This is a genomic window from Phyllobacterium sp. CCNWLW183, from assembly GCF_037203775.1.
Lineage (GTDB): Bacteria > Pseudomonadota > Alphaproteobacteria > Rhizobiales > Rhizobiaceae > Phyllobacterium > Phyllobacterium ifriqiyense.
Window position 1 is genome coordinate 1 of the sequence record NZ_JBBCBN010000008.1, and the last position, 57,671, is coordinate 57,671.

55 protein-coding genes and 2 pseudogenes are annotated in these 57,671 nt (G+C 53.3%); 25 read left to right on the forward strand and 32 right to left on the reverse strand.

The features are described 5' to 3' along the window. From V9K95_RS17650 to apnL, 9 genes are all read left to right on the forward strand, one after another. A partial coding sequence (locus V9K95_RS17650) for a triose-phosphate isomerase (RefSeq protein WP_336441802.1) occupies nucleotides 1-435 on the forward strand: 435 nt, incomplete at its 5' end. A gap of 26 nt (nucleotides 436-461) precedes the next feature. Beyond that, nucleotides 462-899 carry a D-erythrulose-4-phosphate isomerase gene (derI, locus tag V9K95_RS17655; RefSeq protein ID WP_336441801.1) on the forward strand — a complete coding sequence of 146 codons (438 nt, stop codon included), beginning with the start codon at nucleotides 462-464 and terminating at the stop codon, nucleotides 897-899. 80 nt (nucleotides 900-979) lie between these two features. Continuing rightward, nucleotides 980-1,807, forward strand: a complete 828-nt coding sequence (locus V9K95_RS17660) for a phosphogluconate dehydrogenase C-terminal domain-containing protein (protein WP_307276802.1) — start codon at nucleotides 980-982, stop codon at nucleotides 1,805-1,807. A gap of 80 nt (nucleotides 1,808-1,887) precedes the next feature. Continuing rightward, on the forward strand, nucleotides 1,888-2,826 hold the full coding sequence (locus tag V9K95_RS17665) for a D-ribose ABC transporter substrate-binding protein (protein WP_115055601.1): 939 nt from the start codon (nucleotides 1,888-1,890) through the stop codon (nucleotides 2,824-2,826). Nucleotides 2,827-2,899: 73 nt separating this feature from the next. Further along, complete coding sequence (locus V9K95_RS17670) at nucleotides 2,900-3,544, forward strand: DUF2291 family protein (RefSeq protein WP_336441800.1); 645 nt, start codon at nucleotides 2,900-2,902, stop codon at nucleotides 3,542-3,544. Nucleotide 3,545: 1 nt separating this feature from the next. Further along, complete coding sequence (locus tag V9K95_RS17675) at nucleotides 3,546-5,105, forward strand: sugar ABC transporter ATP-binding protein (protein WP_336441799.1); 1,560 nt, start codon at nucleotides 3,546-3,548, stop codon at nucleotides 5,103-5,105. Next, complete coding sequence (locus tag V9K95_RS17680) at nucleotides 5,105-6,169, forward strand: ABC transporter permease (RefSeq protein ID WP_336441798.1); 1,065 nt, start codon at nucleotides 5,105-5,107, stop codon at nucleotides 6,167-6,169. Before V9K95_RS17675 ends, V9K95_RS17680 begins: the two co-directional genes overlap by 1 nt. 4 nt (nucleotides 6,170-6,173) lie before the next feature. Next, entirely contained in the window at nucleotides 6,174-7,208 is a 1,035-nt protein-coding gene (locus tag V9K95_RS17685) for a Gfo/Idh/MocA family protein (protein WP_336441797.1), read from the forward strand. Then, the gene (apnL, locus tag V9K95_RS17690) at nucleotides 7,205-9,094 is read left to right on the forward strand and encodes a D-apionate lactonase (protein WP_336441796.1); all 1,890 of its coding nucleotides are present in this window, start codon (nucleotides 7,205-7,207) and stop codon (nucleotides 9,092-9,094) included. The genes V9K95_RS17685 and apnL overlap by 4 nt, the downstream gene beginning before the upstream one ends. 197 nt (nucleotides 9,095-9,291) lie before the next feature. Here the strand turns inward: apnL and V9K95_RS17695 are convergent, their stop codons facing one another. Next, entirely contained in the window at nucleotides 9,292-11,187 is a 1,896-nt protein-coding gene (locus V9K95_RS17695; protein WP_336441795.1) for a TPR end-of-group domain-containing protein, read from the reverse strand. Between the two features lie 404 nt (nucleotides 11,188-11,591). On the opposite strand from V9K95_RS17695, the gene V9K95_RS17700 reads away from it, so the two are divergent. Continuing rightward, on the forward strand, nucleotides 11,592-11,888 hold the full coding sequence (locus tag V9K95_RS17700; RefSeq protein ID WP_336441794.1) for a hypothetical protein: 297 nt from the start codon (nucleotides 11,592-11,594) through the stop codon (nucleotides 11,886-11,888). 217 nt (nucleotides 11,889-12,105) lie between these two features. Here V9K95_RS17700 and V9K95_RS17705 read toward each other — a convergent pair whose 3' ends face one another. The 14 genes from V9K95_RS17705 to V9K95_RS17770 form a co-directional block, all read right to left on the reverse strand. Next, nucleotides 12,106-13,575, reverse strand: a complete 1,470-nt coding sequence (locus V9K95_RS17705; RefSeq protein ID WP_336441793.1) for an HAL/PAL/TAL family ammonia-lyase — start codon at nucleotides 13,573-13,575, stop codon at nucleotides 12,106-12,108. Continuing rightward, nucleotides 13,572-14,573 carry an ornithine cyclodeaminase family protein gene (locus tag V9K95_RS17710; RefSeq protein ID WP_336441820.1) on the reverse strand — a complete coding sequence of 334 codons (1,002 nt, stop codon included), beginning with the start codon at nucleotides 14,571-14,573 and terminating at the stop codon, nucleotides 13,572-13,574. The genes V9K95_RS17705 and V9K95_RS17710 overlap by 4 nt, the downstream gene beginning before the upstream one ends. 14 nt (nucleotides 14,574-14,587) lie before the next feature. Then, nucleotides 14,588-15,913, reverse strand: a complete 1,326-nt coding sequence (locus tag V9K95_RS17715) for an LLM class flavin-dependent oxidoreductase (RefSeq protein WP_336441792.1) — start codon at nucleotides 15,911-15,913, stop codon at nucleotides 14,588-14,590. Further along, nucleotides 15,910-16,983 carry an LLM class flavin-dependent oxidoreductase gene (locus V9K95_RS17720; protein WP_336441791.1) on the reverse strand — a complete coding sequence of 358 codons (1,074 nt, stop codon included), beginning with the start codon at nucleotides 16,981-16,983 and terminating at the stop codon, nucleotides 15,910-15,912. The genes V9K95_RS17715 and V9K95_RS17720 overlap by 4 nt, the downstream gene beginning before the upstream one ends. A 19-nt stretch (nucleotides 16,984-17,002) precedes the next feature. Then, nucleotides 17,003-17,935: an ABC transporter ATP-binding protein gene (locus V9K95_RS17725; protein ID WP_115055621.1), complete on the reverse strand. Its 933-nt coding sequence runs from the start codon at nucleotides 17,933-17,935 to the stop codon at nucleotides 17,003-17,005. Then, nucleotides 17,932-18,573 (reverse strand): ABC transporter permease, encoded by a 642-nt coding sequence (locus V9K95_RS17730; protein WP_336441790.1) that lies wholly within the window; start codon nucleotides 18,571-18,573, stop codon nucleotides 17,932-17,934. Before V9K95_RS17730 ends, V9K95_RS17725 begins: the two co-directional genes overlap by 4 nt. A gap of 4 nt (nucleotides 18,574-18,577) precedes the next feature. Continuing rightward, entirely contained in the window at nucleotides 18,578-19,195 is a 618-nt protein-coding gene (locus V9K95_RS17735) for an ABC transporter permease subunit (RefSeq protein WP_115055778.1), read from the reverse strand. A 106-nt stretch (nucleotides 19,196-19,301) separates the two neighbouring features. After that, complete coding sequence (locus tag V9K95_RS17740; protein ID WP_336441789.1) at nucleotides 19,302-20,183, reverse strand: glycine betaine ABC transporter substrate-binding protein; 882 nt, start codon at nucleotides 20,181-20,183, stop codon at nucleotides 19,302-19,304. A 207-nt stretch (nucleotides 20,184-20,390) separates the two neighbouring features. Next, the gene (locus V9K95_RS17745; protein WP_336441788.1) at nucleotides 20,391-21,257 is read right to left on the reverse strand and encodes a carbohydrate ABC transporter permease; all 867 of its coding nucleotides are present in this window, start codon (nucleotides 21,255-21,257) and stop codon (nucleotides 20,391-20,393) included. Between the two features lie 3 nt (nucleotides 21,258-21,260). After that, the gene (locus V9K95_RS17750; RefSeq protein ID WP_336441787.1) at nucleotides 21,261-22,136 is read right to left on the reverse strand and encodes a carbohydrate ABC transporter permease; all 876 of its coding nucleotides are present in this window, start codon (nucleotides 22,134-22,136) and stop codon (nucleotides 21,261-21,263) included. Then, nucleotides 22,133-23,236, reverse strand: coding sequence for an ABC transporter ATP-binding protein (locus V9K95_RS17755; RefSeq protein ID WP_336441786.1), 1,104 nt, complete (start codon nucleotides 23,234-23,236; stop codon nucleotides 22,133-22,135). Before V9K95_RS17755 ends, V9K95_RS17750 begins: the two co-directional genes overlap by 4 nt. Nucleotides 23,237-23,328: 92 nt before the next feature. Then, nucleotides 23,329-24,591: an ABC transporter substrate-binding protein gene (locus V9K95_RS17760; RefSeq protein WP_336441785.1), complete on the reverse strand. Its 1,263-nt coding sequence runs from the start codon at nucleotides 24,589-24,591 to the stop codon at nucleotides 23,329-23,331. Nucleotides 24,592-24,626: 35 nt separating this feature from the next. After that, nucleotides 24,627-25,553, reverse strand: coding sequence for a carbohydrate kinase family protein (locus V9K95_RS17765; RefSeq protein WP_336441784.1), 927 nt, complete (start codon nucleotides 25,551-25,553; stop codon nucleotides 24,627-24,629). Beyond that, nucleotides 25,550-26,935: a family 4 glycosyl hydrolase gene (locus tag V9K95_RS17770; protein ID WP_336441783.1), complete on the reverse strand. Its 1,386-nt coding sequence runs from the start codon at nucleotides 26,933-26,935 to the stop codon at nucleotides 25,550-25,552. Before V9K95_RS17770 ends, V9K95_RS17765 begins: the two co-directional genes overlap by 4 nt. A gap of 150 nt (nucleotides 26,936-27,085) precedes the next feature. Between V9K95_RS17770 and V9K95_RS17775 the strand changes: the two genes are divergently transcribed. Both V9K95_RS17775 and V9K95_RS17780 read left to right on the forward strand, forming a co-directional pair. Next, a complete protein-coding gene (locus V9K95_RS17775; protein WP_336441782.1) occupies nucleotides 27,086-27,859 on the forward strand; it encodes a GntR family transcriptional regulator in 774 nt (257 codons plus the stop codon). Nucleotides 27,860-27,893: 34 nt separating this feature from the next. Beyond that, nucleotides 27,894-28,430, forward strand: coding sequence for an SIS domain-containing protein (locus V9K95_RS17780; protein WP_336441781.1), 537 nt, complete (start codon nucleotides 27,894-27,896; stop codon nucleotides 28,428-28,430). 392 nt (nucleotides 28,431-28,822) lie between these two features. On the opposite strand, the gene V9K95_RS17790 is transcribed toward V9K95_RS17780, so the two are convergent. Then, complete coding sequence (locus V9K95_RS17790) at nucleotides 28,823-31,909, reverse strand: efflux RND transporter permease subunit (protein ID WP_336441780.1); 3,087 nt, start codon at nucleotides 31,907-31,909, stop codon at nucleotides 28,823-28,825. Then, a complete protein-coding gene (locus V9K95_RS17795) occupies nucleotides 31,906-33,021 on the reverse strand; it encodes an efflux RND transporter periplasmic adaptor subunit (RefSeq protein WP_336441779.1) in 1,116 nt (371 codons plus the stop codon). The genes V9K95_RS17790 and V9K95_RS17795 overlap by 4 nt, the downstream gene beginning before the upstream one ends. A gap of 98 nt (nucleotides 33,022-33,119) precedes the next feature. On the opposite strand from V9K95_RS17795, the gene V9K95_RS17800 reads away from it, so the two are divergent. Next, nucleotides 33,120-33,707, forward strand: a complete 588-nt coding sequence (locus V9K95_RS17800; RefSeq protein ID WP_336441778.1) for a TetR/AcrR family transcriptional regulator — start codon at nucleotides 33,120-33,122, stop codon at nucleotides 33,705-33,707. 133 nt (nucleotides 33,708-33,840) lie between these two features. On the opposite strand, the gene V9K95_RS17805 is transcribed toward V9K95_RS17800, so the two are convergent. Together V9K95_RS17805 and V9K95_RS17810 are read right to left on the reverse strand one after the other, a co-directional pair. Then, nucleotides 33,841-34,044: a KTSC domain-containing protein gene (locus tag V9K95_RS17805; protein ID WP_307276693.1), complete on the reverse strand. Its 204-nt coding sequence runs from the start codon at nucleotides 34,042-34,044 to the stop codon at nucleotides 33,841-33,843. A gap of 347 nt (nucleotides 34,045-34,391) precedes the next feature. Beyond that, entirely contained in the window at nucleotides 34,392-35,051 is a 660-nt protein-coding gene (locus V9K95_RS17810; protein WP_115055651.1) for a hydrolase, read from the reverse strand. A 148-nt stretch (nucleotides 35,052-35,199) separates the two neighbouring features. On the opposite strand from V9K95_RS17810, the gene V9K95_RS17815 reads away from it, so the two are divergent. Continuing rightward, the gene (locus V9K95_RS17815; protein WP_336441777.1) at nucleotides 35,200-36,105 is read left to right on the forward strand and encodes a LysR family transcriptional regulator; all 906 of its coding nucleotides are present in this window, start codon (nucleotides 35,200-35,202) and stop codon (nucleotides 36,103-36,105) included. Nucleotides 36,106-36,209: 104 nt separating this feature from the next. On the opposite strand, the gene V9K95_RS17820 is transcribed toward V9K95_RS17815, so the two are convergent. Next, nucleotides 36,210-36,938 carry a polysaccharide deacetylase family protein gene (locus V9K95_RS17820; RefSeq protein WP_336441776.1) on the reverse strand — a complete coding sequence of 243 codons (729 nt, stop codon included), beginning with the start codon at nucleotides 36,936-36,938 and terminating at the stop codon, nucleotides 36,210-36,212. An 882-nt stretch (nucleotides 36,939-37,820) separates the two neighbouring features. Between V9K95_RS17820 and V9K95_RS17825 the strand changes: the two genes are divergently transcribed. Together V9K95_RS17825 and V9K95_RS17830 are read left to right on the forward strand one after the other, a co-directional pair. After that, the gene (locus V9K95_RS17825) at nucleotides 37,821-38,156 is read left to right on the forward strand and encodes an NIPSNAP family protein (RefSeq protein WP_336441775.1); all 336 of its coding nucleotides are present in this window, start codon (nucleotides 37,821-37,823) and stop codon (nucleotides 38,154-38,156) included. Between the two features lie 49 nt (nucleotides 38,157-38,205). Next, nucleotides 38,206-38,817 carry a LysE family translocator gene (locus tag V9K95_RS17830; protein WP_336441774.1) on the forward strand — a complete coding sequence of 204 codons (612 nt, stop codon included), beginning with the start codon at nucleotides 38,206-38,208 and terminating at the stop codon, nucleotides 38,815-38,817. 57 nt (nucleotides 38,818-38,874) lie between these two features. Here the strand turns inward: V9K95_RS17830 and V9K95_RS17835 are convergent. The 3 genes and pseudogenes from V9K95_RS17835 to V9K95_RS23740 all read right to left on the reverse strand — a co-directional run. Next, nucleotides 38,875-39,235: pseudogene (locus tag V9K95_RS17835) on the reverse strand (Dps family protein); the annotation flags it as partial. Between the two features lie 22 nt (nucleotides 39,236-39,257). Further along, on the reverse strand, nucleotides 39,258-39,641 hold the full coding sequence (locus V9K95_RS17840; RefSeq protein ID WP_337345121.1) for a LysR substrate-binding domain-containing protein: 384 nt from the start codon (nucleotides 39,639-39,641) through the stop codon (nucleotides 39,258-39,260). After that, a pseudogene (locus V9K95_RS23740) lies at nucleotides 39,626-39,808 on the reverse strand (LysR substrate-binding domain-containing protein); the annotation flags it as partial. The pseudogene V9K95_RS23740 and the gene V9K95_RS17840, both read right to left, overlap by 16 nt. Before the next feature lie 14 nt (nucleotides 39,809-39,822). On the opposite strand from V9K95_RS23740, the gene V9K95_RS17845 reads away from it, so the two are divergent. Together V9K95_RS17845 and V9K95_RS17850 are read left to right on the forward strand one after the other, a co-directional pair. Continuing rightward, nucleotides 39,823-40,059 (forward strand): hypothetical protein, encoded by a 237-nt coding sequence (locus V9K95_RS17845; RefSeq protein WP_336441773.1) that lies wholly within the window; start codon nucleotides 39,823-39,825, stop codon nucleotides 40,057-40,059. A gap of 242 nt (nucleotides 40,060-40,301) precedes the next feature. Then, nucleotides 40,302-40,823 (forward strand): cupin domain-containing protein, encoded by a 522-nt coding sequence (locus V9K95_RS17850; RefSeq protein WP_336441772.1) that lies wholly within the window; start codon nucleotides 40,302-40,304, stop codon nucleotides 40,821-40,823. A gap of 375 nt (nucleotides 40,824-41,198) precedes the next feature. Here the strand turns inward: V9K95_RS17850 and V9K95_RS17855 are convergent, their stop codons facing one another. Genes V9K95_RS17855 through V9K95_RS17865 form a run of 3 tightly spaced genes read right to left on the reverse strand, consistent with a single transcriptional unit; the run spans nucleotide 41,199 to nucleotide 43,892 of the window. After that, nucleotides 41,199-42,101: an NAD-dependent epimerase/dehydratase family protein gene (locus V9K95_RS17855; protein WP_336441771.1), complete on the reverse strand. Its 903-nt coding sequence runs from the start codon at nucleotides 42,099-42,101 to the stop codon at nucleotides 41,199-41,201. A gap of 12 nt (nucleotides 42,102-42,113) precedes the next feature. After that, the gene (locus V9K95_RS17860; protein WP_336441770.1) at nucleotides 42,114-43,112 is read right to left on the reverse strand and encodes an ABC transporter permease; all 999 of its coding nucleotides are present in this window, start codon (nucleotides 43,110-43,112) and stop codon (nucleotides 42,114-42,116) included. Between the two features lie 36 nt (nucleotides 43,113-43,148). Then, nucleotides 43,149-43,892, reverse strand: coding sequence for an ATP-binding cassette domain-containing protein (locus tag V9K95_RS17865; RefSeq protein ID WP_336441769.1), 744 nt, complete (start codon nucleotides 43,890-43,892; stop codon nucleotides 43,149-43,151). Nucleotides 43,893-44,313: 421 nt separating this feature from the next. Between V9K95_RS17865 and V9K95_RS17870 the strand changes: the two genes are divergently transcribed. After that, on the forward strand, nucleotides 44,314-45,303 hold the full coding sequence (locus V9K95_RS17870; protein WP_336441768.1) for a substrate-binding domain-containing protein: 990 nt from the start codon (nucleotides 44,314-44,316) through the stop codon (nucleotides 45,301-45,303). Between the two features lie 902 nt (nucleotides 45,304-46,205). On the opposite strand, the gene V9K95_RS17875 is transcribed toward V9K95_RS17870, so the two are convergent. From V9K95_RS17875 to V9K95_RS17900, 6 genes are all read right to left on the reverse strand, one after another. After that, nucleotides 46,206-46,643 (reverse strand): GNAT family N-acetyltransferase, encoded by a 438-nt coding sequence (locus tag V9K95_RS17875; RefSeq protein ID WP_336441767.1) that lies wholly within the window; start codon nucleotides 46,641-46,643, stop codon nucleotides 46,206-46,208. A 333-nt stretch (nucleotides 46,644-46,976) separates the two neighbouring features. After that, a complete protein-coding gene (locus tag V9K95_RS17880) occupies nucleotides 46,977-48,161 on the reverse strand; it encodes an MFS transporter (protein WP_336441766.1) in 1,185 nt (394 codons plus the stop codon). Nucleotides 48,162-48,275: 114 nt separating this feature from the next. Next, nucleotides 48,276-49,196, reverse strand: coding sequence for a LysR substrate-binding domain-containing protein (locus V9K95_RS17885; RefSeq protein ID WP_336441765.1), 921 nt, complete (start codon nucleotides 49,194-49,196; stop codon nucleotides 48,276-48,278). 47 nt (nucleotides 49,197-49,243) lie between these two features. Continuing rightward, nucleotides 49,244-49,441: a hypothetical protein gene (locus tag V9K95_RS17890; protein ID WP_336441764.1), complete on the reverse strand. Its 198-nt coding sequence runs from the start codon at nucleotides 49,439-49,441 to the stop codon at nucleotides 49,244-49,246. Nucleotides 49,442-49,882: 441 nt separating this feature from the next. Beyond that, entirely contained in the window at nucleotides 49,883-50,083 is a 201-nt protein-coding gene (locus V9K95_RS17895) for a hypothetical protein (protein ID WP_336441763.1), read from the reverse strand. Between the two features lie 30 nt (nucleotides 50,084-50,113). Beyond that, on the reverse strand, nucleotides 50,114-50,332 hold the full coding sequence (locus V9K95_RS17900; RefSeq protein WP_336441762.1) for a hypothetical protein: 219 nt from the start codon (nucleotides 50,330-50,332) through the stop codon (nucleotides 50,114-50,116). Between the two features lie 650 nt (nucleotides 50,333-50,982). Between V9K95_RS17900 and V9K95_RS17905 the strand changes: the two genes are divergently transcribed. The 6 genes from V9K95_RS17905 (at nucleotide 50,983) to V9K95_RS17930 (ending at nucleotide 57,171) form a co-directional block, all read left to right on the forward strand. Continuing rightward, the gene (locus V9K95_RS17905) at nucleotides 50,983-52,494 is read left to right on the forward strand and encodes an ABC transporter substrate-binding protein (protein ID WP_336441818.1); all 1,512 of its coding nucleotides are present in this window, start codon (nucleotides 50,983-50,985) and stop codon (nucleotides 52,492-52,494) included. Between the two features lie 74 nt (nucleotides 52,495-52,568). Beyond that, nucleotides 52,569-53,522 (forward strand): ABC transporter permease, encoded by a 954-nt coding sequence (locus tag V9K95_RS17910; protein WP_336441761.1) that lies wholly within the window; start codon nucleotides 52,569-52,571, stop codon nucleotides 53,520-53,522. 3 nt (nucleotides 53,523-53,525) lie between these two features. Then, nucleotides 53,526-54,419 (forward strand): ABC transporter permease, encoded by an 894-nt coding sequence (locus tag V9K95_RS17915; protein WP_336441760.1) that lies wholly within the window; start codon nucleotides 53,526-53,528, stop codon nucleotides 54,417-54,419. Next, nucleotides 54,416-55,480: an ABC transporter ATP-binding protein gene (locus tag V9K95_RS17920; RefSeq protein ID WP_336441759.1), complete on the forward strand. Its 1,065-nt coding sequence runs from the start codon at nucleotides 54,416-54,418 to the stop codon at nucleotides 55,478-55,480. Before V9K95_RS17915 ends, V9K95_RS17920 begins: the two co-directional genes overlap by 4 nt. Beyond that, entirely contained in the window at nucleotides 55,473-56,441 is a 969-nt protein-coding gene (locus V9K95_RS17925; protein ID WP_336441758.1) for an ABC transporter ATP-binding protein, read from the forward strand. Before V9K95_RS17920 ends, V9K95_RS17925 begins: the two co-directional genes overlap by 8 nt. A 70-nt stretch (nucleotides 56,442-56,511) precedes the next feature. Then, a complete protein-coding gene (locus V9K95_RS17930; RefSeq protein ID WP_336441757.1) occupies nucleotides 56,512-57,171 on the forward strand; it encodes an aspartate/glutamate racemase family protein in 660 nt (219 codons plus the stop codon). Nucleotides 57,172-57,671: the final 500 nt, after the last annotated feature.

Here is a 57,671-nt window from a genome sequence, read left to right on the forward strand (position 1 = left end):
ACCCCGTTGATCTGCATTGGTGAAAGTCTGGCACAACGCGAGGCCGGAGAGGCCGACGCCGTGCTTGCTGCGCAAGTACAAGCTGCCCTCGCTTTGCTTGAAGGTGAGGCAAGAAAGCAGCCGGTCCTTCTGGCCTACGAACCCATATGGGCAATCGGCGTCAACGGCATTCCGGCCACATCCGACTATGCAGATGAACGCCATGGGAAGATCGCGGCTGTGGCCAGGTCGGTGCTCGGCACTGCCGTACCTGTCCTTTATGGCGGCAGCGTCAATCCTGAAAACTGCGCCGAACTGATTGCCTGCCCGAATATTGATGGCCTTTTCATTGGTCGCTCTGCTTGGGCCGCAGAGGGCTATCTTGATATTTTACAGCGGGTCGCAAAAGCAATTCCAGAAAAAGTGGGAACCGGTTTTCCGTCCGGAATTGCGTAAAGAACAGATCTAGAAAGGAAAAACTCATGAAAATAGCCATTGGAGCCGATAGTGCGGGTAAGCCTTTGCTCGATATCATTGCTGCGCATCTTGCGACAAAGCCGGAACATGTCGTTGCAGACCTCAGCCAGTCCGGCTTTTATGCGGATCTTTCGCAAAAATTGGCACAGACAATTGTCGATGGAACCAATGAGCGCGGCATTCTCATCTGCGGTACAGGCATTGGCGTCAGTATTTCAGCAAACAAGGTGCCGGGCATTCGCGCCGCGCTGACCCATGATACCTATTCCGCCGAGCGCGCTGCCAAATCCAACAATGCGCAGATCATCACCATGGGCGCCCGTGTTATCGGCCCGGAACTTGCCAAGGCTATCGTCGATAAATGGCTGGAATCCGAGTTCGATCCACAAGGCGCATCAGCAGGAAATGTCGAAGCAATCGATAAGTTGGATCGCGCGAAATAAGCGTCGAATATGATGGAGCGATCATTGACTCATCATACCAGTTAATGTACCAAAAACATATATTCATGAGGTGAGGAAACATGACTGCAATCGCTCTACTCGGTGCCGGCGGGAAAATGGGCTACCGCTTGGCCAAAAATCTGATGGGCTCACGCTTTGAGGTGCGCCATGTAGAAGTAAGCGATGCCGGCAAGTCTCGCCTTGAAGAAGAGCTTGGCCTGTCATGTGTAGATATTAACACGGCACTTGCGGGTGTTGATGTTGTCATCCTTGCGGTTCCAGATACAGTCATTGGCAAGGTCGCCGCCAGTATTGTTGATAGGCTGGTTGCGGGAACCATGGTCATTGCGCTCGACGCAGCAGCGCCCTTTGCGGGACACCTACCCGTTCGACCCGACCTGACGTATTTCGTCACCCACCCGTGCCATCCACCGATTTTCAACGACGAAACCGATATGCAGGCGAAGAAGGATCACTTTGGAGGTCTCTATGCCAAGCAGCATATCGTCTCCGCGCTGATGCAGGGTCCCGAAACGGCATATACTCTGGGTGAGGAAATTGCCAAAGTGATCTGGGCGCCGGTCATGCGGTCTCATCGTGTCACCGTTGAACAGCTCGCCATTCTCGAGCCGGGCTTATCGGAAACGGTAGCGGCTTCTCTGCTCATGGTCATGAAGCAGGCGATGGATGAATGCGTGACGCGAGGGGTGCCAGAACAGGCCGCACGCGACTTTCTGCTCGGCCACATGAACGTCCTCGGCGCGGTGATCTTCGGTGAAGTTCAGGGGGTGTTCTCTGACGCGTGTAACAAAGCCATCGAATTTGGTATTCCAGCGCTTATGCGCGACGATTGGAGAAAGGTGTTTGAGCCTTCCGAAATCGCTGAAAGCATCCGGCGCATCACCTGACCGGCATGGGGCCTTAAATCCCACAATCACTATCGGCTTCGCCGGGAACGGAGCCGTTCATTTTATCTGGGAGGAACGACATGAAATTCACACGCAGACTATTGCTTGCCACAGCTGCGATACTGGCAATTGGCACAGCAATGCCGGCCTATGCGGCAGACCTTATCGCAATTATCACACCGTCACACGACAACCCTTTCTTTAAGGCGGAAGCAGTGGGTGCCGAGGCAAAAGCCAAGTCACTTGGTTACGAGACCTTGATCCTTGTTCACGATGATGACGCGAACAAACAATCGCAGCTTATCGATACTGCCATTGGTCGTGGCGCCAAGGCGATCATTCTCGATAATGCCGGCTCAGAGGCGTCCATTGCTGCCGTCAAGAAGGCCAAGGACGCGGGAATACCATCATTTCTGATCGACCGTGAGATCAATGCCACCGGTATTGCCGTTTCCCAGATCGTTTCCAACAATTATCAGGGTGCGCAACTTGGAGCTGAGGAGTTCGTCAAGTTGATGGGCGAAAAAGGCAACTATGTCGAGTTGCTTGGCCGTGAAGCTGATCTGAATGCGGGAATTCGTTCGAAAGGTTACCATGACGTCATCGACGAATATCCCGAAATGAAGATGGTTGCACAACAGTCGGCAAATTGGAGCCAAACGGAAGGCTACTCCAAGATGGAGACCATCCTGCAAGCCAATCCTGACATTAAAGGGGTGATTTCCGGCAACGATACCATGGCAATGGGAGCGATTGCAGCACTGCAAGCGGCTGGACGAAAGGACGTTATCGTTGTCGGGTTCGACGGGTCCAATGATGTTCGCGATTCCATTAAATCCGGCGGTATAAAAGCGACGGTCCTGCAGCCTGCCTTTGCTCAGGCACAGATGGCTGTTGAACAGGCCGATGTCTTCATCAAGACGGGCAAGGGACCTGCGGAAGAAAAGCAGCTGATGGATTGTGTGCTGATCAATGCCGACAATGCCGCAGCGCTTGAAACCTTCGCCCTGAAAGATTGATACTCCAGAGAATAAGTGCGGTGTGGATGATTTCCGCACCGCACGATTATTCCTTTGGAAGGGAGCAGTATTCATGCCGAACCCTCGCAAAGCTGCCGCGGCCTGCCTCGCCATTGCGCTGATTTTGACCGGCTGCAAAATTATCAAGACGCCGACGGCTGAAGAGGCCACGGCGGCGGCAAACGGCGGGTTTAACCCGGATCAACAGGTTGCCGGGATTTGGGACACGAAAGTCATCTCGTTTCTTGAAAAGCGCGCCGGCACATTCCAAGAGGTGTCTGCTCTTTCCGCAACTGATCTGAACGCGGCCGCCGCTGCCTATGGGCACAAGGAAAAGGAGGGAAGCGCACCCTGGACTTTTGCCGCCAAGGTTTCCGGTTTTATCATTAAAGCCGAAACGAAATCCCGCGCTGCCTATCTCGACACTGATGTTAATAGTGACGGCAAGGCGGATGTCCGCATTCAAATCGGTCCGGTCATCAAAGGGACAGCACTGCGTGACAGCCTCGATTTTGTCAATTTCAATGAGTTCAAGAACCAGATCCAATGGGCAGAATTTGGCAAAGCATTTAACACGCACGTTAATAAATTAACGCTTGAAAAGCTGTCACGCAACGGCCTGGAAGGCAAGAAGATCGAAGCACTCGGCGCCTATCCCTTACCGTCAACCGGCCAGCCGGCATTATTTACGCCAGCCACCATCGCGATCGGCGGCTGAGATGACGGTCACCGACAAACTCCACACAATCCTCAAGCTCGACGATGTCACGAAGGTCTATTCGGGTATCGTTGCAGTCAAGCGCGCCAGCCTTGAATTGTATCGCGGCGCGGTCAACGTGCTCGTCGGCGAAAACGGCGCCGGCAAGTCAACGCTGATGCGCATGATTGCAGGCGTCGAGAGGCCAACCCTCGGCCGCATTCTCCTGGACGGTACAGAAGTCGAATTCAATTCGCCAGCCGATGCGCAGAAGCATGGCATCGGAATGGTGTTTCAGGAGCTCAATCTCTTCGGCAATCTTTCCGTGGCCGAGAACATCTTCCTGACCCGGGAGATTACCCGTGGCATGCGTGGCATCGATCACAAGGCGCAGGTGGAAAAAGCCAACCATTTTCTGGATAAACTTGATGCTGGCATCAATGCCGAGACCATGGTGGAAGACTTACCGATCGGCCAGCAGCAGCTCGTTGAAATCGCCAAGGCAATCTCGCTTGATACCCGTATATTGATCCTCGATGAACCAACTTCAGCCTTGTCGGCCGCCGAAGTCGATATTCTCTTCAAGGTGATCGGCGAACTGAAGGCGCAAGGTGTCGCGATTGTTTATATATCGCACCGTCTCGAAGAACTGATGCGCATCGGTGACTATATCACGGTGCTGCGCGATGGCCGGATCACCGGTCAGGCCATCGTCAAGGACATCGACACAAGGTGGATCGTCCGCTCGATGATCGGCTCTGACGCCAAGGATTTCGCCAAGTCTGTTGACCACAAGCTCGGGCCGGAAGCCTTCCGCGCGGAGGATATCTGCTTGCCGCGCAAAACCGGAGGCCTCTCTGTCGATCATCTCTCCGTTTCGGTTCGCGCTGGAGAGGTGCTCGGCATATACGGCCTGATGGGCGCGGGTCGCAGCGAATTTTTTGAGTGCGTCATCGGACAGCATGCGCACTCGACCGGAAAGATTTTTGTGGCAGGCGAAGAGGTCATTGCCCGCGATACGTCCACGCGGATCCGCAAAGGCCTCGCACTGATCCCTGAAGACCGGCAGCGTGAGGGTCTCGTACAGGTGCTTTCCATCGCCTCGAACCTGACCCTCGCCAGCCTTGAGAGATTTGTCAGATTTGGCTTCCACATCGTCGGCGAACGGGAAAAATCTGCCATCAAAGACTCGATCCAGAACCTTTCTATCAAGGCACCCAATCCGGATTTCGATGTTACCTCCATGTCCGGCGGCAATCAGCAAAAAGTCGTCATCGGCAAGGCACTGATGACCAATCCGAAAGTGCTCCTCATGGACGAGCCGAGCCGCGGGATTGACGTGGGTGCAAAGGCAGACGTGTTTCGTACCATGAGACGGTTGGCTGGCGAAGGTCTCGCCATTCTGTTTTCGACCTCCGATCTGGAAGAGGTTATGGCATTGTCCGACCGTATCGCCGTGATGAGCAACGGCAGGATCACGGCTATCCTTGACCGGGCTGACGCGAGCGAAGAACTCATTATCAAGGCCGCGTCTGAAGGACACAAATCCGCCGGGCATAATGTTATTGGGGAAATTGCGTGATGGCTACGGCAACTGCGAGTGAAAAAACATCCGGAGCATACAGCGGCTCCATTCTGCTGACACTGATGAAACTGCGAACGTTCATCGCACTTTTTGCCGTCATTGTCTTCTTTTCGATCTTCGCACCCAACTTTTTGTCGGCGGCAAATATCATTCTGATGTCAAAGCATGTCGCGCTTAATGCATTTCTCGCTATGGGCATGACGTTCGTTATCATCACCGGCGGCATTGACCTTTCCGTGGGCTCGATTGTTGGCCTTTGCGGCATGGTGGCAGGCGGCCTCATCTTGCATGGCATCGATCTGCAGTTCGGCTATACGATATATTTCAACATCGTTGAAGTTTGCCTGATCACGCTCGCCGTTGGCGTCGCCATCGGCGCAATCAACGGACTTTTGATAACTAGGCTTAATGTTGCTCCCTTTATCGCCACGCTTGGCACCCTCTACGTTGCCCGCGGATTTGCCCTGCTTTCTTCCGACGGACAGACCTTTCCGAACCTCGTGGGGAAAGCCGAACTGTCAACCACGGGATTCGGTTTCCTCGGGTCCGGCCGTGTTTTTGGTCTGCCGGTTTCCATCTGGATGCTCATTGTTGTGGCACTTGCCGCGGCCTATCTGGCAAGATACACGCCCATCGGTCGCCAAATATTTGCCGTTGGCGGCAATGAGCGTGCTGCCCGCATGTCCGGCATCCGTGTCAATCGCGTCAAAATGTTCGTCTATATGTTCTCCGGCTTTTGCGCAGCGATCGTTGGCATCGTTATTTCCTCCGAGTTGATGGCCTCGCACCCGGCGACCGGTAATTCCTTCGAACTCAACGCAATCGCTGCAGCCGTATTGGGCGGCACCTCCATGTCCGGGGGGCGCGGCACAATCGGCGGTACCATTATCGGTGCCTTTGTCATCGGTATTTTATCCGACGGCCTGGTGATGATGGGCGTCTCTTCCTTCTGGCAAATGGTCATCAAAGGTATCGTCATCATCGTCGCAGTGGTGATAGATCAGGCACAACGCCGCTTGCAGCAACAGGTCGCCCTGATGCAGTTAGCCAAGAAAGGTTGAGTCAATGTCGAATCTGCGTGGAGCTCTCATCGGTTGCGGTTTTTTTGCCGTCAACCAGATGCATGCGTGGAGAGATGTTGCGGGCGCGACGATCACAGCCATATGCGATCGCGATCCGGAGCGCTTGAAAAGCGTCGGCGATCAGTTTGGGATCGAGCGCCGTTATAGCGATGCCTCAGATTTATTCAAGGATGGCGGTTTCGACTTCGTCGATATTGCGACGACGGTAGCAAGTCATCGTACGCTGGTTGAAATGGCGGCCAAACACACGATTCCAGTCATTTGCCAGAAACCTTTCGCGCCGACACTGGCTGATGCCAAAGCCATGGTTTCCATCTGTCAGGACGCTCACATACCGCTCATGATCCATGAGAATTTTCGCTGGCAAACGCCAATCCAAGCCGTGCGCAAGATTTTGGACACGGGGACAATCGGTGAGCCTTTCTGGGGCAGATTCTCGTTTCGCTCCGGTTATGACGTGTTTTCCGGTCAGCCTTATCTGGCTGAGGGAAGGCGCTTTATCATTGAGGATCTCGGCATCCATACGCTTGACATCGCCCGCTATATCCTTGGCGACGTGAGACGCCTGTCTGCGCGCACAAAGCGCGTCAATGGAGCCATCCAGGGAGAGGATGTAGCAACCATACTACTCGATCACGAAAATGGCGTGACCTCCGTCGTCGATGTGAGCTACGCCACCAAGCTCCCAACAGATCCATTCCCCGAAACTCTGATTGAACTTGATGCGACAGAGGGTTCGTTACGCCTGTCTCAAGGCTACCGGCTTCAGATCAATGGTCCGCTTGGAAGCGAGGTTCTCGATGTGTCGCCGAGGCTCCTGTCCTGGGCATCACACCCCTGGCACAATATCCAGGAAAGTGTGCTTGCGATCCAGCAGCATTGGACAGATCATCTTCTGGTCGGCACGGAGCCCTCCACCTCCGGTGCGGATAATCTGAAGACATTTGCATTGGTGGAGGCTGCCTATCAAAGCGCCGAATGCGGTCAGACAATCGACATAAGAGCGCTATTGAAATGACCGCTGATCTGGATCATTTCAGGCTTTTTGGCACTCATCAGCGCCAAGCTCGGCCGATCCTTCTGACAGCGGGGAGAATATCGGCGGAATTCACCGATGGCGGCTTGAGGACGGTTTCCTATGACGGCGTAGAGGTATTGCGTTCTGTTGCCTATCTGGTCCGGGACCGAGATTGGGGTACATATGTTCCCCGCATCGAGGATCTTCGTATCAACGAGAACGATGATGGATTTCTGATCGCTTTTTTGGCCCGGTACAAAGGCAATGCAGAAACAGAATTGGAGGTCTCAGTCGCAATTTCCGCGACCATTTCTGGCGTTCTTACATTCGAAACCGAAGCGCTCTCGCAAACGGGATTTGAAACCAACCGCTGTGGATTTTGCGTTCTTCATCCGATCATCGGCCTTGCAGGCACCACTGTCACTGTCGAACACGTCGACGGCGTGATAGAACAGACGCAGTTACCATTTTTGATTGAACCCTGGCAGCCTTTCAAGAATATGCGAGCGATAACGCATAATGTTAAGACCGGGGTCAAGGCTGAATGTCGCATGGAAGGCGACACGTTCGAGATGGAAGACCAGCGAAATTGGTCAGACGCCTCCTACAAGACCTATGTCCGTCCGCTGGCTCTGCCTTGGCCTTACGAGATTCCCGTAGCAAAACCGGTCAAGCAGCGGATCGCGCTGACCATAACTGATACGCGCATTGCGCCCAAGTCGGCGCCGTTTTCTTCCCGGCCCAATCCGGCAGTCGTCGTAACCCATGGCGTCAAGTCCGGGACAATACCGCACATTGGCCTTGTCGTAACTCCGGAAGAAGCCAAGGCAACGCTCGCTGCACGCCAGCATCTTGCCGATGTTGCTCCACAGGAATTGCTGTTCCATTTTGATCCATTGGCCGGGCACGGAAAAGAAGCTTTTGAGGATTTTTCCGCAATCGCCGAAATCCATCGCGGCAGTTCCACCCTGGAAATTGTGCTTCCATGCCAACAAACGGCGGCAACGGAACTTACCCTAATCGCAGCACAAATGAGTGCTTCCGGTTTCCATCCCCGGGCCATTGTCGTATCCCCTGCCGTTGACAGACAATCAACACCGCCCGGCAGTATCTGGCCGCAATGCCCACCCCTTGAGGAAGTCTATGACGCTGCGCGCGCTGCCTTTCCGCACGCGCGGCTTGGAGGCGGCATGCTCAGCTATTTCACGGAACTTAACCGCAAGCGTGTACCGGCCCGTGCGCTCGATTTCATAACTCATTGTACAAATCCCATTGTGCATGCGAGCGATGATCTGAGCGTCATGCAAACCCTGGAAGCCTTGCCCTTCATTACCCGGTCAACACGCGCGATTTACGGCGATAAAGCCTATCGCATCGGACCATCGACCATAGCAATGCGCCAAAATCCGTATGGCAGCCGCACGATGGAAAACCCCGCGGGCGCACGCATTACAATGGCAAAAACCGACCCGCGACATAACAGCGTATTCGCTGAAGCGTTTGCAATGGCCTACGCGATTCAGGTTCTCGACGCCGAGCTTGAATGCCTCACTCTTTCAGCATTGACCGGTTCCTTCGGGCTTATCGCCGGACAGGGAGAGCCGGTTATCGAGGGTGGTAAAAGACCACTGTACAACACAATCAAATGGCTGGCCGGCGTTGCGCAAAGCAAATGGCAGGAATGCATCTCGTCAGATCCTACCCACGTCGTCGCTTTTATCGTAGAAGGTGCAAAGGGATCATATCTGCGGCTTGTGAATGTGACTTCGGAAACGAAAAACGTCGACGTAGAAGCCTTCAATATTAAAGCGGATGACGCGCAACCAATGGTCGCTCTCGGGCCGCTGGCGACCATATCGCTGAATTTGAAAGACAATCCTCTCTAACCCTCGGCAATGAGTACGCATTCCCATGTCTGCGCACGAAACTTAGGTCACAGGTAGTTCCGTTCGGTCGAATCTACCCTGGCGACCGAGGAGCGTATTTGGCGACCTGAATGTCGTTAGCGGAACAAACGCCCTTGATAACGTCTGGACGAAAGGTATTCAGTCGAATCTGCGTCCAGGTCCGTTTGTTCCATCCGTCAGTCACCATTTGCCCTGGCCTTGATAACCTCGTCGTGTTTTTCTTCGATAAGCCTGAACATGTCCGTAAACCGGCTATCGTATCTTATGGCGTTTAAATCGGAATCGTTCTTGAACCACATTGTTTGGTAGTAGGAGCTTCTAGGCAAAACACACTGCAGAAGCTGGATGGCTTGCTCAGCGTCGCCGATCAACGCGTATACGCACGCAACGTTGTATTGTGCTACAACATCATCGGGATCAATCGCCAACGCCCGGTCGGCCCATTCACGGGCACGTTGATCATCGCCAAGATGGGCCCAGGCAAGAGCTCCTCGGTGGGCTGGTCCGGAATTCTCCGGGTTTTGTTTCAATGCCTGTTCGGCCCGCCATAACCCCACGCGAGCCCAACTTTCGATCTCTGTTGAGTTGCCAAGCGATGCGTAAGCGCTCATCAAGTGAACGGGCGACAGATAATCATCAGGTTTGAGCTCGGCTGCCCGTTTAAAGAACTGTACTGCTGCCTCGAAATTTCCTCGCATGTAATGGAAGCGACCATAGTGAAAGTTTGCCTCGTGCAGACCCTGATCAATCGCCAGCGCGTGATGAAAAGAGGCAGCTGCTTCCTCATCTCGACCAGCCTGATGCAGCGCCAATCCACGGGAAGCATATGCTTCGGCCAAATTTGGGTTCAGCTCAAGGGCCTTGGCCGCCATTGCCGAAATTCGTTCCAACGGAAAATCTTCCGGCTGCCAGTCCCGCAATGCTGCCTCGCAATCTGCAATACCAGCATAGGCACGGGCGTAATCGGGGTCCAGTTCCACTGCCTTGCAGAACATGCGCCGTGCCAGGTGAAGATAGGATTTCGTCCAGGCATGAGAGAATTGCCGCCCACGCAGATAATAAGTGTACGCTTTTACATTCCCTGTTGGCTCGGTCTCGATCGCCTTGCGCTCGTCCGGCAACAGTTTGATTTTCAATTGACTGACGATTGCGTAGGTTATTTCATCCTGTATCGCAAAAATATCTGTGAGCTCCCGATCATATCGTTCCGCCCAGACATGACCGCCATACATGGCATCAATAAGCTGCCCTGTTATGCGGACGCGTCCTTCAACTTTGCGAACACTGCCTTCCAAAACATAGCGCACACCAAGTTCCTGTGCGACCTGTTTGACTTTTATGGATTTGCCTTTGTAGGTGAACACGGTATTGCGCGCCACGACATGAAGGCTCGAAACCTTTGACAGATCGGTAATTATGTCTTCGGTAATCCCGTCGGAAAAATACTCCTGTTCTGGATCGCAGCTCATATTAGTGAATGGCAAGACGGCTATGAATTTCTGAGAATGATCAGGCACGTCAAGCGTTGCGGGTAAATCGGAACCTCTTGTGCTCGCCTCGCCAAAACCAACCGTGTAGACTCTGATGTTTTGCTTGATATTTTTAAGGGATTGCTCACCCCGGTCCATGAAACCCAAATTAAGCCGGGAGCCAATCTGATCGCGAACGGATGCGGCCACGGCAATGCCGCCCGGTTGCGCAATGCTTTCAAGACGCGCGGCGATATTGACGCCGTCGCCAAATATATCGCCATCCTCAACAATTATATCGCCGATATTAATCCCAATGCGCAGTTCAATCCGGCTGTTCTCGTCTACATCGCGGTTGCGTTCCGCCATGCCCCTTTGGATATCAGCTGCACACGCAACAGCGTTGACCACACTGGAAAATTCCACCAGCATTCCGTCACCGGTCAGCTTGAAGATCCTGCCGGAATGGTCGCTGATCAACGGATCGATAAGTTCGCGGCGATGACGCTTGAAACTGTCGAGCGTTCCCGCCTCGTCAACGCCCATCAAACGGCTGTAGCCGACAACGTCAGCGGCGAATATAGCGCTCAGTCGACGTTCCAAATGGCCTCCAGATATCAATTGGCATGTGCAAACGTTTACCATAGCCGCTTGCTTGTGTGATGTCGCGTCCATCATTCGATTGAACAGCACCAGGAGAAGCCACGGCTCCCGCCACCAAGCGGACTTTTTTACGACGGCGATGGTTGCCCATTTGCCCGGAACCGAATTCAAGTGCTGGTTAGATCGTGCAGGGCCCAGCAAGGCAAAGCTGTAACGATCAGCTGAACTGCATCATTCGCGCCTTGGCATTCATTCTGACATCCGCAGTCGATATCGCGAGCAACCCTTCATACCTTTCCTGTTTCGGCTTAAACGAATTGCGTGGAGATCATTGACCTTGCCTCCACACAGTGAGTTAACCGGTAGATAATTGCCTACGATTCTTGCGTCAAAGAAGGTACATCATGCGCGTACTTCTCATTTTCAGCTCTCTCATCGCTGGAACCATTGCCGGAATATACCTATTCGGAATGATTTGGCGAACAACAGCTCCGGAAGGAACAACGGCAATGGTTGTTGGCGCTGGCATGCCGGTTGTCGTCGGAGCTCTGACTTTTCTTGGTACAAAGGCGGCAGATGGCAGGCGGCCAAGCCTGCGCAATCTGCAGACATGGCTCGTTCTTTTGGGAATAGCTGCCTCCGCTGTTGGCCTTTTCGTGCTGTTGATCGTAGCTGCCTTCCTGGTGGTTCAGCGCGGTTAGAAGCCAGGCAGAAACGCCCCACTCCGAAAGAAACAGCTCCGCATATTACCTTTGTGTTGCAGCAAGCTGTGCCTGAGCGAGCTAATATCTAGTGAGCTCCTGCCGCAACCGAATGCGGACCGGAGATTCAAAGCCCCGTACTCGTTCCGCCGTTTGTGAAGGCTTCGGCCAATGTCGGGGCCGATCGAGTGGAAGGCTGCCAGAGTTGGTGTCAAGTTCAGCTATGGATTAAGGAAGAGACGAGTCGGGAGAGATCATCGCTGAGTGCTCGGTCTTCGACAAGCTGGGCTGACGAGTTGCGCACGAAACGATGTATCTGCAAGGTTTTCTCGCCGCAAATCTGTTCGGGTTTGAGGTCAACGGCTTGTGCGGCGGCGAGGAATTCACAAGCTACAATCTGCCGCCAGAGATCAATCATGTCGGCGCATTTTGAAACGGCCAGTACCGATTGGGTAGCGTGATCCTCCACACCCTCCGAAACCGGCAGGAAATCGAGCATGACCGGGTTGGCTTTATGGCGAATGGCGGCCAATAATGCGACGACAGTTTTTTGCAGCGGCACGAAACCGGCTGAAGCTCCGCCCACAGCGCTGAGATATTTTGGAAGTCCGTTGCGCGATGAGCCAGTCAATTGAATAAACCGTGCAGCGCTGGCAGCGGCGACTTGTGCTATTGCAAGGCCCAAAGTCTCGAAAGCCAGTGCCAATGCGGGTGTGTGAAAATTGCCGGTTGAAAGCACCCGCTCTTCATCGATGACCACGAGCGGATTATCTGCCGCTGCATTCAGTTCGATTTCAACTGAGTGCTTTGCTCCTTCCAGCGCCGTCGACAATGCTCCATGGATTGAAGGAATGCAGCGCAGGCTTAAGGGATCCTGTATGGCAGGGCTGGTCGTATGTAATGCCGAACCATCAAGCAAGGCCGTCAGTTGTTCTGCTTCTTCGATTTGGCCGCAGGCAGCCCGTGCACGTTGCAACGCCGGTGCGAGAATAAGTGGATTGCCACCCAAGCCTTCAAAACTCAAGGCAGCTGCCTGACGCTGAAAATCAAAAAGCGCCAATGCATCAAAGACAACAAGTGCGCCCTGCCCGACCGATACGGCTGAAGCATTAAGGAGCGAAAGCCCATCTTTTGGACCAAGCTGCGACGGGAGGAGACCGGCCAATTCAAGTGCAGACGCAGATGGGTAAACCTGCCCTTGATACTCTGCGTTTCCCTCACCTATCATGCCCTGGGCAAGTGCTGATAACAGCACCAGATCCCCTGCGCCAATCGATCCAATTGAGGGCATTACGGGGTGAACCTGTTTATTCAGCAGAGCGAGCAGATCTGTAAATACGGCAGGCGAAATACCTGAGCCTCCCGCAACCAGCATGGAAAGCCGTGTGGCCATAACCGCCCGCGTTAGTTCGCGGGACAAGGGCGTGCCCGCTCCCATACCGCGACCACGCACCAATTGCTGCTGAAATCCGGTTATATCGCTGCTGACGGGTGTTCTGAGATTAGCGCCGAGACCGGTGTTCAATCCATAAATCTGCTGCCCGGATGCGGCTGCCATATCGAGTATATCGCGCGCTTTTTCCAGCCGTTCATATACCTCCGATGCAATTTCCACGAACGCATCGTTGCGGGCTATAGCTGCAATATCTGTAATGTTGACGGGGCCGTTACCAAAGACGATATTCATGCAAACCGCAATCGCTGGCCAATATTGGCTGTCTTGGCCTTTTCCAACATGGCATGGCCGAGTGCGATATCGCTAAGTGACAAGCCTCGGTGCCAGAACAGAATCGTTTCTCCATCGTCATCCCGGCCGGATTTATGCCCGGCAACGATCTGTCCAAGTTCAGCGTGCAGAGTTTTTTCAGAAAGTTTTCCAGCTTCAACATGAGCCCGCAGCGAGCCGAATTTGCCGGCTTTGCACTGACCCCAATCATCAACGACCAGCTTATCCATTATATCTGTCAACGACAGTTCGACGGCACTCATCGTGCCATAGGGCACTACAAACGCTCCTGGCTTGACCCATTCGGTTTTCAGCATCGGCTCGGGAGATGGCAGACGCGAAGCTTCGACAATGATATCGGCGCCCTCAACACAGCTGCGCCAGTCATCGGTCACCACGATTTTCTTCCCGAGATCGTTCGACAACTTTTCCGCAAAAGTTTCCCGGCTTTCCGGGCGGCGCGAATGGACCCTGATCTCATCAAAATCATAGAGATGATTGAGCAGACGCACATTCCAGTAGGCCGTGCCGCGTGCGCCAATGTGCCCGAGAATTTTCGAGTTCTTTCGCGCCAGATGCTTGGCACCCAGTGCCGTAATTGCACCTGTTCGCATGTCGGTAATTGCCGTGGCATCGATAATGGCAAGCGGAACGCCGGTGCGAGGATCGAACAGATTAAGCACACCGAATTCCGAAGGATAGTTCCGCTTATAATTATCAACAAAGTCGCCAACGATCTTGACGCCGGCTAAATTCAAAGGTGCAACATACCCCCGTAACACATTGAAGTGACCATTAAAACTCGCATCCGGCTCGAGATGGACGCGCGATTCGATAACAGTCTGATTGTTGCCTTGAGCAGTGAGAGATTTCTCGATGGCGCCCAGAATTTCAGCATCGGTAAGTGCCAGTGAGTCGATATCAAACGCGTTCAGATAATCGATGTAGACTGGTTTCATGTTTGTTTTTTTGGTCACACTGCACGCTCCGGAATACTGAGCCCGAGATTCTCACGTAGTGTCTTTCCTTCATATTCTGTACGAAAGAGACCACGTCGGCGAAGCTCGGGTAAAACCAAATCAATAAAATCCTTCAGCGCACCAGGGAAGTATGCGCCCATGATATTAAAGCCATCGGCAGCCTTGGCACGAAAGCGCTCCTCCAACCTATCAGCGATCTGCATGGGCGTCCCAATCAACTGCCAATGACCGCGTGCGCCCGCGAATTTGCGGGCTGATTGCCGGATATTGAGGTTCTCCCGCCTTGCCTGATCGACAATCAACTGCTGACGACTCTGTATTCCGTCGGTCGCAGGCATTTCTGGCAAAGGTCCGTCGAGTGGGTATTGCGACAAATCTTTAATGCTCAGATAGCTGGCCAGCAGTGCGACGCCGACCTCATCTGGAATGAGGTCCTGCAGGGCCTCATATTTCGCCCTCGCCTCGCTCTCCGAATTCGCGACTATTGGAGAAACACCGGGAAGGATTTTGAGGTCGTCGGGCTTTCGACCGAACGCCGGCATCCGGGATTTAAGATCAGCGTAATAGGCCTGCGCTTCTTCGATCGTTTGCGCGGCAGTGAATACCACATCTGCTGTGCGCGCTGCCAGATTCTTACCCGCCTCCGATGCGCCAGCCTGTACCATAACCGGGCGTCCCTGCGGTGAGCGCTGGCTGTCCAAAATACCAGTTAGGGTGAAATGTTTGCCGTGATGGTCCACCGGATGAAGTTTAGCTGGATCGGCATAAACTCCGTCGCTGATGGTGTGTGCATCACTATCCACACCGTCCCACAACGCTGCTGCAGCACCGGCAAATTCTTCTGCCCTTTCATAGCGCTGCGCATGGGGCCTCAATCCGCTGGAAACAAAGTTTTCAGCTTCAAGTTCACTGGCAGACGTGACTAGGTTCCAGCCTGAGCGCCCGCCACTCAATTGATCTAGCGAAGCGAAGGCGCGTGCCAGACCGTAAGGCTCATTGTAGGTTGTCGATGCGGTGGCAACCAGCCCGATATGGGATGTATTGACCGCCAATGCAGCCAAAAGCGACAGCGGTTCGAACATTGTCGAGCGTGCCGCCTGACTTGCGAGATTAGGATCTCGCTCACGTATTGCCGCTGCATCCTCTACGAATACCATGTCAAATTTTGCAGCCTCTGCCATGCGCGCCAATTCGATGAAGTGGTCGATATTGACTCCCGCATTGGCGATTGCATCCGGATGCCGCCAGGCTGCGATGTGATGCCCTCCCGCCATCAGAAAGGCACCAAGTTTCATCTGCCCTGAATTCGTACCAGTCATGATGCTTGCTCCGTCATAGCAGTTGCCGGATGGGCAGGTCTTGGCAAACTCAGATGCTCGCGCAAAGTTTGTCCAGCATATTCTGAACGAAAAATGCGGCGTTTCTGGAGTTCGGGCACGACACTTTCAATGAATGGATCGCGGCCATTGGGCAGAAAGGGGGAAAGGCTGATGAAGCCATCGACCAGTTCGCTCCACTTTTCCAATTGGTCAGCAATTGCCTGTGCAGTTCCGACCAATTCGATGCCGGAAGTTTGTTCGTTGACCTCGATCAAACCACAGAGCTCCTGCCGAAGCTTGTTTGCCTCATTCTCGGTCTCGCCAATATAGGGGACGATATTGACAAGGATTTTGATGTCGCTTCGTTTGCGTCCGGTTCGATCAAGGGCTTCGTGAAAGTTGGTGAGCGTCGATTTCAACTCTTCCGGACTACTTACATCCAGGAAAATCACTTCTGCCTTTTGCGCGGCAAGCTCTAGTGTCTGCGACCGTAACAGCGTAGCGACTACCGGTTTTGCCTGCGGTGATCGATTGACGTTGAGCGGGCCGCGAACCGTGAAATTTTCACCGACGTGGTTCAACACATGCATTTTCTGGGGCAGGAAAAACCGCCCCTTGTTCTTATCATAGACAAAAGCGTCGTCTTCCCAACTGTCCCACAATCTGCTTACGACGTCGATGTACTCGGCAGCTTTTGCCGAAGCTGATGCTGCGATATAATTCCACCCGGTGCGACCGTGACTGATCGTATCAAGTGAAGCAAATCGTCGCGCCAGATTATATGGCTCATGCTGATCCATAGCTGCACTGGCTATCAACCCGATTTTGCCTGCCATGGTCGCCAAAGCCGCAATCAGTGTCGTGGGTTCAAACGGAACGGTTTGGGCTGACAGGTTTTTAACTGGCCTATGGCCAAAATTGTCTGCAAAAAGAACAAAATCCAGTTTTGCATCCTGCGCCCGCTTCACCTGTTCCGAAATTCGATCGAACCGAAGCGCATTTACCGATCCATTTTTTTGCCATGCAGCAAGATGATGGCCGAACGGCGTAATGGAGGTTCCAAGATGCATCTTCGCGCTCCCTGCGCCGTCAAACTGAAAAGATGGCGTCGCGGCTAAGTTTACCCGTCACGGTGCCATGTTCGTCTATCACTGCAAGAACGTCGCTATTGGCGGCAACCATCAGTGCCAGCGCATCGCGTAGATTACTTGTTTGCCTGACGCTCCTTGCATTGTTTGACGGTGCGTCGCCATTCATGGCATCTGCGACAGTAAACAGGCTAAGCCGCTTGATCGCTCTGTCTATACCGACGAAATTTTCGACAAAAGCGTCTGCTGGATGTGACAGCACAGCGTCTGGCGTATCATATTGAACGATCTTGCCATCTTTCATGATGGCGATGCGATCGCCTAGCCGGATCGCTTCGTCAAGATCATGCGTCACAAGTACGACCGTCTTTTTCACCCGCTGCAATATCTGGCGAAACTCGGCTTGCAGCCTTGTGCGAGCAATCGGGTCAATCGCCCCGAAAGGTTCGTCCATCAGCAGGACGGGAGGATCGGCAGCTAGAGCGCGCGCCACACCGATACGCTGACGTTGTCCGCCGGAAAGTTGGCGTGGATAGCGCTTTAGCATTTCGTTAGGATCGAGACCGACCAGATGAAGCAGTTCTTCTGTGCGGCTTTTGATCCTAGCGTCTTCCCAGCCAAGCAATTTGGGCACCGCCGCAATATTTTGCGCTATGGTCATGTGCGGAAACAGGCCGACCTGCTGAATCACATATCCAATATGCCTGCGCAGTTGTACGGGATCAACCTTGGTCACATCCTCGCCGTTGACGATGATCTTGCCTTCGGTCGGATCAATGAGGCGATTGATCATCCGCATTGTCGTCGTCTTGCCGCAACCTGATGGTCCGATAAGCGCAGTGGTTGTGCCCTCGGGCACAGCAATTGATAGATCGTCAACCGAGGCAGGCCCGCCATCGGTGTAGCGTTTGGTGACGTGTTCCATGTTAATCATGCGGCCGATCTTTCTGAAAAGAAAACTTTCTCGGCAAGGCCAAGGATGAACTCGGTGCCAAGTGCCAAAAGTGCGATTGGAATCGCTCCGACGAGCAGCCGCGACATATCCATCATGCTGATACCAACAGCGATAAAATCGCCAAGGCCGCCTCCGCCAATGAATGGCGCGAGTGTTGCTCCTGCCAGCACCTGAACGGCAGCAGTACGTGCTCCAGCAAACATGGCTGGCGCCGCAAGCGGAATACGGATTTTCCGCAGAACCTGCCCGCGGCTCATGCCCATCCCGATTGCAGCTTCGATCGCATCCGGATCGACATCCCGTAATCCGATAAAGGCATTGAGCAGAATTGGCGGAAGGGCAAGTACCGTCAGTGCGACAATGGAAGGCAAAAGCCCGATACCCAGCAAAGGCATCATGATCGCAAGAATGGCAAGGCTCGGCACCGTGCGCAGAGCGTTGACGATATTGATTACGCTGAAGGCGAGATTACTGCGGTTGATAATCAGGATCGCCAACGGAAGCCCAATAGCGAGCGCAATTGCAAGAGAAACACCCGACATAACGAGGTGGCGACCCAGCGCCCGATAAAACTCAGGCTGATGTTCGATTATCCAGGTAAAGGCAGTGCTTAACATGCTGTCACCGCCCTCTTGCCATCAGTTTTTCGGCCTGGCTGAGGACAACATCGAAAAACGTAGCCATCAGAGCGGTCAGTATGCCACCAACGAGAATTTTCTCGGTGTATTCCTGATCTATTCCCGTGAGAATAATAGTGCCGAGACCTCCGCCATCAATGAATGCGGCAACAGTCGCGATTCCTATCACTGTTACAAGCGCAATACGAATGCCGGAAATTATAAGCGGCATTGCAAGGGGCAACTCGATCTGAACCAACCGCTGCCACGCGCTGTATCCCATACCATCTGCGGCATCCAGTACGTCGGCGGGAACACCACGTAAGCCCGTCACGACATTGCGCAACAGGATGAGCAAACAATAAGATGATAGACCGACCAGTGCCGGTTTTGTGCCAAGCCCCAACCACGGTATGAGCAAGGCAAACAGGGCAAGGCTCGGAATGACAAAGATAATACCGGTAATCGTCAGCACGACCGCATAAAGTTTTTGCCGGCGCGCGCAGATGACGCCGAGTACCAGCGCGATTATCAGTCCGATGAGAACCGCAGAAACGGACAGGAACAGATGCTGCCAGGTTGCGGTCAGTATTTCAGGAATGTTTTTAGGAGCCCAATTCAAAGGTGTTTCCTGTATTGCCGGTTCTGCAATGAACCAGCGGAGATGCAATCATCTCCGCTGGTTCCTATCGCATGGTCGCTGCAGCTTTTGGTTCCTTTTAGGCCAATCAGATACCTTTTTCCTTCAGGAATTCGGCTGCTACTTCCTTCGGTTCCTTTTTGTCACGCTCTACCGCTGCGTTCAGTGCGCGCATGTTTTCATTGTTAAGGAGCGGGCTGATCTTGTTCAGCACTTCAGCAATCTTTGGATTCTTGGCCAAAGTATCCTTCCGAACGACCGGCACCAGATAGTAGGGAGGGAAAAGATGTTTGTCGTCATCGAGCACGACAAGCTTGCTGTCGGCGATCTGCCAGTCGGTGCTGAATCCATAGGAAACATCGATATCACCGCTCGTAAGTGCGCTGTAGCGGATACCGAGCTTGGCGAAGATGCGGAAGTCCTTGAACTGAATGCCGTAAGTTTGCTTCAGGCCTGGCAATCCATCCTTGCGCTCGCCGAAACCACCCTCTGCGCCGAATGACAAATCTTTGGACGCCGGACCGAGATCAGTCAGCGTCTTGAGCTTGTATTTCTCGGCAGTTTCAGGAAGCGTGATAATCGCATAGCCATTGTTGATCTGCGTGGGATCGAGAAGCGTCAGCTGCAGGTTTTTCTCGTAGTAGTCTTTGACTTCCTTGTAGATTTTATCGGCGGTCCCCGACAAATCCCCTTTAACAACTGAAGCCAGAGCCGTGCCGGTATATTCCGGATATAGATCGATTTCACCGCTGGTCAGCGCTGAATGAGCAATCAACGTAGCGCCAAGGTTCAACCTGCGCTCCACCGTGAGCCCCGCCTTTTCCAAAGCCTGCGCGTAGATTTCGGCAACGACGAATTGTTCCGTGAAATTTTTGCTGCCAATCTTAACCGTTTGGGCAAAACCAGAAGTCGCTCCAGCGAGCGTTATAAGAGCGCCCAGACCAAGCGCAGCGATGCTTTTCAAGATCATGATTTTTCCCAAGAGCTTCGTAAGATCTCGACGTATCTTACTGGTTTAACTGATTATTTTTCATGCTATCAATCTTATCGACTAGTTTCGTAGAATGGTTTCCCATTTTCGCCCCTATAAGTAGAAATTATTTACTAGTGGATTGCAACCGTCGTTCAGACCATTGCTGTCATGTTGCGGCAACAGGATCGACCTGCCGATCTCGCGTTAACCCTTCACTGCGCCGGCGGTCAGACCCGATACAATTTTGCGTTGGAAAATCAGAACCAGAATGAGAAGCGGAAGCGTAACCGTTACAGAAGCCGCCATTATCTGACCGAACGGATATTCGTAACGGCTGCTACCGGTAAGCAGACCCATAGCGACAGGGACCGTGCGGTTCTCATCGGTGAGAATGAACGTCAAGGCAAACAGAAACTCATTCCACGAAAGAATAAAGGCAAGCAAGCCTGTGCTGGCAATGGCCGGCCCCATAAGTGGTAGGAGGACATGGGTGAGTATCCTCAGACGGGAGCATCCGTCAATTAGCGCAGCCTCCTCGAGTTCTTGCGGCAGATCTCGAATGAAACTTGTCAGAACCCACGTCGTAAATGGCAACACCAACAAGAGATAGGAGAAGACAAGTGCCGTCGGTCGATTGTAAAGACCGAGCCATCCGATAACCTCGAACATTCCGGACAAGACAACAACCTGCGGGAAAACTGAAATCATCAGCACGCAGATCAGAATGATACGGGAAAACCGAAAACTCATCCGCCCCAATGCATATGCCGCCAGGATACTGATGGCTAGAGAGATCACGCTGCTGGTAAAGGCGACAAAAGCTGAGTTGACGATTGCACCAATAAAGATCGGGTTGTGATAAAGGGTGATGTAGTTACTGAAATCCAGCGAGGGCAGCAAACTGAAAGAATAAAGATCTTCGCGCGATTTTGTAGAGGAAATAATAGCCCAATAATAAGGGAATAACATGTAAACGAGCACCAGCGCCACACCCGCATAAAGCCCGGCACGTTTGGCAATGCGTAATTTTCGATAGGTGCTGTTGGAATAATGTCTTAAACCTTCCGTCATCGGTCAACCCGTATTCCGGTCGAGTCTGAGAATGCTCACCATAGCGATCGCAATCAGCCCTATTATAAGAAACACCCAAGTTGAAGCGGCGGAACCTACACCCAGGTCCTGAAAGCTGATCAGTTGATCCCGCGCATAGATTGACATTGTCATCGCCTTCTCATTGTTGGCGGCAAGGACATAACTCAGATCAAACATCCGCAGCGCATCGAGTGTCCGGAAAAGAACGGCTACTCCAATGGCGGGTGTCGCCAACGGCAAGGTGATCGACCACAGACGCTTCCATGCAGGCACTCCGGAAACCTCAGCCGCCTCGTAGATTTCTTCCGGTATCAACTGTAAACCAGCAAGAATAAGCAGAACCATGAAGGGCGTCGTGACCCATACGTCGATGAAGATAACCGTGCCGAGGATAAGGGACGGATCAGCTGTCCATGCGACGCCCTTTTCAAGGAAGCCTAGCCAGATTAAACCCTTGTTGATAAGGCCAAATTGATCATTGAACATCCACTCCCAAATCTTCGCGGATACGACCATCGGCATGGCCCATGGAACCAACATAGCGGCCCGCACCAGCCCGCGCCCGACGAAGGCGCGATGCAACAGTAAGGCGATCGCAAAACCAAGCAGGGTCTCCAACGCCACCGAGATAGACGTGAAAACAAGCGTATTGCGTACAGCACCCCAGAAAATGGAGTCCTCCCAAACGGTAATAAAGTTCTGAAAGCCGACAAAGCTATAATCTGCAGGATTATCGAGAAAGGCATCGGTGAAAGAGAAATACATGTTCCGTGCCAGCGGCCATGCGGCAACAGCTGTAAGTGCCAACAGAAGTGGCAGGAGAAAAAACCAGGCTGTGGTTGTTTCCCTGTTTTTCATTGGCTTATTCCAACTGCTGGCTTCAGAACTAGGCCAACGTCGAGACACCGGTCTTTATCATCGAAAAGATAGATATCCTCGGGGTTCCATCTCAAGCCAACCTTCGACCCTGAAGCATATACCGGAATTGCCCCTCCGGAGCGTACGGTCCAGATCGTGTTATCGCTCAAGCGGATATATGCGATCTGCTCATAACCAAGGTCTTCGACACGTTCAAAGACACCCTTTATGCAAAGGCCTGCGTCTGCGGAGATTATTTCCAATGATTCGGGGCGAAGTCCTAGTGTCACTGGTTTTTTTGCATCTAACGGGTCCAGTTTCAGCTCGAAGCCGTCAGGGCCGGTGATCACGCCCTGTGTTTCACTTTTGACAGACGCAAAGTTCATGCGAGGGCTACCAAGGAAACCTGCAACGAACTTGTTTGCCGGATGATCATAGAGCTGACGGGGCGTTCCTACCTGTTCAATGCGCCCATGATTGAGGATGACGATCCGATCGGCGAGCGTCATGGCCTCAGTCTGATCATGTGTAACATAAATCATCGTGGCACTGACTTCGGCATGCAACTTGGCGATTTCGAAACGCATCTCCATTCGCAAGTCAGCATCAAGATTGGAAAGGGGCTCATCAAAGAGGAATAGTTTCGGCTGACTGACCAGAGCCCGTCCTATCGCAACGCGCTGGCGCTGCCCGCCTGAAAGCTGCTTTGGCTTACGGTCGAGCAGATGGTCGATTTTCAACATATCGGCGACCTTGGCCAACCGCCGACCAATCTCGACCTTGGTCATTCGCGCTGTTTCCAGGGCGAAACTGATGTTACGGGCCACATTCATGTGAGGATAGAGGGCATAGGACTGAAAAACGAACGCAACGCCGCGTTTTGACGCCGGTACGTCCGTAACTTCTTCTCCATCGATAGAGACAGTCCCTTGCGAGACAGGAACCAACCCGGCAATGACACGCAGCAAAGTTGATTTGCCGCAGCCTGATGGCCCCACGAAGACCACGAATTCTCCATCTTCAATGTCGAGGTCGATCGACCGGAGCACATCAAAAGCTCCAAAGCTCTTGCTGACTTCTTTCAGTGTGACGGAGGCCATTACGTTGCCCTTGCCTTAACCTGTGACTTGCAATGCGTGAGCTTTGGTGAAGGAGAAGCCGCCTGCGGGCGTTATCCGCAGGCGGTTGTGCTTCAGTTGGCTTTTACGTCGCGCTTCAGCTTCTTTTCAAGCTGCACAACTTCCTCTGCCACATCGCCGGTCCCGGAGATTATGTCATGGACCGCGCGATAGAAGGTGCGCGAAACCCGATTATAATTCTTCCCGGTCGCCGCAGATGGCCGAGCAACGGATTCTTCGAAAGCCGCTTTCGCCATGGGCAGGAACGGTATTTTCGCGAGGACGTCAGCGTCGGTGTAGAGTGCTTCAACCGTAGGGTTGTATCCGCCCTTTATTGCTCGCATTTTCTGGTCCTCAAGACCGACCATATACCTCAATAGTTCTGCAGCTTTTTCTTGCTTGGCCGAATATTTCGACACGGCCAGATAGGCTGTACCAAGAGCACCGCTTGATTTTTGCCCATTTGCACCGATTGGCAATGCTGAGACGCCAACCTTATCAACCAACTTGCCGCCCTGCGCCTGAGATGTCCCCCAGACATAAGGCCAATTGCGGTGGAAGACGGCATTGCCACTTTCGAAGAGTGCGCGGGAGCTCTCTTCATCATAGTTCAAGACACCCTTTGGGGAGATCGTATCAATCCAACCCCGAGCCCGAGTGAGTGCGGCAACGGTTGCTGGATTGTTGATTGTCACCTCTCCTTTGTCGGAAAGAATGGTACCGCCACCGCCTGCGGCGATCCATTCGACGGCGTCACAGGTAAGCCCCTCATAGCTACGGCCCTGCCAGGCGTAACCCCACATATCGGCATTGCCAGCCTTGCGCTCACTGTCCTGAATTTCCTTGGCGGTTGCTGTTAGCTCATCCCAAGTCTTCGGTGCCTGCTTGCCATATTTTTCCAGCAGATCCTTTCGATAGAACATCAGTCCGGTATCAATGTAGAAGGGCATTGCGACAAGCTTGTTGTCGATACGGGCCGCATCTGTCGCCGATGCAAAATGGGCTTTTACCTCTGCCTCGGGAACAAGCGAGACAAGGTCTGAGAAGTGATCCTTCATCATGCCCAACCAAATCACATCCACATAGAGCAGATCGACATCAGACGATTTGGAAGCGAATAATTGCTGATAGATCGGAATGGCGTCATCGAGATTTTGCGGTGTGCGATTGATCTTGACCTCATTACCCGAGGATTTTGCCCATTTTTGAGCCCCTTCTTCGCAAAGCTCATAATCCGTGGCCGAGCAGAACATCGATATGGTTTCTGCCTTGGCTGGCAACGCCACTGCAACTGTTAAAAAAGCGAGGCCTGCAAGCAGTTTGTATTGGTATCCCATGATCGTTCCCTATTTTTCTTGATTGATTGGAGTCATCAGCCGGCGGCACTGCGCCGCCGGTATCGGTCAAGATCGGAAAGATATGGCAGGTTCCTGCCACCATATCCGGTTACTGCAAGCGAGCCGCAAATCACTGCCACTTCCAGAGCCGAGATAAAGTCCGGCTCGTGCAGAAGACCGTGAACAAACCCTGCATTGAAGGAGTCCCCGGCTCCGGTTGTGTCGAAAACATCGACCGACAAAGCCGGTAGCCGGTAGACACGGCCATTATCGCTGGCGATAACACCTTCCGCTCCACGCTTGATCACGACGGTGCTGCAGTATCGGGTAAGAACGCCGAGCGCGATTTCGACGTCGGTTTCGCCGGTCAGCGCCTTGGCTTCTGTTTCGTTGGGCAGGAACACATCGATCTGTCCCAAAGCGTCAGTCAGGCCAGGCTCCGACAAATCCATATCTATGTGCTGGCAGTCCGAACAGATTCTTATGCCGAGATTACGAGCCGCATTGATAAGTGCCTTGCGCTCCTTATCAAGCGAGAATCCCTGCAGCAGAAGTACGTTTGGCCGGATTCGTTCAAGATCAGCCGGTGTCGGGCTGGGATCACGGTCTTCGCTGTAACTGATGAATCCGCGATCATCGGTAAATGAAAAAGCCGAACTCAGCCGCCGCCAAGGCTTGTCCATTTGGATAAACAACCCATCGTCAATATTCTCTTTTCGAGCCTCTTCCATGATCATACGACTGAAGATGTCATTACCGAAAGCACACCACCATCCGGCATTTGTCCCAAGACGTGTCAGTGCCAAGGCTGTTGAAAATGCTGCACCCGGCACCCAATCAAATTCCTGAGCCCAAAGATCCGCACCAATTCGAGGGATATCCGGCAGGCCACGGAAAACAAGATCGAAATAATATTCGCCAACGACCATCACTTCGTAGCTTGATCGTGTGGTTTTCGTCATTTCCATACTCCTGCATATGGCGCATGAGCGGCAAGGTATTCGTCGACCAATGGAACTGCACGCGAATAGGACAGCACAAGCGGATGGGCCATCAAAGCTTCAACCGCAACATCGCGGCTTCGCTCGCGAATTGCCTTTACAGCCAGACGTTCATATTGCTTGACGCTTTGAACAAGCTGAAATTGTGGTTCCGGCATCTTGCCGATATGCAAAGGGCGAATTCCCTCCTTGTCAACGACGCAGCTTACTTCGACAACATCGTCGGAGCGCAGACCGTCTATTGATCCCTCATTGCGGACGTTGAGGCCGCTGTAGCAAGGCTTTCCGGTTTGCAGAGCATCCACAAGATTAAGCGCAACTCCGGCGTAACCCTCGCCTTCTTCCGAATTGCCCTCATGGCTGCCGGTATCGATCAGGCTATCAGCTTCTTCCATGGTTGGAGCATCTTCGAGCGCATAATGCATATAGGTTGAGCTACGACGGCGCTCATAGGCGTAATAGCGGTTCAGTGCCTCCTGCGCATTCTTCTCAAGATCGATTGAACCAAGCGTCTCAATCAATGTCCGGTTAAGGTCTTTGACTTCCTCGCCGCGGGTACGGACATCGGATTTCAACGCCGCCACGGCTTTTTCGGCGTAGTAATAGTAATACAGATATTCATTTATCCAGTTCCGCTGCCTGCGGATAATCTTTGGATCAAACATCCGCTGCGACGTCGCCTTTAAAAACCGATCGTCATCCAGCAAGGCCTGCAGAACCTCTTGCCCGTTAATGGTTGCGCTTCGCGTAAACGAGAGATGATTGAGGCCTGCCACTTCTGCGTGCACATCGTTTTGTGGAACCTTGAACCACTTCGCCAAGGCTTCCTGCGCGCCGTTGGCGCCATCACAAATACCGACCGTGCGATGAAAGCCTTCATCCTGAAGTGCTTGCGCAACAAGACCAGCCGGATTTGTGAAATTAAAGAGCCAGGCATCCGGGCTGACTTTCTTTAAAAGCCTCGCATATTCCAAAATTGCCGGAATGCTGCGCAGAGCCATAGCGAATCCGCCTGGCCCGGTTGTTTCCTGTCCCAACACGCCATGCGAGAGAGCAATCCGCTCATCCTTGATCCGGCCTTCTTCGTCGCCAGGGCGAACGGTTGTAACAACATAATCTGCACCCTCCAGCGCTTTTTCAGCACTGGTGGTCAGGGAGATTTTCACGGAGGATTGGTTCCGACGACCCAATTCCTGACTGATACGCCCGAACAGTTCGAGCTTCTTCTCGTTGATATCCAGCAGGCAAATTTCCTTCAGCCCGCTCTGTTCTGCTCGGCGAAGCGCCGACCCAACAAACAATGGCGCTCTCACTCCGCCGCCGCCAACCAAAGTCAACTTCATGAATTGCTCCAATGCTCATGCTGTGCTATTGCTACTGGTCATAACCAGTTATGTCAACACAGTCGAAACATCTTGTATTCAATAACCTCGACAACAGGCGTAGCAATCTGCCAGATAGCTCAGACACCAAAAAGCGGGTGAAGATTCGAGATGAGTGAAACACACCGGCGTGGCCGAATAAATCCGGTCGATCGAAACCACCCCGACCCACTCTACGTCCAACTACGGACTGTCCTCAAAAATATGATCGACAGCGGAAAACTCTCGGTCAACGACAAACTGCCGTCCGAGCGCGAACTTGTGGCATTGTACGGAGTGAGCAGGATTACCGTTCGGCAAGCAGTCAAGGATCTCGAGAACCTCGGCTTTCTGCAAACTCGCGCAGGCAAGGGTATTTACGTCACCGAGCCCCGACCGACTTATGAAATTGAGATCGTACGGAGCTTCACCGAAACGGCCGAGGCTAATAATCGTAAGCCTGGCATGAAATTGCTCGCCGCAGAAATTATTCGAGCCGACGCAGATATTACGCGTCCGCTTGGGCTTCCTTCAGGTTCAAATGTTGTTTTCATCGAGCGGCTGCGCTTCCTTGATGATTTGCCGGTTGTCGTTCAGCGCGACTGGTTTGCTGAGGTACTGACACCAGGCATTCTGGATATAGACTGGAACACCGGAAACAGGTCGCTCTATGCCGAGTTCAAAGAACGCTATGGTGTCATTCCCGCCCGTGGCCAATCAACGCTGAGTGCCCGGCTTGCGACAGAATCAGAGGCCGGGTTTCTGCAACTTGATCTTCCTGCGGCTGTGCTTACTCTCGATCAAATTGCCTATGATAGCGAATATCGCCCGGTGAATGTCAGTTCGATGGCATATCACCCTGTCCGTTACCCGTTGTCATTGACGCAATCTCGCAGGCGCAGCTGATGCCCAACCGCGCGCTTCTACCAAGGTATTGCCGATGACTGTTTCTCAAGGACCCTGGCTGATTGTTGGTCAGGAATTAACAGAAGCCTTATCGAAGATAGACGCAAACGCCTTTGACCGCCTGGCGCAGGTTTTCGCGAATTCCGAACGCCGCTGGTTCTTTGCCGGACAAGGTCGCTCCGGTTTGTCTGCGCAAATGGCTGCAATGCGCTTCATGCATATCGGGCGCAAGGTTCACTTTGTAGGTGAAGCAACCGCGCCCTCAATCCGAAAAACAGACGGACTTCTGATTCTATCGGCGTCAGGCGAGACACCCGTCGGTTTGAGTTTTGCCCGGATAGCCAAGTCCGAGGGAGCAACCGTTGTTGCACTCACGGGGAAAATGGGCAGCCCACTAGCTGAGATTGCTGATGTCATATTGCACGTACCTGTAGACGTGAGTGCGCAGTTTGGCGGAAGCCTTTTCGAACAATGCAGCCTGATCATTCTCGATGGCCTAATATTGGGGCTGACAGTTGGAATACCGGACGCGCATAAAGCCATGCAGTACCGCCATACAAATCTGCAATAGCAGCATCCCTTCAAAAGGTACGGATTATTCACCTAACGTCCGGCAGATAATTAACTGCAGTCAGTCCGGCTGACAAATTTGTTGAACCGGCTCTGAGCGCCATCGTCGGTCTCTTCCGGATGAAGAAATGCCAATTTGCTATTATCAAAAATCTCGAAAAATTCCGCCCTTTCCCTGGGTCCAGACAATGGAGAGCCTGCCATTGCGCGCTTCTGCCCACTTGCGAATTTTATCGTGATTGGTTGTGGTGTTCGAATTGGCCATCGAAATCTTCTGTCTTTTTGACCATGCTGAATAAAGCGAAATGCCACAGACAGAGGTGGTTCCAAAAAACGATAAATCTCCTCACTAAGTGATAAGCCAGGATACGAAAGCCTTATTCCATCTTGATATTATACAGGAACTACCGACGCCGAGCTCTGGCGGCTATCTTTCGTTGGCTCTATCCGAAACCATACCGCGTATAGAGCTGGAAGGAAGAGGAGGATCATCACGGTTCCCGCTGCCGTTCCGCCAATCAACGTGTAGGCCATCGATCCCCAGAACACAGAATGAGTTAAGGGTATGAAGGCGAGAATGGCAGCCAGTGCAGTGAGGATGACCGGACGTGTCCGTTGTACTGTCGCTTCAATGACCGCTTTATAATCGTTGAGACCGGCTGCCTGATTTTCCTTGATTTGTTCTGTCAGGATCAACGTGTTGCGCATGAGGATGCCTGCCAATCCTATCAACCCGAGAATGGCGTTGAAGCCGAAAGGCTGATTGAAGACGAGCAGCGTCGGGACCACCCCGGCAAGTCCGAGGGGTGCGGTCAACATGACCATCGTCATCGTTGACAAACTGCGAACCTGGAGAATGATGACGATCAACATGGCTGCAATCATAACCGGAAAGATCTTGACGAGTGCGACATTGGCCTTGAGGGATTCTTCTATATTGCCGCCCATCTCAATCCTGTACCCAAGGGGAAGCGATGCAATGAGCGGCTGTAGTGCCGTCATGACCTGTTGGGAGACCTCCGGGGGTTGTGTGGCCTCGTTGATGTCTGAGCGTATTGTGATCACAGGGGTGCGGTCGCGTCGTTTCAGGATCGGCTCCTCAAACCGGATTTCAGAACGGCCGATCTGATCAAGGGGGACCTGACGGCCATCCCTGCTCATCAGCGAAAAGTCGGAAAGCCGTGATGGATCAAGACGGTTCTCGCCTGCGCTTCGGGCAACGACCGGCACGTTGCGGATATTGTCGCGCACCTGTGTGACAGGGATGCCGCTGAGCAGCAACTGCATCTGCTGGGCTGCCTCGGAGGGTGAGAGACCGATCAGATTGAGTCGATCCTGGTCGGGAACGAACCGCAGCACCGGCGTGCGGTTGCCCCAATCCCGATTGGCCTGGCGGACATCTGGAACACTTTTCATGATAGCAAGAGCCTGCTGGGAGATTTTGTAAAGTTCATCCGGATCCGATCCCATGATCCGAAACTCGACCGGAAATGGCGTGTAGGGCCCAAAGACAAGTTGCGTCACGCGCACAGATGCCTCTGGGACAAGTCCCTCGGAAATGGCGAGGCGCAAGCGATGCTTCAAATCCTCACGCGCATGCGCATCGGGCGTCAGCACAACGATCTTGGCGAAGGCAGGATCGGGCAATTCCGGCGCCATGGCAAAGAAGAAGCGCGGCGCTCCCTGCCCTACATAGCTGGTGACGATTTTTGTTTCCGGCTGCGTTTGCAGCCAGCCTTCGACTTTCTCCACTGCGGCTGTCGTGGTCTCGATGCTTGTACCCTCGGGCATACGAACTTCGACCAGCACTTCGGGTCGATCCGATGTCGGGAAGAACTGCTGTTTCACGCCTCCCATCCCGACGACGGAGACAGCCATTGTGATGCCGACCACGGCGCAGGTCATGAATTTATGGCGAACCGCAAACTCGATGAGGGAGCGCAGGCGACGGTAGTTTGGCGTGTCATAGATTGCGTGCGGTCCGCCTTCTACAGGCTTGATGTCGGGCAGCATCTTGACGCCGAGATAGGGCGTAAAGATCACTGCTACAAACCATGAAACGATCAGCGCAAAGCCCACGACCCAGAATATGTTACCGGCATATTCACCTGCAGTCGATCTTGCAAAGCCTACTGGCATCAGCCCGATGATTGTGACGAGTGTGCCGGAAAGCATCGGCGCTGCCGTATGGCTCCAGGCATAAGCGGCCGCCTTGATACGGTCCATGCCCTCCTCCATCTTCACCACCATCACTTCAATGGCAATGATGGCGTCGTCCACGAGGAGGCCCAGCGCAAGGATCAATGCGCCGAGCGTGATACGATCGAAGAACCGGCCGGTTTCCAGCATGATGAGAAAAACGACGGCAAGCGTCAGCGGCACGGCAAGTGCGACAACGATGCCGACGCGCCAGCCGAGGGCAACCAGGCTCACAAACAGCACGACGCCAAGCGCCATTGCGAACTTGAGCATGAATTCGCCAACCGCCTCGTCGATGTTGACGGCCTGATCGCTGACTTTGGTGAGCGTCATGCCCAGCGGCAGTGTCTGCGCGATCGCGGCGGATCGCGCTTCAAGCGCCTTGCCGAGATCAAGACCATTCCAACCCTGTTGCATCACGGCACCCAGCATGATGGCTGGCTCACCTTCATGCCGGATGATATATGTTGCCGGATCCTCATACCCGCGCCGCACATCCGCTAAATCGGAGAGCTTCAGCGTCCGCCCAGCCGCTACGATCGGCGTATCGGCGATCGCCTGCACGCTGTTATAGGCTCCGTCGAACCGGATGAACACCTGCGGCCCACGCGTGTCGATGGAGCCAGCTGGCGTGACCGTATTCTGTCTTTGCAAAGCTGCGGCGATATCGGTTGCCGATATTCCAAGTGTCGCGAGCTTGGCATAGGAAAATTCGACGAAGATCTGTTCGGGGCGCTCCCCGATGATGTTGATTTTCTTGACGCCCGGAACGTGCAGGAGATCTTGACGGATGACCTCAGCCTGTCGCACGAGGTCCCGCATCGGCATCCCCTTCGCCTTCAATGCATAAAGACCGAAGCTCACGTCGGAATATTCATCATTGACGAACGGGCCCATCACGCCCGGAGGCAGATTGCGGGCTTCGTCGCTGAGCTTCTTGCGCGCCTGATAGAACTCTTCTTCGACGGCGGCCGGCGGCATGCTATCCTTCAAGGTCACGGTGAGGAAGGCGTAGCCAGGCCGTGTCGTCGTCTCGACACGGTCATACCAGGTCAGTTCCTGGATGCGCTTTTCCAGTGGTTCAGCGACAAGATCCTGCATCTCGCGCGCCGTCGCGCCCGGCCAGACGGAAGTGACCGTCAGGGTCTTGATGGTAAAGGAAGGATCCTCGGCGCGTCCCAGCTTGACAAAGGCGTACGCCCCCGCCGCAGCCAATAGAACGATAAAGAATAAGGTGACGGCACGTTCGCGAACGGCAAGAGCTGACAGGTTGAAGCTCATTGTTTTGTCACCTCTTGCTGCGGGGCAATTCTAACGGCTGCGCCATTTTCCAGGAGATGCGCGCCAAGAGCGACAACCCTCTGGCCAATGTTGACACCGGTGATAAATGCCATCTCCTCGCTGATCCGTTTGATTTCGACTGGTGTAAACGTCACCGTGAGGGTGGCACCGTTGACGACCCAAACACCCGTCCGCCCACCGTTGTCCAGGATCGAACCTACCGGAACTGCGACCTCCGACTGCCTGTGCGCGTCCAGGATTTTAATCGTCACCGTCGAGCCGAGCGGGGCAGAGGCGGCGGCGCCATCGAGGACGTAACGCGCCTCGTAGGTACGGGTCTGCGGATCGGCAGCATCGGAGATCTGTCGCAAGCGCGCCTTTCCGCTGATACCGTCGGTTCCATAGACACTGGCCTCAGCTTGGGATCCTATGTCGGGCCGCAGCGTCTCAGGTAGCCAGACAACGGCTTCACGCGGGCCAGCCTGCGCGAGTTGAACGACCGTCTGGCCCGCGGCCACGACCTGTCCTGGATCTCCAAGCGTCTCGACGACAGTGCCATCTGCATCTGCAAGTAGAACGCTATAGGTGGCTGCGTTCTCTGCGACCTTGGCGTCAGCTTCAGCCGCATCAAGCTGTGCTTTGGCCGTGTCGAGCGCTGCTTTCGCTTGTTCATAACGTTGTGGGGTGGCAGCCAGTCCATTTTTCACCAGCGCCGCATAGCGTTTCTCATCTGCTTGTACTTGGATCAGGACAGCCCGCGCCGCGATGACCGTATTGCGCTTGGCCGTAAGGGCGAGTTGGAGATCTGTTTCATCTATGCGCATCAGAGCCTGACCTGCCCGAACCTGCTGACCCACATCAACCATCCGCTGGACGATCTTGCCCGGCACCCGGAAACCGAGATTGCTTTGCACCCGTGACGCGACTGTGCCGGTAAACGACCGCTCTGCCGATGCAGTCTTCTTCGCCTCTGTCACCCTTACGAGCGGTGCAACCGTCCTCGGATCCGCGGCATCGGCTTTCCGTTCGGTTGATTCGGAAACCAGGAAAAAACCGCCAGCAGCGGCCACTGCGAGGAGGCCTACAGATGTCAAGACATATTTGCGTTTCATTTTACATTCTCGGTTTGGCGAGCGATCCGTACAATTTAGATTGCGACCTAAATCTAAATATGTCATAGATGTCAAATGAAATCTAATCGGAGGCGAATATGAGAGTGAGCCGCGTGCAGGCAGAGGAAAATCGAGAAAAGGTGATCAACGTTGCCAGCCGCCTCTTTCGAGAGCGTGGCTTTGATGGAATTGGCTTGAAGGATCTGATGAAGGGTGCCGGTCTAACGCAAGGTGGATTCTATAAGCAATTCTCATCCAAGGAACACCTTGCTGCTCTGGCATCCAGCCGCGCCATGGAAAGTGCGACGCGCAGATGGTCGACAGCTGCCGCGACAAGCTCCGATCCCCTGGAGGCGGTGATGTCGTTCTATCTTTCAATGGGGCATCGCGGGGAAATGGCAGATGGCTGCCCATTGGTGGCGCTGGGATCTGATGCGGTGCGCCAGAGTGACGAAGTGAGACACCCATTTGAAGAGGGAGTAGCGGCTCACTTTGAGGTGCTGGATGAACTGATGAACGAAGCCAAGAGCTCCAACCCCAGCGCCAAGGCGATGACAATACTTTCGCTTATGGTTGGTGCCGTCACGCTTTCCCGTATCATGGGGGACAAGAGTTTGGCAGAAGGTATTCTTGATGCTGCGGCTGAGGAAGTCAGGCGCATTGCGCACCGTGAAGATGTCGTCTGACAGATGCCGCTGGCTTGTTAAGCTCGCCATTGATAAGATTCAAACCAGCAAACAGCACTATCGCTCATCAATGCTTTCGGAGCCCTTGACCACTCCAGTGGATTGATCGAGGTGGTTTCGCCGGAAATATCATTCAAGATCGGTAGATGCGATAGCGATACACGTCGCGAATGTGCTGGTTGAAGAAACGTCCTTTGGAAAAGGCATGGCGAAAATCGTCATATATTCCAGGCGGCACATCCATATAGTCGTACCGATTTCTGCTTGTCACAAACCATATTGACAATATCCGTGCCGCTTCATCATAGCTGGTATTTCGGATCAACGTAGAAGGCATTTTATCCCTCACTAACCTCCACTACCCGGAGCTCTCTGACGGCCCGAACCATAACCTGTCGGTAGGGAAATGGTTCCCGCATCCGAGCCTGTAAAGCCGGTCGCGATGCAGCGACGGAACAAGACGGCTGTCACATGCTGAAGCCACAACAATTGCGGCCTATTGCGCAACCGATGTTGCGGGGCACAGGAAAAAGTCTGCCATTCACGTCCGACTGGTTGGGCGTCTCGGCAACGGAGCTTCAACGATTCTACAATTGCTGAGACCGATTGAAGATGACGAGGATCGACAGATCGCCCAGCTAGTCGCGGCGCAACCGTCGATGTCCCCATCACCCCAGGAAGGATTTAATGGCCGCCTTTGGTTGTCGGGACGGGGGTATTGAGCAACTGCTGCTCCCACAGATAGGCAATGCCGCTGCCGGCCATGTGCGAGATGAGCACTTCGGTCAGCTCTTCGACGTGCTCGGTGCGAGCCCAGTCACGCTGCCACTCGCCAGCAAGAGCCATCCAAGTCATCATGTTAACGCCTGCCGCAATCATCCGCTGGATGGCGACCTGATGAGATTCGGTTGAGCTTCCGCCCGATGCGTCAGTGATTACAGTCACATCCCAGCCTTCGCCAGCTGCCTGAATCGCTGGCATCGCTACGCAAACTTCGGTCCACAGACCTGCGATGATTAGTTGCTTGCGACCGGTCGCCTTCACCAGGTCCACCACCTTCTTGTCCTCCCACGTATTCACCCAGGTCCGGTCGATTACTTCCTGCCCTGGGAAAACGTCTGTGATTTGCTTGAAGAGCTTGCCGCCGCGGTCCGCAATCACGCTGGTGAGGATGGTCGGAACATTGAAGGCTTTTGCCAGCTTTGCTAGCGCAGTCGTGTTGTTGACGACGGCCTGAGGATCATGGCTATTGAGGTTAGTTAGCTGGTAAGGCTGATGATCAATCAGAACGAGGACGGAATCTTCGGGACGAAGGAGAGAATTGAGGCCGTTACGAAAGGTCATTGAATATAGATCCTATATTGGCGGTTCGTTAAGAGATGTTGCGAGGATACCCTCATCGGAGAGCCATCCGCAGCCAACTTGTCATTGTCTTCTGCGAGCCGGTAGACCTAAATCGTGTGACGCTGTGTTGCAGGAAAAGGAACGCGATGTGCAACTTGAGGATCTGAGAATATTCATCGAGGTCGCTGATGCCGGCGGGATATCGTCAGCGGCGCTGCGCCTGGGCATTTCGAAGTCGATGGTCAGCCGGAGAATCACCCAGCTCGAGGCGGAACTTGGCGCACAGTTACTTGCGAGGACGACCCGTGGTATAGCGCTGACAGAAGCAGGTGTTACATTCAGGGAGCACGCAGCCCGGATTTCCACCGAACTGGATGTCGCAAAGGAAACGATGTTGCCGGCCGGTGAGCTTCGAGGCCGCCTGCGCATAGCCGTACCACTGTCATTTGGTCCAACGCATTTTGCTCCTGTCCTTTCGCAGATGGCGCGCCGACACCCCCAACTGCATATCAGTTCTTCCTATACTGATCGCTTCGTAGATCTCGTTGGAGAAGGTTTTGACTGCGCAATCCGTGTAGGCCACCTTCAGGATTCCAACCTCGTCGCAAGACGTGTGGGACCACTCTTTGGCAAACTTGTCGCAAGTCCTGCCTACGTCGAGGCTCACGGCGCTCCCGTAACACCGGATGAGATTGTGAATCACCAGGTGGTCATGCGGGAAGCTGAAACGTGGCAATTTATGGATGTCGACAAGATTGTCCTGGTGCGCCCCCAAGGGCGTTTCGTAGCTGACAACGGAGTATCGCTCGTGGCGGCCGCTTTGGAGGGGATAGGGGTCGCCTATCTACCCGAACCGCTCGTCGCCGATCATATCTCGTCGGGCGCATTGGTGCCAATCATGACAGGTTATCCGGTTCCACCGGCCGCCATCTTCGTCGTGAGACCGCCCGGTCGGTATCCCACGAGAAAAGTGAGAATCCTCACTGAGATGCTTATCGAATGTTTCGGAAACCTGACCGAGGGCGAGGAGAGCATCGGCAAAGGAGACGCTTGATTGGGCCATGAACAGCCTAAAACTAACAATGGTACCCGTTCGGCCTGAAATCGAGACATTCGGACGTTTCTCATTGTCGGCAATGACGTCCTGTTAAGTTCTATTCAATTTGAACTTCCCTGTTGCAGCGCCAGCAATTCGGAAACTGTGACAAATTTAAAGCCCCGCGCCTTGAGACCATCGATCAGAGCGGGCAATGCCTGCCGGCTGGCCCCTCGGCTTTCGTACATAACGTGCATGATGATGATCGAGCCGTTGGTCGCATTGGTAATCACATAGTCAGCCATAGCTTGGGGATCAGCAGCTGTGACCAGATCCGCTTCAGGTTCCACATCCCACATGATCGTGGTGCGGTCGTTCTGCGCCAAATACCAAGGCAATGCGACGAGTTTCTTGCCATATGGAGGACGGAAATGCAGCTCGCCCTTATACCCGGCATCACGGATCGCAGCATCCGTGTTCTCGATCTCCTCGCGAACCGTTGCGGAGCTCACGAAGATCATGCGATTATGCGACCAGGAATGATTGCCGATCTCGTGACCGGCATCCGCGATAGCTTTGGCCCCTGCCGGATTCTGGGCAGTCTCTCGCCCGGTGAGGAAGAATGTCGCCCTAACGTCGTGCGCTTTCAAAATTTCGAGCACGGGTTGAGTATAGTCGGTTGTGGGACCGTCATCGAAGGTAAGCGCCACAACGGCCTGATCAGTGTCGACGCGGGCTAGGAGATCGCCAAAGAGCTGGAAGGTTCTAGCGTTGGTCAAACGCAAGATGCCGAACAGTCCGGCGATGACCAGCGCAAAGACGACAGGTACCATTATCCAACGACGCATCATTGCCTACTCATTAAGAGTCTTTGACGGCAGCGCCTGGCGGTAACGCCAATAGCAGCTTCGCACACCGTGTCCGCACTTTAACGGCAGAAATGAGGCCGGTATCTGCCGGATTGTAAAGTGCCCGCTTTCGCCGTTGCAGCGATGAGGTGGCTTTCCCGGAAGCGGACATTTGCGCTGTCACAGTACGCCAGCATATCTTACGTTGATGATGCGACAACGTTCAGGATCAGTGCCCTTCATTCCAGTGACGCGGCTCAGACATGGCGAAAAGATAATCTGAAATTTTCACAAAGTCTAACCAGCCATCGTCGGTCGTAAAATGATGAGGCCGCGTGTGCTGGAAGTCGCGCGCATTGATCTTTTTTATCATTGACTGCTCTGATGAGTCCGCAGGATATCCGTCATTCAATCGCGGAGCAACCAGCCGGTCGGGGTTTCCTGGCGGGTGAGCGTTCGTCGTTAAATCGACAATCTCGAGCCGGCCGCCCCGTACTTCTATCGCGACTAGCCGCCGGCCAGTAGCCAAGAGCCGAGCGAATTCCCACTCTCCTGCCAACGCTCGCCTTCTTCCCCGAGGCGCCGAAGCATGGGACGGTCTTTGCGGCTGCTTTCCCGTTGCAAATATTGTCGCTGGACTACGGCGTATTCGTTTTGATCGGAATCCGACGGGACTGTTAGAGGACACAAGATGCGTCCCAACAATGAACCAATGATATGAAACGCTTGGAAGTCGACAGTGACCGGTGGGCTAACCCGTTTGTGCACTCCAAAATTGAATGCGTGAAATCTCTAATTCAAATCCCTTCGGAACCTCTGTGTCAGACGTCGGTTAAGGAATCAAACCGCAACACTCTGGCACTTCGTCGTACGAGAGGAAATTTTATGATCACCTGTGTTGTTAACTATGAGATCGATCCGACAAAGATCGAGATATTTGAGAAGTTCGCGTCAGCCTGGATTTATCTCGTGACCGAACACGGAGGCACACATCACGGTTATTTTCTACCTTCGGAAGGAGCCAGCGATAAGGCTCTCGCTTTGTTTAGTTTTGATGGTCTGGCTTCGTATGAACGATTTCGTTCCTTGTTTGGGGTTGATGCTCGGTTCATTAAAGTCGATCGGATCCGAGATGAAAGTGGATGTGTAGTAAGGCACGAAAGGACGTTCATGCGCCCCTTCTTTGCTTCTGATATCACCGGGATTGAGGGTGAAGTTTAATAGGAGAGCCATAACGTCTGGTCGCACTTAAATCGGTCTGGAGTTTAGAATGGAATTTACATCAATTCTTGTATTCGCCGTAGCGCTGGCAATCGCATCTGCGTCTCCAGGACCAAGCGTGGCGGCATTGGTGTCAAGGGTTATTGCCACAGGCTATAGAGGCGTCTTGCCGTTTTTAGCTGCAATGTGGTTTGGCGAAGCGATTTGGCTTGCGCTGGCGGTGTGCGGCTTATCTGTCCTCGCTCAAATGTTCCAACCGCTGTTCCTTATCGTCAAATGGATCGGCGTGGCTTATCTTCTCTACCTGGCATGGAAGATGTGGAACGCCCCAGTTTTCCTCACTGGTCAGACCGTGCCTGGCGAAATATCCAAGGCAAAACTTTTTGCAGCAGGCTTTGCTGTTACGATGGGCAACCCAAAAACGATGATGTTCTATGTTGCTCTGTTACCCACGATTGTCGATCTCGATGCCATTTCGACGGTCGGTTGGTTCGAGCTCACTGCGACGATGTTGGTCGTCGTCGTGTCCATTGATGTTGCATGGACTGTAGCTGCGGCGCAGACGCGACGCCTGCTCAAACACCGCAAGGCTATGATGATTGCCAATCGTACGAGCGCTGGCATGATGGCAGGAGCGGCCGCGGCGATCGCCGTTCGCTAATGTGGCAAAACGGCCAGATCTGGCTAAAGTTTTGCTTTAGATTTAACCCCGGTTTGGGAGGCTGGCGGTCACTGTATTGCCATGCCGTCGCAAAGATTGTGCGTCTCCTTCATCAACGAAACCAGTGCTACCTTGTCCTCGCGACGTTTAGCCAGCAAGTCTCGCAGTGTTACGAAATCAGCATCATTTTCGAGCAGACGCTTCGCTTTGGAGATATGGCCGATCGAACAGGTGGTCATGCCGTCAAATTTCCGGACCCGCTCGGCGATGCATCCGTCTTCGCGAATATCTGTTCGCCTGCTCATCTAACATCAGGTGATAATAGCGGAAATGCGACCGCTCATGTGCCAGTGGAAATTCTTGGTCTGAGGTAAAGCACAAACACATCAGCCAGAAGTGTTATCAATGCGCCGGAGACAAGGTAAACCGTGCTTCAGTCTCTAAGTTATTTGTATGAATTCTGTGGTCATGAAGTCGATGAAGGCTCGCACCTTCCTTGGGACGATTGGCGCACGAGGATAGATGATCGAGACCGTGCTTGATATTGGCTGGTATCCTTCCATCACAGGCACCAGCCGTCCAGTGGCCAGGTCCGCATTGGCGACGAAGCTCGCAAGAATGGCGATGCCTCGACCATCGAGCGCCGCATGATGCAAAGCAGCGATATTGTCCGAGTGCATGATGGGATCGACCGAAACTTCCACAAACTGTTCGGCTCGTTCAGTCTCCATCGTGCGCCGTGAATGAACGTTGAGAAATGCAGGATACTGTGGGATTGCAACTCGTCCGGGTGCGTAGGGCTGCCATGAGCATCGACGTAGGATGGCGAGGCTACTAGGAAACGGTCGTTCTCAGCGATCTTCTTCACCCGATAATCGCCGCAGCTTTCGCTCGCACCGATGCGAACGGCGGCGTCAAAGCGATCACTTATGAGGTCAACCACATGATCACTGAAGTGCAAATCGAACTGTAAGTCTGGATAGGCGCGCATGAAGGCCAGCAGGCGTGGGGCAATTTGGGGCTGGCGGTCACGGTCGGGTATTGCGGATCGCCGAACCGCTTGTCGCTGGTCAACGCAAGATTGAGGTGATCGCGGAGGATCTGAACAGTCCCGTCAACCTTATGGTTACCGATGATGGAATTGCCTATGTCACTGAGTCCCACATCCGCCACCGTATGGTCAACGGATTAGAAGAACAGCGCCCCCGCTCCTTCCACATTGTGATCGTTCCCCTGATCTGAGGCTGCACCGCGCTGAAGATATGCCAGGCTAAGCGAACCGGTTACACGGCGGTCAGAAATTGCGGTTGCGAAAGGTGCCCCTCCCTGTGTTAGAATTTTATGTTAGTATAAGCTACCGGGCAGGTTCAGTCCGCTTTGCCGGTTTCGGCCAAGTCTGGCTTGTCCGGACTAGCCTGGACTCATCAAAACCATGGGCCCTCTTTTGCGCACCTGCTGCCGCTTAAACCATCGTGATCGAGAAAATGACATTGTCAAAGGACCACAATCACCCCCAGCATCATGACCATGCGCACGGTGACGAACACCCCCATCAGGAGGTTGACTGGCGCGACAACGGGGTCAAGGTCATTCCTGGTAACCAGTTGGACCCCAATACGGCCCAGACGCCTGGCATGAACCGCGCGACGGCCATCAACAACGCGCGGGCTGGTGCGGAGAAAATCTGGGCTGGAACGGTAACAATCCATGCCAATGCCAAAACCGGCGCCCATCACCACGGCGATCTTGAAAGCATCATTTATGTCGTCAAGGGCAAGGCTCGCATGCGCTGGGGGAACCGTCTCGAGTTTACCGCGGAAGCCGGGCCTGGCGATTTCATCTATGTTCCGCCCTTTGCGCCGCATCAGGAAATCAATGCGAGTGAAGACGAGACACTCGAATGCGTGCTCGTGCGCTCCGGCCAGGATCCCATTGTCGTCAATCTTGATATTGAAGCGGTGGAAAGACCGGAAGGCGTCCTGTGGAAGGACCCCATTCATCGATAGGCGCGACGTTCGTGCGGGGCGACGCAGCCGATTCCGTACAAATCACGTTCAGAAACCCTTAAGCATGTTGGTCGCCTCAAGATTTGATCCGGCAGCATCGACCATCCTGACTTTCCCGGCCCAAAAACTGTCATGGCAACCGTCAGTGGTTGCGCCGTGAAAGAACCGTCGCCGCTACACGTTATTATATGACGCAAGTGTCCGAGACAAACGAGGGTTTCGACGGTTCAAAATAATCCTGAATGTATCAACGGTCCTCAGCCATTTTTCCCCCGTGGCGCTCCACCCAGCGTATTGCTTGGTTAAATCGATGCGACCTGGCCGCACAAAACGTGCGGTAATCTTACTCGCACAAAGACGACCAGGCGTCCCAAGCTACAGTTCCGATTCAGGCACCAGGTCTCGCCAGTTAAAATTCTCTTTGAAACCCAGGACTTCCCGCGTTTTCCGATTGGATAAAGGCGCCTCAAACTCATCCATTTCACGGCGCAGCGTTGTACCAGGGCAATACCGCTGGAGAAACTCGCGCGTTGGAAGCAAAGCCGTGATCGTGTCATTTACGGCATTAAAAACCTGAAAGCCCAAACCATCTTTGCGTATCGCCAAATCCACAATCTGGCCAAGATCGCGAGCGTCAATATAACTCCACGCGTTTCGTTTGCGCGACATTGGCCTGGCCAGGAAATCCGGGAACAATTTATACTCGTGAGGTTCGATAACGTTGCCTATCCGGAGTGCATAAATATCGGCACCATATCGTGCGGCGAATGCTCGTGCCGTGTTTTCATTAACGAGTTTTGACAGGCCATAACTGTCCATGGGATCAACGTCGTAATCTTCCTCAAGGGGAAAATGATGAAAATCCTTGTCACCTTCGGCGAAACATACACCATAGGTTGTCTCGCTCGACGCAATAACGATCTTTCGTATGCCAAGCTTAACAGCCGCTTCGATAACGTTATAGGTTCCCATAGTGTTGATCTGAAAGGTCTCGTTATCGGGTCTGATCAGGACCCGCGGAACAGCGGCAAAGTGAACCACGGCATCCACTGGTGCCGGACCTTTGCCACTTTCAAAGCCATTAAATCCGAAATGGCTGGACAAGGCATTGAACATTTGCCCGCTGTCAGTAATGTTCGCCACCAGTGTGTTCACGCTGGGATGGTCTAACGGCGTCAGATCCACGTTCAAGATGTCGTAGCCTTTGTCAGCCAAATATTGCACGACGTGACGACCGGCCTTTCCTGTACCGCCTGTGAAAACAATCCGCTTACTCATACTTTGACTTCCCTATTGATTTTGCCGGAACTTACGCAGTCGGTCAAACAGCACTGCCACCAAGATTGCCCCGCCTATAAAACAACCCTGCCAGAATGCGTTGATACCGAGCAAGCCGAGGCTGTTGCGAATGATTTCAATCAAAGCTGCCCCCACCAATGCGCCGAAGGCAGTTCCAACGCCTCCGGCCAGCGCGGCCCCACCGATGACCGCCGCTGCAATGACCTGCAACTCCAGGCCTGAACCGATATTTGTCGTTATCGCGCCAAGCCATCCAGTTTGAATGATACCTGCAATGCCGGCTGACAGTGATGATATCATGTAAACCGCAACCTTGATCGGGCGGACGGGAACGCCCGTCAATGTGGCGGCATGCTCATTTCCGCCAATGGCATAGATATGCCGGCCGAACCGGGTCCACCGCAAAATAAAACCTGTCAGCAATGCCAGTACAATCATGTACAAGACCGGATTCGCAATGCCGAAGAACCAAGCCCCGCCGCCAAGAGAAAGGAGTTTTGCCTGATCCGGACCGAATTCGAACACCACCGTATTGCCTGAAGCAACCATCGCCAGACTGCGGGCGATCGATAACATGCCGAGCGTAACAACAAACGGCGGCATTCCTAAGTACGCAATCAGAACACCATGGAAAGCACCAATGACGAGCGCGGTTGCAATTGATGCAATGATGCCCACTTCAATACTATAGCCAGCATGCATAACCACGCCCAGCACCATGCTGCAAAGGCAAAGGACAGATCCAACAGATAGATCAATGCCGCCTGTGATAATAACGAGCGTCATCCCGAGTGCGATGATTGCCACAAACGTCACGTTTCGCGTGATATTGTAGAGGTTCTTTGATGTTGCAAAGGAATCTGTAGCAAAAGAAAGAAAAATGCAGGCTAATACTACTGCTGCGAGAACCCAAAAGGTCTGGCTGCCCAGTTTTACAGATAGCCAACTTTCCTGTTTTTGGTCAATCGTTTGGTCAAGCGTGGTAGCCATGATGACGTCCGTTCCTTCAGCTACATGAACATCGCTTTACGCAGCTTGTTCAATTGCCCCGGTGATGAGCCCCGTTACTTCTTCAGGCGAACTCGCCTTTATTGCTTTGTCCGCAACTTTTCGACCACGCCGCATAACGATTACGCGGTCTGCAACGGTGAATACATCGGGCATGCGATGGCTGATGAGAACCACGGCTATTCCCTGATCCCGTAAATGCCTGATTAAGTTGAGTACTTCAGCGACCTGTCGAACTGAAATCGCGGCAGTTGGCTCATCCATCAGAACGAGTCTGGCATCGGATAGTCGTGTTCGAGCAATTGCTACCGCCTGCCGTTGTCCTCCAGACATCTGTTTGACCAGATCCCGGGGCCGCGTTTCCGACTTTAGTTCAGCAAATATTTGTCCGGAACGTCGGTACATCGCAGCATAGTCCAGTATACGCAAAGGCCATATGCCCCGGCGCAACTCGCGACCAAGGAATACATTGGCAGCGGCTGTAAGGTTGTCACAAAGCGCCAGGTCTTGATGGACAATTTCAATACCATGCCGACGCGCGTCTACCGGGCGGTTCAGAATGAGCTCCTGCCCATCCATTCGCATCACTCCTTCGCTCGGTCGAAAATTGCCCGCAATCATTTTCACCAAAGTCGACTTGCCGGCCCCATTGTCGCCCATGAGACCGACGACCTCACCCGGTTCAATGGTAAAAGATACATCGTTGACGGCTTGAATAGCACCGAAATGTCGTGAGACGTTTGCAAGTTCGAGAACTGCCACTGCTCCACCTCCCCTTTCCTATCGACCGCAGGCCCGATTAAACGGATCGTTTTCGCAAGTCGCAGGTGTTTCGACCAGTCTCCTCCCGAGGCCAGCCAACGACGACATCTATGCAAACCACGAGATAACCGTCAATCTACGAATGGCCCAAAAGTCATTTTATACGATAAATAAAGATTGACGGCTCGCTCAGATCGTTATTAGCTGGCTGAGGGAGGAAAATTTGGCAGGCCGAGCGGGAGTTCGCGCCGGCCTTGGGCAAGCGCAGGCAATTTCCCGCATATAAAAACACTCCGCTTCATCTTTTGACACAGACGTATTTTGTTTGATTGAGCCCAGAAATATCGTGCGAACACATGCGAGCGCGCCCACTCCGAAATAGAGTATCGTGCATCATTCAACGTACTAAAGGGAGGAACTAATGAAAAAATCGCTATTACTTATTGCTGCGGCTGCACTGGCCCTTAACGTCGTGCCCGCTTTCGCAAAAAAACAACTGGTAATCGTCGTAAAAGGTTTGGACAATCCATTTTTCGAGGCAATCAATCAGGGCTGCCAGAAATGGAATAGTGAAAATGCCAATTCAGAATACGAGTGTTTTTACACTGGACCAGCGTCTACCTCTGATGAGGCGGGAGAAGCCCAGATTGTACAGGATATGCTTGGCAAATCTGACACGGTGGCGATGGCAATTTCGCCTTCAAATGCCAAGCTGATCGCACAGACCCTGAAAACGGCAAGCCCCACGATACCCATTATGACCCTGGATGCAGATCTTGCTGCCGAAGACTCCGCTTTGAGAAAGACATATCTTGGTACAGACAATTACCTTATGGGATTTAAGATCGGTGAGTACATTAAGAAGGCGAAGCCAAACGGGGGAAAAATATGCTTGATCGAGGGTAATCCTGGCGCTGACAACATTTTGCGCCGTGCCCAGGGTACCCGCGATGCTCTAACCGGGGAAAAAGGCGCGAAAGAGTTGAAGGGGCAAGGCGGCTGGACTGAAGTCGCTGGCTGCCCGGTATTTACCAACGATGATGGAGCTAAAGGTGTTCAGGCAATGACGGACATCCTTGCCGCAAATCCGGATCTAGATGCTTTTGCGATTGAAGGTGGCTGGCCGTTGTTCGGCGCGCCGCAACCTTACCGGGATCTGGTTCGGCCATTGAAAGACAGGATTGCGAGTAACGACTTCGTCATATCGGCTGCAGATACTATCGGAGATGAGGTTGCTATTGCGGGTGAGGGCTTGGTAACCGCTTTGGTTGGTCAGCGTCCATTCGAGATGGGCTACAAAGCACCATCCGTTATGATTGATCTTATAGAAGGAAAAACCGTTGAAGATCCGGTCTTCACGGGCCTTGACGAGTGTACAAAAGACACCGTCTCAACATGTATTCAAAAATGACGGTTTAGTGCTAGTCTTTATCGTTGCTAAATGAACGAGGGAGGTGCTCCTGGAGCGCCCCCCTAATCCGACCTTTTTGGCTATAACGCACGCCAGAACCAAGTGGTTCTAATCTGACGGGGGCGTTTTCGGTCGTTGCATTCACCGATCTATAGAAATTGAACTTCCGATAGTCTTTATCATCACCGCTGGTTCGGCACCTGTTCCTGCGGAAAGTATCGACGTGGCAAATCAATCGTCTAATAATTCAGAACAGGCGGTTGTCGCGGTTAGCGTGCCCGGTCTTTGCCTGGGATTCGACCCAATCTTTCGTTGTATCCGGTAGCGACACATTCAAAGTAGACATTCATTCTGCACCCTTACACCCCGCCGGTCTCCATTATTAAAACGGTAAACCAAGTGATAGGCCCGAACGACATCGAACCTACCTCCCAACAGGCAGAACTTGAGCATCCTTACTGAGGATTGGGCATTTATTCTATTACAAGTCCTGTCAGCAAAACCTTCCTTTGAAAATGCCTATAAGAGGCTAATTTTCAACGATTTCGATTGTAGCGCAGATGTCCATAATACCCATTAAACTATTGCAAAGATTATGCACTGATCGAATTATAATGAATGGCGGACTGCATGATAGAACGTCTGACGCAACTCGCGAGCTATCTCAGCACTTTTGTACAAGCTGCCCGAGCATATTGAAGGTTCAAGGATCTATAAGCACACGTGCTAATGCGATAATGGCTTTGCGCCCGCATTCCGGCCATTTCAATCAGGATCGCTTGTTAAGCAAAGCTGTCGTTTAATAGCTATAACGAAGTCGATTTGCGGCGGTGGAATACCGACTATCCACTTTCATTGCGTCCATTTTGCAAAATAAGCCATCCGCACCCTACTCTGAAAGGTTAGATTGCCAGGTTCAATATTGGGCGCGCCCAAGTCACCTTCATTGTTGGCAGTTTAGTTCCAACGATCGTGGCCCCCATCCTTTGGTAGAACCCGACAGAAGGTGGGTGGGAGACAATCTTAATTGAAGAAATACCACGTGGCTTTGCCTCAGCCACCATGTGTTGAAATAGCTTCGCACCTATTCCCGTTCCTTGAGCGTGATCGGCAACAAACATGAGGTCCAATTCCGGTTCGTCGGTTAGCGTTAGGCAGTAGAAACCCGCTATAGCGTCCTGAAGGACGGCGACGTAGAAAACTTCTGCGTCTAGCTGGGCGGGCGTGATGGCATAGCCGTCCAGAATGCTGGCGTAGTTGCCTTCATAGGCACTCGATTGATGCATCAACTGGGTGAGCGCCTTTGCATCACCGTGTTTGGCAGGTCTGATCTTGAGCAACGTGCACCTTCTGAATCTGGCTCATGGAGAATTCCATGTCCGCTTTTAATAGCACCACGCACGAATTGCGACGTCTGTTTGAGGTATTGGCTGCGGGCGGCAACGTATCCCATTCTGTTAGCTAGATCGCACACTTTGCTGAACTGCGTCCGGAGTTGACACGCATCTGTTCAAATCAGATTCTTGCAACAGAACCCAATTCAGCCAGCTAGACGACATGGAAGGGCAGAAACCGTTCGCCGGTCCCGCTTATTCGCATCAGCCGGTCCAAGATCTGCATGCAAGGCCTGCTTTCAGGACCGGCACTGGCGAGCCGCAAGGCAAAAGCAACATCTACCGCATCCACTCGGTTTCCCACTTTGCACGTCGCATTTGTACTGCAAGGATCAGAACTGCGACCCCTGCCACAAATGCGCCGGCCAGGGGAATGAGCGGCAAGTTCCCGCTGGCAATTGTCGCGCTGCCGAGCACACCGCCAAGAGCAGTTCCCAAATTAAAGGACGCAATATTGAGACCGGCAGCGACTGCTGTTGATCCGGGAACGTAACGTTCCGCCACTTTCAAAAGACGAATTGTGAGCATCGTAACGGTGGAAAAGAACGAAACCCCCAATAGCCCGATGAGCAGCACCATTGTAAATTGTGAGTTGTTGAACAGATAGAGACCCGTAAGGTTGAGGCCCAGTCCTAAAATCCCGATCATAACACTCCGATTAACGTCCGTCTTATCGACGATATAGCCACCGATGAGATTTCCAGCGACTGTACATAAACCAAACAACAGCATTGCCGCACTGAGCCCCTGAATGTCAGCGTCCGTTATCTCCAGCAGATATGGGGCAACGAACGTAAAGAACGAAAAGGTCGCAAGGCTGACCAGAACACCGACGCCTGCCGCAATCATCAATTGCGGATGAATAATCGCTCTGATGGCAGCCCAAGCCCCTCGACCAGTTGTTGTATGGCTATCACGTGCATTGCCGTTCATGAAGATTAATAACCCTGCTCCTGCCAGTACACCCAGAACGCCGATGAATATGAAAATGACACGCCACGACCAAATATTCCCGAGGTAAGTGCCCAGGGGAACACCTAGCGCGAGGGCAAGCGTCAATCCGATCCAAACGACCGAGACGGCTCGCCCGGCCTTTGCCGGATCGGTGAGCTTTGTTGCTGCGTCTGAAGCAACCGCCATGAAAACCCCATGGCTGAGACCAACAGCGAACCTGATTACAAGCAGAGTAAAAATATCAGGCGCAACCGACATTGCCAGGCTTCCCACGGCAAGAATGACCATCGCCAGGATCAGAACGTGCTTTTCCTGCCAATGCGAGACAAGTGCCGTCAACAGAGGCGCTCCAATCGTGGCACCAAAGGCATAGGTCGCAATGACGGTACCAACGATCCCGATGTCAGCATGAAGGTCAATGGCGACTGCAGATACCAGACCCGCTACGACAAATTCAGAAAGGCCAAATGCAAACGTGCACAGGGAAAACATGTAGACGGCAAGGGGCATATGAATATCCTGACGATCTCGGAAAAACCACAACATGGGCGCAAAGCCAGGATGCCGGAGTAGCGGTTTCGGAGCAGCTCGTAAAATATCTTATATGTCCCGAAATAAGACGATCTAAGTCTTGTTCGAAGCGTCAGGGCCCATGCTGCCTCTGATCTCATCGATCAGTCGATCCCGAACTGCCGAGGCCTGGCCACGATTCCAGGCCATCAGCAATTTGAGATGACGGATATTATCAGGCGCATCAACGCTGATGGGGCGAAATACAACGTCCCCGCGTGCATTCGATGCCAGCGACGACGGCACCAATGCAACGCCAAAACCGCTCGCGACCAAAGCTATCAAGGTTGGCAAGCGCCGCGCTTCTTGAGTAATCCTGGGCGAAAAACCGGCGGCCTGGCAAAGACTTATGATCTGGTCGTGGAAGCCCTGACCCAGTGCTCTGGACGAAGCCACGAAAGATTCAGAGCTGAGTGCGTTCAGCGGGATGGAGTCATGTGACTGTAGTCTATGCCCTGCGGGTAATGCAGCAACGAAGGGTTCAAAAAATATAGTTTCATAACACAATTCGGGAGTAGTGGTGCCCGGTGAACGCAGAATTCCGATGTCGGCCACACCAGATTCCAGAGCCTTGACCTGCTCATGTGTCGGAGCCTCACGCATGGTGAACTCAACGGTAGGATGGGCGCCGCGAAAGGTTCGCAGCGCCCGCAGCAGCGACGAATAGGGCGCAATATTGATGAAGGTCATTGTTATGTGGCCATCGATACCTTTGGCGACGCGCCGAGTGCGCGCGAGCCCGTTATCAAGTGAGAGCAGGATCTCCCTCGCCGTTTGCAGGAAGGAAGCGCCAGCTGGCGTCAAGGCAACGCTACGGTTCGTGCGCTCCAATAAGTTAAAGCCAACCTCGGCTTCAAGCCGGCGGATTGCCTGGCTCAGTGGCGGCTGTGCCATATGAAGCCGTAGCGCCGCGCGATTGAAATGCAGTTCCTCAGCGACGGCAATGAACTGCCGTAGCAAGCGTGTTTCAATCATCAGAACCTCCCGCATCTCGAAAGAAAGAAAATAATATTATTATCGTCTCAATATAAAAATGTTGAATTAGCGAAGCCGCAGCGAGCCGAGTATTCTTTTTGCTCTGCTGTCTCAACGCCTTTAGCGGTGATTTTCAGGCCCTTCGCACGGGCCATACAGATTATGTCGGCAATGAGTCCCGCTGCGGACCGGTTCGTCACAATAACCTTGTCGAGCTTGATCCGGTCGACGCCGATGTCCTGCACCCCTTCCCAAACGAGTAGTACCCGGTTCCATCATCGATAGCGAAACGCACGCCTTGCAAAGTGTTGCGGTCGATTTCTGGCACTGCCCGGTGCCATCAAGCAGCAGACTTTCAGTGATTTCCAGTTTTCCGGCTACCCAATGGTACCGTTTCTAGTAACCAAATCGGGAACAGCCATTGGCTGCTCCGCGCTGCAGCACTGACGGCAGAATTGATCCATGCCTGGGGGCGAAGCCAACGGAAATGTTCGAGAAGCGACTTGTTGAAATTCAATCGCCTCCACTTGTGCTGCCGCACCCGTTTTCACAGTGAAAACCAAACAGGGTGCATAACAGCTGCTGATCGAACCTTGCCAAGAGAAGTTCGGCCAAATTTAACATGTCTTCGCATACTGTCTCAATTCCTATGATAGGGAGCGAGGTCGATGTTCAGCCCCGGAATCCTATAGCCGTTTTCCGTGGCCATAAACGCTGGCAGGCGTCGGATTGATTGCCCGCGTGGGATTTCCCGAAGGCCTGTCTTCCTCCTTGAGACCCTTCATTCTTGCCCGCGCTCCGGGAATAACATCCAAATCGCTTTCTGCGGTCAGCATGGGCTTGCCGTGCTCATCTCGCGTCACGAGTTTGGCATTGCGGATCAGCACCTCACGTTTATCGTCCGATAGCGTTTCGAGCTAGGTCATCATATCTTTCGCCGCGATATGAGCAAAGCTTTTCGCCAAGGTTCCAAAGACCTGCCCTACCCCATAGCCGTTGGCGTTGAACTGCGTGAGCTGCTCGATGAATTCCGGCTTCAGATCCGCAAAGCTCAAAAACTGTTTACTGTATTTTTCAAAGTCGCGCTTTTCGCTCTCGCCAAAAACATTGTAGATCGGTGCCGAGGCCAGCTGCATTACCGCACCTGACTAGGTTCGAAATTGGGTGAACTGGGGAAGCGCTGACAACAACTACCTGTGCACTCAAGCTGTGTCTTTCGTTGTCGCCACGCTCTTCGATGATGATGAGCAAAAGCGCACCCTCAACGTCTAGCTTAGTAACCTGTCGTGGAACTCCTATCATTTGCAGCAAAATCGATGGCAACGATCCTTCAGGAATTTATTGTCGTAAAAGCCCTGCGGGAGCAGTGCCTGCCACAGCCATCATGGACGAAACGTTTGCAACACATCCATCGAAGCCTGTTGTCATTTCTTCCAACTAATCATCCCGTACCAAGACGTGGCTACCGCACAATGATTAATCAGTTCGCCAGATTATAAGCCGATGTGTTGATTGATATTGCCTGCAAGAACCCAAGTTTCGCTGATATTGGCAGGAAAACACCATTTCACGAAAACTGGCATGAAACCTGCTTCTCCTCTGTTGGAAACATCCAGTGCGGAGATAAAGAATGAAATGGGAACAGATAGGCACATCGCATACACCGCGAAACCAAGAGGCTATTGCCACCAAATTAAGTCAAGCTGTGTGTGTGGGAGCGATAACCATCGCCCTGTCGCTGTCTGCCGTCACCCTCAGCTTCGCTGCTGGAACCTTGCGTATCGGCATGACTGCTTCTGACATCCCTCTTACCACGGGCCAGACTGACCAGGGAGGCGAAGGACAACGTTTCATGGGCTATACCGTCTATGATTCATTGGTGGAATGGGATCTTTCCAAAGCCGATGAACCTTCAGGACTTGTTTCCGGGTTGGCGACATCTTGGGCAGTTGATGCGACGGACAAGACAAAGTGGACGTTCAAACTGCGCGCTGGCGTCAAATTCCATGACGGCAGCCCTTTAACGGCTGACACAATTATCTGGAATCTCGACAAACTACTGAAGCAGGATGCTCCGCAATTCGACCCCCGACAGTCGGCGCAAGGCAAATCCCGTATTCCCGCTGTCGCAAGTTACAAAGCACTGGATACACTCACGCTTGAAATCACAACCAAGTCGCCCGACGCAACGCTGCCTTATCAGCTCAGCTGGATCACCATCTCGTCTCCCGCTAATTGGGAAGCTCAAGGCAAGAGTTGGGATGCGGTGGCCCAAAAGCCGTCAGGAACAGGGCCCTGGAAGCTTGCGAGCGGATTCACGCCACGCGAACGTGCCGAATTGACACCAAACAAGGAATACTGGGATGCCAAGCGCGTACCCAAGCTCGACAAGCTGGTGCTCATTCCACTTCCGGAACCAAATACGCGCGTCGCGGCGCTGCGATCCGGGGAAGTGGACTGGATTGAGGCACCGGCTCCAGATTCAGTAGCATCCCTCAAGGATGCTGGTTTCGCGATTGTTACCAATTCCTATCCACATAACTGGACGTGGCACTTGTCGCGCGTTGAAGGTTCGCCGTGGAACGATATCCGTGTGCGTAAGGCGGCCAACCTCGCTGTTGATCGCGATGGTCTCAAAGAGCTCCTTGGCGGCCTCATGATACCGGCCGAAGGGTTTATGCCACCAAACCATCAGTGGTTCGGAAATCCTACCTTCAAACCGAGCTATAATGTTGAGGAAGCCAAAAAACTGATGGCAGAGGCCGGCTATGGGCCCAACAAACGTATCAAGACCAGGGTGATTATCTCTTCCTCGGGCTCAGGTCAGATGCTGCCGTTACAGATGAACGAATATATTCAGCAGACACTCGCCGAAATCGGCATCGACATCGAATATGAGGTCGCCGACTGGAATACGGTCATCAATATATGGCGGGCAGGCGCCAAGGATGCGAGCTCGAAGGGCGCGACGGCGATCAATTACAGCTATTTTATCCAGGATCCATTCACGGGTCTTATCCGTCACTTGCAGTGCAATCTCGCTCCACCAGCTGGCACGAATTGGGGCTATTATTGTGACCCGGAAATGGATGCCCTGTTTGACAAGGTGCGCAACACCTTCGACACCGCCGAACAGGACAAGGTCTTGCAGCAGGTTCACGAAAAATACGTAAACGAAGCGCTGTTTTTGATGGTGACCCATGATGTCAATCCACGAGCGATGTCAAAAAAAGTCAAAGGCTTCGTTCAGGCACAGAACTGGTTCCAGGACTTCTCTGCAATAACAGTTGAGGAATAACGCGGCGCGGAGATGCACCATCTTGTCGGTGCATCCCCGTTGCAAGGCCTCGATTTGTTTTCAATGAGGACATCATGCTGATTTATAGTTTGAAACGTTTATTGCATGTCATACCGGTGGCCATCGGTGTGAGTATTGTCTGTTTTCTACTTATTCATATCGCACCTGGCGACCCTTTGGCTGCCATTTTACCTTCTGATGCGTCTGCCGAACAGCAGGCACAGATACGCAACTTTTACGGCTTCGATCGACCGCTGATTGTACAGTACGGCCTGTGGGGCTGGAGAGCGCTACAAGGTGATCTCGGCAATTCAATCGCAACTGGACGTCCGGTCATCGGAGAAATCGGTGATGCGGCAGTCAATTCGTTGATCCTCGCGGTAGCGGCAACCGTGATCGGCTTCACACTTGGCGCCAGCCTGGGTTTCCTCGCGGGCGTCTTTCGCGGCACGTGGATCGATCGTGTCGCATCGGGTCTGTCAATGATTGGTGTGAGCATCCCTCACTACTGGCTCGGTATGGTTCTCGTCATCGCATTTTCGGTAAAGCTTGGCTGGCTACCGGCGATGGGAGGGGGCCCTGGCGGGTCGGGCGGACGTTCCTTTGATTGGGATTATATCCGGTACCTGATCCTGCCGGCCATCACCATGTCTGTCATTCCGATGGGCATCATCGCAAGAACAATTCGATCGCTTGTCGCGGATATTCTTTTGCAGGATTTTACCCAGGCGCTGGTCGCCAAAGGTCTTATGACCCGACAGATCATGAGGCACGTCATTCGCAATGTCGCTCCCACTGCAATCTCGGTAATGGGTCTGCAGCTTGGTTATCTGCTTGGGGGATCAATTCTTATTGAAACGGTATTTTCCTGGCCGGGAACCGGGTTTCTTTTGAACGGCGCCATCTTCACCCGCGACCTGCCCGTCCTTCAGGGCACCATCCTTGTGCTCGCCATGTTCTTCGTGTTTGTCAATTTAGTTGTCGACGTGTTGCAAGGCGCAATCGACCCGCGCATTCAAAGGAGCTGACGCATGGATGCCAACCCTTCGTCTGCCCTTGTGTTTGCGCCTCCGGCGATAGTCCGGTCTGCGGGTTTTTGGAGTGGTGTATTTCATCGGCTCCGCCGTGATCCGATTGCCGTGATCGCGCTCGGCCTTATACTCATCCTTATCTTGGTTGCACTTTTCGCACCCTATCTGGCGCCCTACGATCCTACCAAGGCAAGTATTATCCGGCGTTTGAAACCCATCGGCACCCCAGGCTATATCCTTGGAACGGACGAACTCGGGCGCGATATCCTTTCCAGGCTGATCTACGGAGCGCGGCTTTCTCTTGTTATGGGGGTCATTCCGGTTCCCGTCGCCTTTGTTATTGGCTCAGCAATTGGAATCATTGCGGGCTATGCTGGTGGCATCGCCAATAGCCTCATCATGCGGACGATTGACGTGTTCTATGCTTTTCCCTCGGTTTTGCTGGCGGTCGCGTTGTCAGGTGCACTCGGCTCGGGTCTTACCAATGCGCTCGTATCCTTGACGGTGGTTTTCATTCCGCAGATCGCGCGCGTTGCAGAAAGCGTTACCACTCAAGTGCGTAACCTCGATTATGTCGACGCCGCGCGTGCTTCAGGAGCGGGACCGTTGACGATCATCACGGTCCACATTCTTGGTAATGTGCTTGGGCCGATCTTCGTCTTCGCCACAAGTCTCATTTCTGTATCGATGATCCTCGCCTCTGGCTTGTCTTTCCTGGGTCTTGGGGTTCGACCCCCGGACGCCGAGTGGGGGCTGATGCTCAATACATTGCGCACTGCAATCTATACCAATCCCTATGTGGCAGCTTTGCCCGGGGTGATGATCTTTTTCACATCAATCTGCTTCAATCTTTTCTCTGACGGGCTGCGCAAGGCCATGGATGTAAAGTCATGAGCGTACTCGGTCTTTCCGCTTCCTCACCGGATACGGACCCCAGAGATCGTGGTGGCCCCGCTCAACCACTGATTTCCGTCCGGGATCTGCAGAGACATTTCCCGGTGAAAGGCCAGGGACTGTTCCAGACCAAGCGGGTCGTTCGCGCTGTCGACGGGATTGATTTTGATATTCTTAAAGGTGAAACGCTCGGTGTTGTTGGCGAGAGCGGATGCGGCAAGTCCACGACGGCACGCCTCTTGATGCAATTGATCAAGCAAGACAAAGGTGAAATTCTCTTCGACGGCGAGACAGTAGGTGGCACACTCCCACTCCCCGACTATCGCCGACAGGTTCAGATGGTGTTTCAGGATAGCTATGCTTCGCTAAACCCGCGGCTAACGATTGAGGATTCGATCAGCTTCGGACCGCGCATCCATGGTGTATCGGCAAACAAAGCCTTGGCACGAACCCACGATTTGCTTGATCGCGTGGGTCTGGAACCGAGACGTTTTGCTGGTCGTTATCCGCACGAGCTTTCTGGCGGTCAGCGCCAACGGGTTAACATTGCCAGGGCTCTGGCTCTGGAACCGCGTCTTGTTATTCTCGACGAAGCAGTTTCGGCTCTCGACAAATCGGTCGAGGCGCAGGTGTTGAACCTATTACTCGACCTTAAGCGAGATTTTGGCCTCACCTATCTTTTTATCTCCCACGACCTGAATGTTGTCCGCTTTATGGTGGACCGGGTCATGGTGATGTATCTTGGCAGGGTCGCGGAAATCGGGACCCGGGATGCCGTGTTCGAGGCGACCCGTCATCCCTATTCGGCTGCACTTTTAGCATCCATGCCCAAGGCGGATCCGGCCAAGCGAACAACCGAGGCGCCGCTTGCCGGAGATCCGCCCAACCCGATCGACCCTCCATCAGGCTGCCGGTTTCATACGCGATGTTCCTTTGCCGAGCCTATCTGTACTAAAGCCCTGCCGCCATTGTTTGGTGATACGCACAAAACCGCTTGTCTGATGTCCCTTCCAGGCTCAGGTCACAGCCGCGCCTATGATGGAGGAATGAAGCATGTCTGAGGTTGCGCCGATGATCGATATCAAAAATCTGTCGGTAACCTTCTGGCGTGGCCGCAAGCCAGTCAAGGCTGTCAGTGGAGTTAGTCTTGCAGTTCGCCCAGGCGAGGTCGTTGCCCTTCTCGGCGAGTCCGGTTCCGGGAAGAGCGTGACCATGCGCTCGCTTCTAAGGTTGCATCCTCCGGGCACATTGATCGAAGGATCAATCAATATCGCCGGGCAAGATGTGTTGGGCATGTCAAAGCAAGAACTTGGCAATCTGCGTGGGCGGGCAGTTTCCATGGTGTTCCAGGAACCTCGTCTGGCCCTTGATCCGGTCTATACAATTGGCGATCAAATCACGGAGACCATACAGCGACACGAAAAGGTCAGCCGCGCTGGCGCCAGAGACCGCGCGCTCTCACTATTCCAGAAAGTTCGAATCCCTTCGCCAGAGCGGCGGCTCGATACATATCCCCACGAAATGTCAGGCGGCATGCTTCAACGCTCCATGATTGCCATGGCAATCGCCTGCAATCCGAAGGTGCTTCTGGCAGATGAGCCCACGACGGCGCTCGATGCAACTGTGCAGATACAGATTTTGCTGCTGGTCCGTGAGCTACAACGCGAATACGGTCTTTCGGTTATTTTTGTGACACATGACATCGGCGTGGCAGCGGAAATTGCCGATCGCATTGCAGTTATGTACGCCGGGCGCATCGTTGAGGAAGGTAAGGTGGCCGATATTATTTCCGCGCCCCGTCATCCATACACCAAGGGCCTTCTCGGCGCGCGGGTGGAACTGGCACATGGTCGTGATCGGCTGATCACAATTCCCGGCTCGCCTCCTGACCTTACCAACCTGCCGCCTGGCTGCGCCTTCGCACCACGATGCGAGAAAGCCGCCGAAGGATGTCGAATAGCGGTACCCACCCTTATTACACACCATCATGACAGGCACGTTGCCTGCATTCATCCTGGTTAGTCTCGTTCGACAAACGACCATACGACCAAATGAAGGGAGCTGCGCAGCTTATAGGAGAACGCCTCAGAATATGCCATGCGTACGTTTGATAAACCCAAATACATCAACAGAGACGACAGCGATGATGGTTGCGATCGCACGCGATGCGCTCCCATCCGGCTTTGTTATTGAAGGTGTCACTGCAAAGCGCGGTGTCCCGATGATCCTGAATGAAGGCCAATTGGCTGCTTCTGCGTCTGGTGTCATTGAAATGGCGCTAGAAGAAAACGACCGTTTGGATGGCATTATCATTGGAGCATTCGGTGATCCAGGCATCGACATCCTGCGCAATCTGGTCACCTTTCCGGTGGTTGGCATATGCGAGGCGAGCATGCTCGACGCCTCCATGAAGGGTCGGCGCTTCGGGATCGCAACCATTACGCCCGGTTTGGTTAGCAGCTTTGCCGCAAAGGCCGGGAGTCTTGGCGTCGGTAATCTGTTTACCGGAACGCGGCTGACACAGGGAGAACCTGAAGCGCTTGTCGCCAACAAGGAAAGGCTGAAAAGTGCTTTGTTCAGTGCCGTTGAAAAATGTTTTCTGCATGATGGAGCAGAAGCCGTTATTGTTGGCGGCGGACCGCTGGGTCAAGTTGCGCACTGGTTAAGCCAACGGTTCTTGGCGCCTGTCATCGCACCAATACCCTCCGCAGTTACACTCTTGCTTAAGCGCATTGGCAAGCCGCAGGCGTAGATCGCACCCAACCGGTTCAGCCGGTCAGTTGATCGGCCTCATCAAGTCCCCTGTCCGCCCCACTCGCAACGCATATGGTCTGCAGAGACATGATCATCGAGGCAGAAGTCGTAGACGAGCTGCGCTGGAGCTGTCTGACATCCGGTCGTCGCTCAATCCTCCGCAAGTCAATGCGACGATTGCATCACAACATGCCAGCTGCAGCAATACCGCGCTTTTCAACGATATCGGCTAGAAGCAGACGTTATGATCGCCTTGAGCGGAACCGAACGCCTGACCCTGCAAATTTAATACTTGAAATCTTGGCACTATCTCCCGGAATTCGGCGTTTGTGCAAATCCAGCGGCTGCATTGGGCGATTTCCGATCGTATCCGCATTCATCGAATTGTCATTAGCCTGAAACGCAGCTGTCACAGACCAAGCCTATGAAGACCCCGCGCTGGACGGGGTATGCTCGAATTGTATTTCCCCTGTCTGCCGCAACGCATTTGCGCCTTCA

Coding starts and splice junctions, on each gene's coding strand:
- derI (WP_336441801.1), top strand. CDS start 462: ATGAAAATAGCCATTGGAGCCGATAGTGCGGGTAAGCCTTTGCTCGAT.
- V9K95_RS17660 (WP_307276802.1), top strand. CDS start 980: ATGACTGCAATCGCTCTACTCGGTGCCGGCGGGAAAATGGGCTACCGC.
- V9K95_RS17665 (WP_115055601.1), top strand. CDS start 1,888: ATGAAATTCACACGCAGACTATTGCTTGCCACAGCTGCGATACTGGCA.
- V9K95_RS17670 (WP_336441800.1), top strand. CDS start 2,900: ATGCCGAACCCTCGCAAAGCTGCCGCGGCCTGCCTCGCCATTGCGCTG.
- V9K95_RS17675 (WP_336441799.1), top strand. CDS start 3,546: ATGACGGTCACCGACAAACTCCACACAATCCTCAAGCTCGACGATGTC.
- V9K95_RS17680 (WP_336441798.1), top strand. CDS start 5,105: ATGGCTACGGCAACTGCGAGTGAAAAAACATCCGGAGCATACAGCGGC.
- V9K95_RS17685 (WP_336441797.1), top strand. CDS start 6,174: ATGTCGAATCTGCGTGGAGCTCTCATCGGTTGCGGTTTTTTTGCCGTC.
- apnL (WP_336441796.1), top strand. CDS start 7,205: ATGACCGCTGATCTGGATCATTTCAGGCTTTTTGGCACTCATCAGCGC.
- V9K95_RS17700 (WP_336441794.1), top strand. CDS start 11,592: ATGCGCGTACTTCTCATTTTCAGCTCTCTCATCGCTGGAACCATTGCC.
- V9K95_RS17705 (WP_336441793.1), bottom strand. CDS start 13,575: ATGAATATCGTCTTTGGTAACGGCCCCGTCAACATTACAGATATTGCA.
- V9K95_RS17710 (WP_336441820.1), bottom strand. CDS start 14,573: ATGAAACCAGTCTACATCGATTATCTGAACGCGTTTGATATCGACTCA.
- V9K95_RS17715 (WP_336441792.1), bottom strand. CDS start 15,913: ATGACTGGTACGAATTCAGGGCAGATGAAACTTGGTGCCTTTCTGATG.
- V9K95_RS17720 (WP_336441791.1), bottom strand. CDS start 16,983: ATGCATCTTGGAACCTCCATTACGCCGTTCGGCCATCATCTTGCTGCA.
- V9K95_RS17725 (WP_115055621.1), bottom strand. CDS start 17,935: ATGATTAACATGGAACACGTCACCAAACGCTACACCGATGGCGGGCCT.
- V9K95_RS17730 (WP_336441790.1), bottom strand. CDS start 18,573: ATGTTAAGCACTGCCTTTACCTGGATAATCGAACATCAGCCTGAGTTT.
- V9K95_RS17740 (WP_336441789.1), bottom strand. CDS start 20,183: ATGATCTTGAAAAGCATCGCTGCGCTTGGTCTGGGCGCTCTTATAACG.
- V9K95_RS17745 (WP_336441788.1), bottom strand. CDS start 21,257: ATGACGGAAGGTTTAAGACATTATTCCAACAGCACCTATCGAAAATTA.
- V9K95_RS17750 (WP_336441787.1), bottom strand. CDS start 22,136: ATGAAAAACAGGGAAACAACCACAGCCTGGTTTTTTCTCCTGCCACTT.
- V9K95_RS17755 (WP_336441786.1), bottom strand. CDS start 23,236: ATGGCCTCCGTCACACTGAAAGAAGTCAGCAAGAGCTTTGGAGCTTTT.
- V9K95_RS17760 (WP_336441785.1), bottom strand. CDS start 24,591: ATGGGATACCAATACAAACTGCTTGCAGGCCTCGCTTTTTTAACAGTT.
- V9K95_RS17765 (WP_336441784.1), bottom strand. CDS start 25,553: ATGACGAAAACCACACGATCAAGCTACGAAGTGATGGTCGTTGGCGAA.
- V9K95_RS17770 (WP_336441783.1), bottom strand. CDS start 26,935: ATGAAGTTGACTTTGGTTGGCGGCGGCGGAGTGAGAGCGCCATTGTTT.
- V9K95_RS17775 (WP_336441782.1), top strand. CDS start 27,086: ATGAGTGAAACACACCGGCGTGGCCGAATAAATCCGGTCGATCGAAAC.
- V9K95_RS17780 (WP_336441781.1), top strand. CDS start 27,894: ATGACTGTTTCTCAAGGACCCTGGCTGATTGTTGGTCAGGAATTAACA.
- V9K95_RS17790 (WP_336441780.1), bottom strand. CDS start 31,909: ATGAGCTTCAACCTGTCAGCTCTTGCCGTTCGCGAACGTGCCGTCACC.
- V9K95_RS17795 (WP_336441779.1), bottom strand. CDS start 33,021: ATGAAACGCAAATATGTCTTGACATCTGTAGGCCTCCTCGCAGTGGCC.
- V9K95_RS17800 (WP_336441778.1), top strand. CDS start 33,120: ATGAGAGTGAGCCGCGTGCAGGCAGAGGAAAATCGAGAAAAGGTGATC.
- V9K95_RS17805 (WP_307276693.1), bottom strand. CDS start 34,044: ATGCCTTCTACGTTGATCCGAAATACCAGCTATGATGAAGCGGCACGG.
- V9K95_RS17810 (WP_115055651.1), bottom strand. CDS start 35,051: ATGACCTTTCGTAACGGCCTCAATTCTCTCCTTCGTCCCGAAGATTCC.
- V9K95_RS17820 (WP_336441776.1), bottom strand. CDS start 36,938: ATGATGCGTCGTTGGATAATGGTACCTGTCGTCTTTGCGCTGGTCATC.
- V9K95_RS17825 (WP_336441775.1), top strand. CDS start 37,821: ATGATCACCTGTGTTGTTAACTATGAGATCGATCCGACAAAGATCGAG.
- V9K95_RS17830 (WP_336441774.1), top strand. CDS start 38,206: ATGGAATTTACATCAATTCTTGTATTCGCCGTAGCGCTGGCAATCGCA.
- V9K95_RS17850 (WP_336441772.1), top strand. CDS start 40,302: ATGACATTGTCAAAGGACCACAATCACCCCCAGCATCATGACCATGCG.
- V9K95_RS17855 (WP_336441771.1), bottom strand. CDS start 42,101: ATGAGTAAGCGGATTGTTTTCACAGGCGGTACAGGAAAGGCCGGTCGT.
- V9K95_RS17860 (WP_336441770.1), bottom strand. CDS start 43,112: ATGGCTACCACGCTTGACCAAACGATTGACCAAAAACAGGAAAGTTGG.
- V9K95_RS17870 (WP_336441768.1), top strand. CDS start 44,314: ATGAAAAAATCGCTATTACTTATTGCTGCGGCTGCACTGGCCCTTAAC.
- V9K95_RS17880 (WP_336441766.1), bottom strand. CDS start 48,161: ATGCCCCTTGCCGTCTACATGTTTTCCCTGTGCACGTTTGCATTTGGC.
- V9K95_RS17885 (WP_336441765.1), bottom strand. CDS start 49,196: ATGATTGAAACACGCTTGCTACGGCAGTTCATTGCCGTCGCTGAGGAA.
- V9K95_RS17900 (WP_336441762.1), bottom strand. CDS start 50,332: ATGCAGCTGGCCTCGGCACCGATCTACAATGTTTTTGGCGAGAGCGAA.
- V9K95_RS17905 (WP_336441818.1), top strand. CDS start 50,983: ATGACTGCTTCTGACATCCCTCTTACCACGGGCCAGACTGACCAGGGA.
- V9K95_RS17910 (WP_336441761.1), top strand. CDS start 52,569: ATGCTGATTTATAGTTTGAAACGTTTATTGCATGTCATACCGGTGGCC.
- V9K95_RS17915 (WP_336441760.1), top strand. CDS start 53,526: ATGGATGCCAACCCTTCGTCTGCCCTTGTGTTTGCGCCTCCGGCGATA.
- V9K95_RS17920 (WP_336441759.1), top strand. CDS start 54,416: ATGAGCGTACTCGGTCTTTCCGCTTCCTCACCGGATACGGACCCCAGA.
- V9K95_RS17925 (WP_336441758.1), top strand. CDS start 55,473: ATGTCTGAGGTTGCGCCGATGATCGATATCAAAAATCTGTCGGTAACC.
- V9K95_RS17930 (WP_336441757.1), top strand. CDS start 56,512: ATGCCATGCGTACGTTTGATAAACCCAAATACATCAACAGAGACGACA.